The 56,204-nt window shown below is 60.8% G+C and carries 59 protein-coding genes and 1 tRNA gene (2 of these 60 cut by a window edge); 12 read left to right on the top strand and 48 right to left on the bottom strand.

Annotated elements, in window-relative coordinates; all coding sequences use genetic code 11:
- Positions 1–45, top strand: the end of a protein-coding gene (locus tag GIW02_RS05010) for a short-chain dehydrogenase (protein ID WP_236414975.1). Its footprint begins 225 nt before the window's first position; the window shows 45 of its 270 coding nt (coding positions 226–270); its start codon lies off the left edge, out of view; the stop codon is at positions 43–45.
- 85 nt (positions 46–130) lie between these two features.
- On the opposite strand, the gene GIW02_RS05005 is transcribed toward GIW02_RS05010, so the two are convergent.
- Positions 131–220, bottom strand: a tRNA-Ser gene (locus GIW02_RS05005).
- Positions 221–540: 320 nt separating this feature from the next.
- Here GIW02_RS05005 and GIW02_RS05000 point away from each other — a divergent pair.
- The 3 genes from GIW02_RS05000 to GIW02_RS04990 all read left to right on the top strand — a co-directional run bounded on the left by GIW02_RS05000 (position 541) and on the right by GIW02_RS04990 (position 3,295).
- Complete coding sequence (locus GIW02_RS05000) at positions 541–1,233, top strand: crotonase/enoyl-CoA hydratase family protein (protein ID WP_236414974.1); 693 nt, start codon at positions 541–543, stop codon at positions 1,231–1,233.
- 212 nt (positions 1,234–1,445) lie between these two features.
- The gene (locus GIW02_RS04995; RefSeq protein ID WP_236414960.1) at positions 1,446–2,168 is read left to right on the top strand and encodes a 1-acylglycerol-3-phosphate O-acyltransferase; all 723 of its coding nucleotides are present in this window, start codon (positions 1,446–1,448) and stop codon (positions 2,166–2,168) included.
- Between the two features lie 155 nt (positions 2,169–2,323).
- The gene (locus tag GIW02_RS04990; protein ID WP_236414949.1) at positions 2,324–3,295 is read left to right on the top strand and encodes a magnesium and cobalt transport protein CorA; all 972 of its coding nucleotides are present in this window, start codon (positions 2,324–2,326) and stop codon (positions 3,293–3,295) included.
- Here GIW02_RS04990 and GIW02_RS04985 read toward each other — a convergent pair.
- From GIW02_RS04985 to GIW02_RS04975, 3 genes are all read right to left on the bottom strand, one after another.
- Complete coding sequence (locus GIW02_RS04985) at positions 3,292–4,017, bottom strand: amidotransferase (RefSeq protein ID WP_236414939.1); 726 nt, start codon at positions 4,015–4,017, stop codon at positions 3,292–3,294. The genes GIW02_RS04990 and GIW02_RS04985 overlap by 4 nt on opposite strands.
- Before the next feature lie 215 nt (positions 4,018–4,232).
- Entirely contained in the window at positions 4,233–6,380 is a 2,148-nt protein-coding gene (locus tag GIW02_RS04980; RefSeq protein ID WP_236414937.1) for a 3-hydroxyacyl-CoA dehydrogenase NAD-binding domain-containing protein, read from the bottom strand.
- 16 nt (positions 6,381–6,396) lie between these two features.
- Positions 6,397–7,602, bottom strand: coding sequence for an acetyl-CoA C-acetyltransferase (locus tag GIW02_RS04975; protein WP_236414928.1), 1,206 nt, complete (start codon positions 7,600–7,602; stop codon positions 6,397–6,399).
- Positions 7,603–8,250: 648 nt separating this feature from the next.
- On the opposite strand from GIW02_RS04975, the gene GIW02_RS04970 reads away from it, so the two are divergent.
- The gene (locus tag GIW02_RS04970; RefSeq protein WP_236414926.1) at positions 8,251–9,057 is read left to right on the top strand and encodes a c-type cytochrome; all 807 of its coding nucleotides are present in this window, start codon (positions 8,251–8,253) and stop codon (positions 9,055–9,057) included.
- A gap of 129 nt (positions 9,058–9,186) precedes the next feature.
- On the opposite strand, the gene GIW02_RS04965 is transcribed toward GIW02_RS04970, so the two are convergent.
- The 14 genes from GIW02_RS04965 to GIW02_RS04900 form a co-directional block, all read right to left on the bottom strand.
- Positions 9,187–9,990, bottom strand: coding sequence for a transglutaminase-like domain-containing protein (locus GIW02_RS04965; RefSeq protein WP_236414916.1), 804 nt, complete (start codon positions 9,988–9,990; stop codon positions 9,187–9,189).
- Complete coding sequence (locus GIW02_RS04960; RefSeq protein WP_236414914.1) at positions 9,987–10,937, bottom strand: alpha-E domain-containing protein; 951 nt, start codon at positions 10,935–10,937, stop codon at positions 9,987–9,989. The genes GIW02_RS04965 and GIW02_RS04960 overlap by 4 nt, the downstream gene beginning before the upstream one ends.
- Positions 10,938–10,940: 3 nt before the next feature.
- Entirely contained in the window at positions 10,941–12,350 is a 1,410-nt protein-coding gene (locus tag GIW02_RS04955) for a circularly permuted type 2 ATP-grasp protein (RefSeq protein ID WP_236421788.1), read from the bottom strand.
- A gap of 423 nt (positions 12,351–12,773) precedes the next feature.
- Entirely contained in the window at positions 12,774–13,115 is a 342-nt protein-coding gene (locus GIW02_RS04950) for a ribonuclease E inhibitor RraB (RefSeq protein WP_015885395.1), read from the bottom strand.
- Between the two features lie 213 nt (positions 13,116–13,328).
- A complete protein-coding gene (locus tag GIW02_RS04945) occupies positions 13,329–13,565 on the bottom strand; it encodes a hypothetical protein (RefSeq protein WP_236411796.1) in 237 nt (78 codons plus the stop codon).
- A 103-nt stretch (positions 13,566–13,668) separates the two neighbouring features.
- On the bottom strand, positions 13,669–14,274 hold the full coding sequence (locus GIW02_RS04940) for an START domain-containing protein (RefSeq protein WP_236411797.1): 606 nt from the start codon (positions 14,272–14,274) through the stop codon (positions 13,669–13,671).
- Positions 14,275–14,351: 77 nt separating this feature from the next.
- Positions 14,352–14,606, bottom strand: a complete 255-nt coding sequence (locus GIW02_RS04935) for a YkgJ family cysteine cluster protein (protein ID WP_236411798.1) — start codon at positions 14,604–14,606, stop codon at positions 14,352–14,354.
- A gap of 161 nt (positions 14,607–14,767) precedes the next feature.
- Positions 14,768–15,247, bottom strand: a complete 480-nt coding sequence (locus tag GIW02_RS04930) for a translation initiation factor 2 (protein ID WP_236421787.1) — start codon at positions 15,245–15,247, stop codon at positions 14,768–14,770.
- 104 nt (positions 15,248–15,351) lie between these two features.
- A complete protein-coding gene (locus GIW02_RS04925; protein ID WP_236411800.1) occupies positions 15,352–16,791 on the bottom strand; it encodes an aminotransferase-like domain-containing protein in 1,440 nt (479 codons plus the stop codon).
- Positions 16,792–17,063: 272 nt separating this feature from the next.
- Positions 17,064–17,879, bottom strand: a complete 816-nt coding sequence (locus GIW02_RS04920; RefSeq protein WP_236411801.1) for an OmpA family protein — start codon at positions 17,877–17,879, stop codon at positions 17,064–17,066.
- Positions 17,876–18,238, bottom strand: coding sequence for a DUF4398 domain-containing protein (locus GIW02_RS04915; protein WP_236411802.1), 363 nt, complete (start codon positions 18,236–18,238; stop codon positions 17,876–17,878). The genes GIW02_RS04920 and GIW02_RS04915 overlap by 4 nt, the downstream gene beginning before the upstream one ends.
- 9 nt (positions 18,239–18,247) lie before the next feature.
- On the bottom strand, positions 18,248–19,063 hold the full coding sequence (locus tag GIW02_RS04910) for a type 2 periplasmic-binding domain-containing protein (protein ID WP_236411803.1): 816 nt from the start codon (positions 19,061–19,063) through the stop codon (positions 18,248–18,250).
- A gap of 72 nt (positions 19,064–19,135) precedes the next feature.
- Positions 19,136–20,065, bottom strand: coding sequence for an FAD-binding protein (locus GIW02_RS04905; protein ID WP_236411804.1), 930 nt, complete (start codon positions 20,063–20,065; stop codon positions 19,136–19,138).
- A gap of 2 nt (positions 20,066–20,067) precedes the next feature.
- Complete coding sequence (locus GIW02_RS04900; protein WP_057009251.1) at positions 20,068–20,817, bottom strand: electron transfer flavoprotein subunit beta/FixA family protein; 750 nt, start codon at positions 20,815–20,817, stop codon at positions 20,068–20,070.
- A gap of 506 nt (positions 20,818–21,323) precedes the next feature.
- On the opposite strand from GIW02_RS04900, the gene GIW02_RS04895 reads away from it, so the two are divergent.
- Entirely contained in the window at positions 21,324–22,988 is a 1,665-nt protein-coding gene (locus GIW02_RS04895) for an electron transfer flavoprotein-ubiquinone oxidoreductase (RefSeq protein ID WP_015885406.1), read from the top strand.
- 143 nt (positions 22,989–23,131) lie between these two features.
- Here the strand turns inward: GIW02_RS04895 and GIW02_RS04890 are convergent, their stop codons facing one another.
- Positions 23,132–24,025: an AraC family transcriptional regulator gene (locus GIW02_RS04890; protein ID WP_236411805.1), complete on the bottom strand. Its 894-nt coding sequence runs from the start codon at positions 24,023–24,025 to the stop codon at positions 23,132–23,134.
- A 181-nt stretch (positions 24,026–24,206) separates the two neighbouring features.
- Here GIW02_RS04890 and GIW02_RS04885 point away from each other — a divergent pair, with 181 nt between their 5' ends.
- Positions 24,207–25,259, top strand: a complete 1,053-nt coding sequence (locus GIW02_RS04885; RefSeq protein WP_236411806.1) for an NAD(P)-dependent alcohol dehydrogenase — start codon at positions 24,207–24,209, stop codon at positions 25,257–25,259.
- Here GIW02_RS04885 and GIW02_RS04880 read toward each other — a convergent pair whose 3' ends face one another.
- The 6 genes from GIW02_RS04880 to GIW02_RS04855 form a co-directional block, all read right to left on the bottom strand.
- Positions 25,260–26,063 (bottom strand): IclR family transcriptional regulator, encoded by an 804-nt coding sequence (locus GIW02_RS04880; protein ID WP_236411807.1) that lies wholly within the window; start codon positions 26,061–26,063, stop codon positions 25,260–25,262.
- A 183-nt stretch (positions 26,064–26,246) separates the two neighbouring features.
- On the bottom strand, positions 26,247–27,212 hold the full coding sequence (gene araH, locus GIW02_RS04875) for an L-arabinose ABC transporter permease AraH (RefSeq protein ID WP_236411808.1): 966 nt from the start codon (positions 27,210–27,212) through the stop codon (positions 26,247–26,249).
- 19 nt (positions 27,213–27,231) lie between these two features.
- The gene (gene araG, locus GIW02_RS04870; RefSeq protein WP_236411809.1) at positions 27,232–28,731 is read right to left on the bottom strand and encodes an L-arabinose ABC transporter ATP-binding protein AraG; all 1,500 of its coding nucleotides are present in this window, start codon (positions 28,729–28,731) and stop codon (positions 27,232–27,234) included.
- A complete protein-coding gene (locus tag GIW02_RS04865; protein ID WP_236411810.1) occupies positions 28,728–29,708 on the bottom strand; it encodes a substrate-binding domain-containing protein in 981 nt (326 codons plus the stop codon). Before GIW02_RS04865 ends, araG begins: the two co-directional genes overlap by 4 nt.
- A gap of 35 nt (positions 29,709–29,743) precedes the next feature.
- Positions 29,744–30,565, bottom strand: a complete 822-nt coding sequence (locus GIW02_RS04860) for an SDR family oxidoreductase (RefSeq protein ID WP_236411811.1) — start codon at positions 30,563–30,565, stop codon at positions 29,744–29,746.
- 237 nt (positions 30,566–30,802) lie between these two features.
- The gene (locus GIW02_RS04855; RefSeq protein ID WP_236411812.1) at positions 30,803–31,282 is read right to left on the bottom strand and encodes a GNAT family N-acetyltransferase; all 480 of its coding nucleotides are present in this window, start codon (positions 31,280–31,282) and stop codon (positions 30,803–30,805) included.
- 175 nt (positions 31,283–31,457) lie between these two features.
- Here GIW02_RS04855 and GIW02_RS04850 point away from each other — a divergent pair, with 175 nt between their 5' ends.
- Genes GIW02_RS04850 through GIW02_RS04840 form a run of 3 tightly spaced genes read left to right on the top strand, consistent with a single transcriptional unit; the run spans position 31,458 to position 33,402 of the window.
- Positions 31,458–32,705: an MFS transporter gene (locus GIW02_RS04850; protein WP_236411813.1), complete on the top strand. Its 1,248-nt coding sequence runs from the start codon at positions 31,458–31,460 to the stop codon at positions 32,703–32,705.
- A gap of 34 nt (positions 32,706–32,739) precedes the next feature.
- Complete coding sequence (locus GIW02_RS04845; protein ID WP_236411814.1) at positions 32,740–33,084, top strand: hypothetical protein; 345 nt, start codon at positions 32,740–32,742, stop codon at positions 33,082–33,084.
- 51 nt (positions 33,085–33,135) lie between these two features.
- Positions 33,136–33,402, top strand: a complete 267-nt coding sequence (locus GIW02_RS04840; RefSeq protein WP_236411815.1) for a hypothetical protein — start codon at positions 33,136–33,138, stop codon at positions 33,400–33,402.
- 120 nt (positions 33,403–33,522) lie between these two features.
- On the opposite strand, the gene GIW02_RS04835 is transcribed toward GIW02_RS04840, so the two are convergent.
- From GIW02_RS04835 to GIW02_RS04740, 20 genes are all read right to left on the bottom strand, one after another.
- Positions 33,523–34,440: a PfkB family carbohydrate kinase gene (locus GIW02_RS04835; protein ID WP_236411816.1), complete on the bottom strand. Its 918-nt coding sequence runs from the start codon at positions 34,438–34,440 to the stop codon at positions 33,523–33,525.
- Positions 34,433–35,899 carry a cytosine permease gene (locus GIW02_RS04830; protein ID WP_236411817.1) on the bottom strand — a complete coding sequence of 489 codons (1,467 nt, stop codon included), beginning with the start codon at positions 35,897–35,899 and terminating at the stop codon, positions 34,433–34,435. The genes GIW02_RS04835 and GIW02_RS04830 overlap by 8 nt, the downstream gene beginning before the upstream one ends.
- A gap of 196 nt (positions 35,900–36,095) precedes the next feature.
- Positions 36,096–37,097 carry an ADP-ribosylglycohydrolase family protein gene (locus GIW02_RS04825; protein ID WP_236411818.1) on the bottom strand — a complete coding sequence of 334 codons (1,002 nt, stop codon included), beginning with the start codon at positions 37,095–37,097 and terminating at the stop codon, positions 36,096–36,098.
- Entirely contained in the window at positions 37,094–37,807 is a 714-nt protein-coding gene (locus GIW02_RS04820) for a GntR family transcriptional regulator (protein WP_236411819.1), read from the bottom strand. The genes GIW02_RS04825 and GIW02_RS04820 overlap by 4 nt, the downstream gene beginning before the upstream one ends.
- Before the next feature lie 70 nt (positions 37,808–37,877).
- Positions 37,878–38,438, bottom strand: a complete 561-nt coding sequence (locus tag GIW02_RS04815) for a DUF1285 domain-containing protein (protein ID WP_236411820.1) — start codon at positions 38,436–38,438, stop codon at positions 37,878–37,880.
- A 15-nt stretch (positions 38,439–38,453) separates the two neighbouring features.
- On the bottom strand, positions 38,454–39,059 hold the full coding sequence (locus tag GIW02_RS04810) for a DUF4823 domain-containing protein (RefSeq protein WP_236411821.1): 606 nt from the start codon (positions 39,057–39,059) through the stop codon (positions 38,454–38,456).
- 207 nt (positions 39,060–39,266) lie between these two features.
- Positions 39,267–40,235, bottom strand: a complete 969-nt coding sequence (locus tag GIW02_RS04805) for a radical SAM protein (protein WP_236411822.1) — start codon at positions 40,233–40,235, stop codon at positions 39,267–39,269.
- Between the two features lie 114 nt (positions 40,236–40,349).
- Positions 40,350–41,009, bottom strand: a complete 660-nt coding sequence (locus GIW02_RS04800; RefSeq protein WP_236411823.1) for a TetR/AcrR family transcriptional regulator — start codon at positions 41,007–41,009, stop codon at positions 40,350–40,352.
- A 445-nt stretch (positions 41,010–41,454) separates the two neighbouring features.
- Positions 41,455–42,240, bottom strand: coding sequence for a TatD family hydrolase (locus tag GIW02_RS04795; RefSeq protein WP_236411824.1), 786 nt, complete (start codon positions 42,238–42,240; stop codon positions 41,455–41,457).
- 63 nt (positions 42,241–42,303) lie between these two features.
- Complete coding sequence (locus GIW02_RS04790) at positions 42,304–43,293, bottom strand: DNA polymerase III subunit delta' (protein WP_236411825.1); 990 nt, start codon at positions 43,291–43,293, stop codon at positions 42,304–42,306.
- Positions 43,286–43,918 (bottom strand): dTMP kinase, encoded by a 633-nt coding sequence (tmk, locus tag GIW02_RS04785; RefSeq protein WP_236411826.1) that lies wholly within the window; start codon positions 43,916–43,918, stop codon positions 43,286–43,288. The genes GIW02_RS04790 and tmk overlap by 8 nt, the downstream gene beginning before the upstream one ends.
- A 19-nt stretch (positions 43,919–43,937) precedes the next feature.
- Entirely contained in the window at positions 43,938–45,059 is a 1,122-nt protein-coding gene (mltG, locus tag GIW02_RS04780; RefSeq protein ID WP_236411827.1) for an endolytic transglycosylase MltG, read from the bottom strand.
- Between the two features lies 1 nt (position 45,060).
- On the bottom strand, positions 45,061–45,876 hold the full coding sequence (gene pabC / locus GIW02_RS04775; protein ID WP_236411828.1) for an aminodeoxychorismate lyase: 816 nt from the start codon (positions 45,874–45,876) through the stop codon (positions 45,061–45,063).
- Positions 45,876–47,120, bottom strand: coding sequence for a beta-ketoacyl-ACP synthase II (gene fabF / locus GIW02_RS04770; RefSeq protein WP_236411829.1), 1,245 nt, complete (start codon positions 47,118–47,120; stop codon positions 45,876–45,878). Before fabF ends, pabC begins: the two co-directional genes overlap by 1 nt.
- Positions 47,121–47,264: 144 nt before the next feature.
- Entirely contained in the window at positions 47,265–47,501 is a 237-nt protein-coding gene (acpP, locus tag GIW02_RS04765) for an acyl carrier protein (RefSeq protein ID WP_003175607.1), read from the bottom strand.
- A gap of 191 nt (positions 47,502–47,692) precedes the next feature.
- A complete protein-coding gene (fabG, locus tag GIW02_RS04760) occupies positions 47,693–48,436 on the bottom strand; it encodes a 3-oxoacyl-ACP reductase FabG (RefSeq protein WP_005790544.1) in 744 nt (247 codons plus the stop codon).
- A 19-nt stretch (positions 48,437–48,455) separates the two neighbouring features.
- Positions 48,456–49,394: an ACP S-malonyltransferase gene (fabD, locus tag GIW02_RS04755; protein ID WP_236411830.1), complete on the bottom strand. Its 939-nt coding sequence runs from the start codon at positions 49,392–49,394 to the stop codon at positions 48,456–48,458.
- Positions 49,395–49,532: 138 nt separating this feature from the next.
- A complete protein-coding gene (gene plsX, locus GIW02_RS04750; protein ID WP_236411831.1) occupies positions 49,533–50,543 on the bottom strand; it encodes a phosphate acyltransferase PlsX in 1,011 nt (336 codons plus the stop codon).
- A 4-nt stretch (positions 50,544–50,547) separates the two neighbouring features.
- Entirely contained in the window at positions 50,548–50,730 is a 183-nt protein-coding gene (rpmF, locus tag GIW02_RS04745; RefSeq protein ID WP_008152339.1) for a 50S ribosomal protein L32, read from the bottom strand.
- A gap of 13 nt (positions 50,731–50,743) precedes the next feature.
- Positions 50,744–51,274, bottom strand: a complete 531-nt coding sequence (locus GIW02_RS04740) for a YceD family protein (RefSeq protein WP_032886799.1) — start codon at positions 51,272–51,274, stop codon at positions 50,744–50,746.
- Between the two features lie 105 nt (positions 51,275–51,379).
- Here GIW02_RS04740 and GIW02_RS04735 point away from each other — a divergent pair, with 105 nt between their 5' ends.
- A complete protein-coding gene (locus GIW02_RS04735; RefSeq protein ID WP_236411832.1) occupies positions 51,380–51,958 on the top strand; it encodes a Maf family protein in 579 nt (192 codons plus the stop codon).
- Between the two features lie 132 nt (positions 51,959–52,090).
- Here the strand turns inward: GIW02_RS04735 and GIW02_RS04730 are convergent, their stop codons facing one another.
- The 3 genes from GIW02_RS04730 to rluC are packed head-to-tail and all read right to left on the bottom strand — an operon-like array spanning position 52,091 to position 54,704.
- Positions 52,091–53,074, bottom strand: a complete 984-nt coding sequence (locus GIW02_RS04730) for a S49 family peptidase (protein ID WP_236411833.1) — start codon at positions 53,072–53,074, stop codon at positions 52,091–52,093.
- A gap of 24 nt (positions 53,075–53,098) precedes the next feature.
- Entirely contained in the window at positions 53,099–53,758 is a 660-nt protein-coding gene (locus tag GIW02_RS04725; RefSeq protein WP_236421786.1) for an HAD-IA family hydrolase, read from the bottom strand.
- The gene (rluC, locus tag GIW02_RS04720) at positions 53,745–54,704 is read right to left on the bottom strand and encodes a 23S rRNA pseudouridine(955/2504/2580) synthase RluC (RefSeq protein WP_065939065.1); all 960 of its coding nucleotides are present in this window, start codon (positions 54,702–54,704) and stop codon (positions 53,745–53,747) included. The genes GIW02_RS04725 and rluC overlap by 14 nt, the downstream gene beginning before the upstream one ends.
- A 768-nt stretch (positions 54,705–55,472) precedes the next feature.
- Between rluC and rne the strand changes: the two genes are divergently transcribed.
- On the top strand, positions 55,473–56,204 hold the 5' portion of the coding sequence (gene rne, locus GIW02_RS04715) for a ribonuclease E (protein ID WP_236413984.1). 2,433 nt of this gene lie beyond the right edge of the window; only the first 732 of its 3,165 coding nucleotides appear in the window; the start codon lies at positions 55,473–55,475; its stop codon lies off the right edge, out of view.

Raw genomic sequence — 56,204 nt, 5'->3', positions numbered from 1 at the left:
TTGCTGGACGTCATTGGGCGACGCATGGATATGCCAAGCGCGTGAACTGATAAAGGTTGAATTTTCAAACCCCAGAAATCACAAAACCCCTGGTTTCTCTCGAAACCAGGGGTTTTGTTTACATCGAATTTGGCGGTGAAGGAGAGATTCGAACTCTCGATACAATTTCTTGTATACACACTTTCCAGGCGTGCTCCTTAAGCCACTCGGACACTTCACCGTATCTCGTCAAACCAGTTCAGTCTGTCGAGGCGCGCTAATGTAGTCGAAAGCCTTTCTGATGGCAAAGGTTTTTTTGAGAATTTTCATGCGGTTAGACGGTTATGCCGGTACATGCCCGGCAAGGGGGGGCGATTCTGCCATTCTTGGGCATCGGCAGCATGGGGCTGGGGCGGTTGTTGTGCCGTGCGTCGGGCTGTTCGGCCCTGCCCCTGCGGGAAAAGTCTGACTGGGTAGTCAGTCACGGCGCTTTACCAAGTCGGGCGTGGTGGGTAACGTCTGCTGCATACCTCTATAACAAGTCCTACAAGGAACCGCGTCATGAGTGAGTTGATTGCTTACCACCTCGAAGACGGTATCGCGACCCTGACCTTGAGCAACGGCAAGGTGAATGCCATTTCTCCCGATGTGGTCAGTGCCTTTAATGCAGCGCTGGATCAGGCCGAGAAGGACCGCGCGGTTGTGATCATCACCGGGACGCCGGGGATTCTGTCGGGTGGTTATGATTTGAAGGTGATGACCGCCGGCCCTAAAGAGGCAATCGGGCTGGTGACATCGGGCTCGACGTTGGCGCGTCGCCTGTTGTCGCACCCGTTCCCGGTGATTGTGGCGTGCCCTGGGCATGCGGTGGCCAAGGGCGCCTTTTTGCTGTTGTCGGCGGATTATCGGATTGGGGTGGAAGGCCCGTTCAGCATCGGCCTGAATGAGGTGGCGATTGGCATGACCATGCACCACGCCGGTATCGAGTTGGCGCGCGATCGCCTGCGCAAGTCGGCGTTTCATCGATCGGTAATCAATGCCGAGATGTTCGACCCGCGAGGCGCACTGGGTGCGGGGTTCCTCGACAAGGTGGTGGCACCGGAGGAGCTGCAGGCGGCCGCGTTGGAAGCGGCGCGTCAGTTGAAGAAGCTCAATATGAATGCGCACAAGCACACCAAATTGAAAGTCCGTAAGGCGCTGCTGGACGCCTTGGACGATGCAATCATCCAGGACCAGGGTCACATCCTGAGCTAAGCCTTACTGCTTACATAGAAGAGCCCGACCTTGAGTCGGGCTTTTTCTTACTCAAAAATCCGATTCAGCTTCAGCCGCTCTAGCCTGCTTGTGTTGGCAGATGTTGAAACATGCACTTAAACATCGCCTATCTCCTACCACTGCCCGGGTAATTGCCGAACACAGTGCACAACCGTACACTGCGCGCCCCTTTGTCCGGATAGGTCGCGTCGATGCTTTTTTTGTTGCGTATGTTGTTGATGGGCCTGCACTTTATGATCGCGGGCGTGCTGGGCGTGCTGGTCGGAATGTGCCGGCCGTTCAACCCGGACAACAGCCGCGTGTGCGCTCGCCTGTATGCCGTGCCCGCCATGTGGCTGCTGCGGCTCAAGGTGAAGACCGATGTGGATTCGCTGCGCAACAAGCCCGGCACCTGCGTGATCATCGCCAACCACCAATCCAACTATGACCTGTTTGTATTCGGCAACGTGGTGCCCCGCCGCACGGTGTGTATCGCCAAAAAAAGCCTGAAATGGGTGCCACTGTTCGGTCAGTTGTTCTGGCTGTCGGGCAATGTGTTGATCGACCGCGGCAATGCCCATAAGGCGCGCCGCGCGATGCTCACCACCACCCACACCTTGCAGCACGAAGACACATCGATCTGGGTATTCCCTGAAGGTACGCGCAACCTGGGCAAGGGCCTGCTGCCGTTCAAGAAAGGTGCGTTTCACATGGCGATTGCCGCCGGTGTGCCTATCGTGCAGGTGTGTGCGAGCAACTACGTCACCCATATGCAGCTCAATCGCTGGAACGCGGGTGATGTGCTCATACGCTCGCTGCCGCCCATTCCTACGGTTGGCCTGACTGCGGATGACATTCCGGCGTTGATGGAGGCGTGTCAGGCGCAGATGGATGCATGCATTGCGGGGATGGATAGAGAGTTGAAAACCGCCTGAGCGCCGGCGCACTTGTAGCCATTGGGGGCGCTTCGCACCCCAGCGCGAGCAAGCTCGCTCGCCACAAAAAGCGTGCTGCGGGGACGACTACAAGGGAACGTCATTCAGGCTAAGCTGCCCAACACCTGTCCTCCCAATAAGAAGCGATCAGCACCATGGGTAGAGTTGTTGCGGCCGCCGTCTATAGCGCCGGTAAGAAAATCACTGATATCACCCTCGATGAAGGCGCGGCCTGGGCCGCCAAACCCGGTCACTTTGTGTGGATCGGCCTGGAAGAACCCGACGCCCAGGAGCTGGCCAACCTGCAACGCCAGTTCAACCTGCATGAATTGGCCATCGAAGACGCGCTGGAAAAACACAGCCGCCCCAAGCTGGAAACGTTCGGCGATGCGCTGTTTATCGTCACCTACTCACCGGTGCGCGAAAACGGCAAATTGGAGTTTATCGAAACCCATATTTTTGCCGGCAATGGTTACATCATCACGGCACGCAACGGTCATTCAGCGTCCTACGGCTTTGTGCGTCAACGCTGTGAGGCGCGTCCGCTATTGCTGGAGCATGGGGAAGATTTCGTACTCTATGCGCTGCTGGATTTCGTCACCGAGAACTATCAGCCGGTGAGCGAAGCCATCCACGCCGAGATCGATGAATTGGAGCGCAATGTGCTGTGCAGTTCGTTGAGCGAGCGTGACATCCAGAAGATCCACGGCCTGCGCCGCGACGTGTTGCGGCTCAAGCGTTATGTGGCGCCGATGGTGGAGATCAGCCAGGAGTTGCAGAAGCTGAGCTTCCCGTTTATCGACAAGAACATGCGCCCGTATTTCCGCGATGTGCAGATTCACGTAACGCGCCAGATGGAAGACCTCACCACGCTGCGCGATATCGCCAGCCAGACCATCGAGATCGGTGTGCTGCTGGAGGCTTCGCGCCAGAGTGTGGTGCAGCGCAAGTTCGCCGCCTGGGCGGCGATCCTCGCGTTCCCGACGGCGGTGGCGGGGATTTACGGGATGAATTTCCAGAACATGCCCGAGCTGCAATGGCACTACGGCTATTTTGCGGTGCTCGGGTTTATTGCATTGGGGTGTACGAGCCTGTGGGCCAGTTTCAAACGCTCGGGCTGGCTTTAAACCCGCGCCTCCGGCTTGTGGCCGACAAAGCGCATCATCCACTCCGCGACGGTGACGCCGTGGTGGTCGCGCTGCAGGCTGGAGACACCATTGGTGTAGACCTTTTCGCCGAGAGTTGTCTGAAGAATTTCCAGCAACTCACGTGAATAGTCGTGGATAAACTCCGGGTGGCCCTGGAAGCACAGCACTTGGTCGCCGATGTGGTACGCGGCGAACGGGCAAAAATCGCTGGAGGCGATGACCGTAGCGTTTTCCGGCAAGGTGGTGACCTGGTCCTGATGGCTGATCAATAGCGTCAGCTCTGGCACCTCTGGGCTCATCCATAGCGCCTTGGCGTCGAGTTTGTAGTCGTGGATGCCCATACCCCAGCCTTTGCTGGCGCGCTCGGTCTTGCCGCCGAGCAGCAGCGCCAACAACTGGTGGCCGAAGCAGATACCCAGCAACTTGTCGCCGCGCTCATAGCGTTCGAGCAGGTAGGTTTTCAGGGTCTGGATCCAGGGGTCGGTGCCGAAGGAGTCGGCCTTGCTGCCGGTTACCAGGTACGCATCAAACACTTCGTCGTCCGACGGGTATTGCCCCTGCACCACGTTGTACACGACAAACTCGGCGGCAATCGGCTGCTTGGAGAACAGGCGCTTGAACATCTGCCCGTACCCTTGGTATTGATCGATCAAGCCTGGACGCAGGATATCGGTTTCCAGGATACAGACGCGTAGCGACATAAAAAATACCTGACACGGTGATGGGAATAATGCACACCCCAGAGCCTGCCTTGAAACACCCCTGCAAGGCAAGCCCCGCCTAGGGACTCACGGTGGGAGCGGGCTTGCCCGCGATGGCGTCATATCAGCCGATATGGGCATCGGCTGACGCACCGTTATCGCGGGCAAGCCCGCTCCCACATGGGTTCTCTATCGCGCAGGATATGGCGATTCGGTCAGACGAATAGTGCTCCCTGCGCAGCTTTTTCCAACAATAGTGCGGGTGGCAAAAAGCGCTCGCCATAGTGCTCGGCCAGGTAGCGCGCCCGGGCGATAAAGTCGTTCAAGCCATACTGGTTGATAAACTGCAGCGCACCGCCACTCCAGGCGGCAAAGCCAATCCCGAAAATCGACCCGACGTTGGCGTCCGCAGTGGACATCAACACGCCCTCCTCGACGCAGCGCACGGTTTCGATGGCCTGGATAAACAGCAAGCGGTCACGCACGTCCTGCGGTGAAATTTGCTGGCCGGGCTGCTCAAAGCGCCTTTTCAGTTCAGGCCACAGGTACTTTTGCGCGCCCACCGGGTATTCGTAAAAACCGCCACCCGCCGCCTTGCCCATGCGCTTGCAGTCGTGCACCAACAGGTCGATCACGGCTGTCGCTGGATGCGTCGACACGGCTTTACCTTCCGCATGTAGATCCTTCGCCGCCTGTTGTCGGATATGGCTCATCAGGCTGAGGGATACTTCGTCGGACACCGCCAACGGCCCCACCGGCATGCCCGCCTTGCGCGCCTCGGTTTCGATCATCGGTGCAGCCACACCTTCGCCGAGCATGGCGATGCCTTCGTTAGTGAAAGTGCCGAACACCCGCGAGGTAAAGAAGCCACGGCTGTCGTTGACCACAATCGGGGTTTTCTTGATTTGCAGTACGAAGTCGAAACCTCGGGCCAGGGTTTCGTCCGAGGTGTGGGCGCCCTTGATGATTTCCACCAGGGGCATCTTGTCCACCGGGCTGAAGAAATGCAGGCCGATAAACTTGCCTGGGTCCGGTACGGCGGTGGCCAGGCCGCTGATGGGCAAGGTGGAGGTGTTGGAGGCGATCACCGCGTCGGTGCCAACCACGCTGTGCGCGGCCGCCGACACCTTGGCCTTTAGTTCGCGGTCTTCGAACACAGCCTCGATGATCAGGTCGCAGCCGGCCAAATCGGCATCGGAGGCCGTAGGATGAATCCGCGCCAGGGTGCTTTCACGCTGCTCGGCGGTCAGTTGCCCACGACCGACCTTCTTGTCGAGCAACGCAGCCGAGTGCGCCTTGCCCTTCTCGGCGGCCGCCAGCGTGACGTCCTTGAGCACTACGTCGATGCCCGCGCAGGCGCTGACATAAGCGATCCCGGCGCCCATCATTCCGGCGCCAAGCACACCGATCTTACGCGTGACGTAAGGCGCAAAACCTTGTGGCCGCGAGCTGCCGGCGTTGATTTCATTGAGCTGGAACCAGAACGTGCCGATCATGTTTTTCGCCACCTGCCCGGTGACCAGCTCGGTGAAGTAGCGGGTTTCGATCAGGTGCGCCGTGTCGAAGTCCACCTGTGCGCCCTCCACGGCGGCGCACAGAATTTTCTCCGGGGCCGGGAAGCAGCCTTGGGTCTTGCTGCGCAGAATCGACGGCGCTATCGCCAGCATCTGTGCCACTTTGGGGTTCGACGGCGTGCCACCTGGGATCTGATAACCCTTGGTGTCCCACGGCTGCCTGGCCTGCGGGTTAGCCAGCACCCAGGCCCGGGCTTTGGCCAGCAACTCGGCGCGGTCCGCCGCCAGCGCATTGATCAGGCCAGCGTGCAGCGCCTGTTGCGGCCGGACTTTTTTGCCTTCCAGCAGATACGGCAAGGCCTTTTCCAGCCCGAGCATGCGCACCATGCGCACCACCCCGCCGCCGCCCGGCAGCAGGCCCAGGGTCACCTCCGGCAAGCCGAGCTGCAGCGATTTGTCATCCAGCGCGATGCGGTGATGGCACGCCAGGCAAATCTCCCAGCCGCCGCCCAGCGCCGCCCCATTGATCGCCGCGACGACGGGCTTGCCGAGGGTTTCCAAGCGCCGCAGTTGCGCCTTGAGCCCCCCCACACCATCGTAAAAGGCCTTGGCGTGGGCTTTGTCGACCTTAATCAGTTCATTGAGGTCACCGCCGGCAAAAAATGTCTTTTTCGCCGAGGTGATAATCACACCGGCGATGTCATCCTTTTCCGCCTCAAGACGTGAGACGGTCGCCGCCATGGCCTCGCGGTACACGCCGTTCATGGTATTGGCGCTCTGGCCAGGCAGGTCGAGGGTCAGCACCACAATCTGGTCCTGGCCTTTTTCATAACGAATGGCTTGGGTCATGACAGGTTCCTTGGGCTCAGAGGCGTTCGATGATGGTAGCGATGCCCATGCCACCGCCGACGCACAAGGTGGCCAGGCCGTAGCGCTGCTGGCGCGCCTCGAGCTCGTCGAGCAGGGTGCCGAGGATCGCGCAACCGGTGGCGCCCAGCGGATGGCCCATGGCGATGGAACCGCCGTTGACGTTGACCCGCGCAGGGTCGACGCGCATGTCCTGGATGAACTTGAGCACCACCGAGGCGAACGCTTCGTTGACCTCGAACAGGTCGATGTCCTGGACGCGCAACCCTGCCTTGGCCAAGGCTTTGCGCGTGGCCGGTGCCGGCCCCGTGAGCATGATGGTCGGGTCGGTGCTGGTGACTGCCGTAGCCACGATGCGCGCTCGCGGCTGCAGGCCCAGTTCGCGGCCCTTGGCTTCGGAGCCGATCAACATCAGTGCTGCGCCGTCGACGATGCCGGAGCTGTTGCCGGGTGTGTGTACGTGGTTGATGCGCTCTACATGGCTGTAGACGCGCAACGCGGTGGCGTCGAAGCCCATCTGGCCCATCATCTCGAAGCTGGGCTTGAGTTTGCCGAGGCCTTCGAGCGTGGAATCGCCGCGGATAAATTCGTCATGGTCGAGCAGCACGATGCCGTTTTGGTCCTGCACCGCGATCAGTGACTTGTTGAAGGAACCGTCTGCACGAGCCCTGGCCGCTTTCTGCTGCGAGTGTAGGGCGAAGGTATCGACGTCCTCACGGGTGAAGCCTTCCAGGGTGGCGATCAGGTCCGCGCCAATACCCTGGGGCGTGAAGTGGCTGTGCAGGTTGGTGTGCGGGTCGAGCACCCAGGCGCCACCGTCGCTGCCCATGGGCACGCGGGACATGGACTCGACGCCGCCGACCACCACCAGGTCTTCAAAGCCGGAGCGCACCTTCATCGCGCCGAGGTTGACGGCCTCCAGGCCTGAAGCGCAGAAGCGGTTGACCTGCACGCCGGCGACGCTGATGGCCCAGTCCGCCACCAGCGCGGCGGTCTTGGCGATGTCGGCGCCCTGGTCGCCCACCGGGGTAACACAGCCGAGCACGATGTCATCCACCTGCTGGGTATCGAGCTCGCTGCGATGCGCCAGCGCGGTGAGTAAACCGGCCACCAGGGTGACCGGCTTGACGCTGTGCAAAGCGCCGTCGGCCTTCCCTTTGCCTCGGGGCGTACGTATGGCATCAAAGATCAAAGCTTGGGTCATGACATCCTCGAACGGCTGTGCAGGTGTGCCCTTACCTTAGGCCCGATTGACACGGTTTCAATGACGGATGCGCTCAATGCTTTTGACCGCCACACTCGGACGAACGGTAGCCACCTAAGAGAATCGCCGGGTTAATCGTTTTAGCTGTCTAGCCAAGGCATTGGCGCCAAGATGGCCATAGGCCTCATTACGTTTTTAGCAGAAATGCTGATGAGCTGATATGAAATGGATCTAAGCCACGCAGAACGAGGGCTCTAAGGTTCACTCAGTAGGATGTTGCTGCCGGGTTTTGCTGGAGCAACTGTAAGAAAAGCGACACGTCATATCGGCATACTCGATCTACCGGCACGCATTTGACGCTCAGGAATAACAACAAAAGGCAGTCAGCCATGTTCAAACATTCGAAAGTACGTCAGGCGGGACTTATTCTTTTCGCCACCACACTGATTCTGATCTTGCCCAATTTAACCAAGGTTATTGGGTGACCCGCTACCCCACACTTTCTGTGTATCCACAGCATCAGGACTGCAATTTTTGGCAGCACCTGCCGGGACATTGCGTAAAGCGGTCCTGTTGCAGGGGCTGCCGTTTTGCGTGCGGATTTGCGCTAAGGTGAGCCCTATCGTCACTTCGTCTCGGGCCACCTGCGTGAAATCCTTCCTTACCCTGCTCGCCCTGCTTATCAGCCTGCCGGCTGCGGCTGCACAACTGAGCATCGAACTCGATCACGCCAGCAAGACCTGGCAGACCGCCGACCTGCTCACGCATCCGGATGCGCAAACTGTGCAGATCGTCGATGACGTTTCCTACAAGCGCACCATGACGTATCGCGCAGTGCCGTTAGCGGTGCTCCTACCCGGCCTCACGCCGGAAAACCATCTGCAAGCCGTGGCCCTTGATGGGTTCGCTGCCGAACTGACGGCCGCCCCTTTACTGCAAAAAAACGGCGCCCGCGCCTGGCTTGCGGTCGAAGACCCGGACCACCCTTGGCCTGCATTGGCACAGGGCAAACCCAGTGCCGGGCCGTTCTACCTGGTGTGGACCAACCCGCAAGCGGGGCATATCAGCCCTGAACAGTGGCCCTTCCAGATTTCCACCATCAAGCAGTTGAAGACCGTGGCCGAACGCTTCCCCGCGCTGCTTCCCGACCCCAGGCTGGCGGCAAATGACCCGATCAACCAAGGCTTTGTGTTGTTCCAGAAAAATTGCCTGGCGTGTCACCGGCTCAATGGCGCCGGGGACGCGCAGGTGGGGCCCGACCTGAATATTCCCTATAACCCCACCGAGTATTTCAGCGGCGATTTCCTCAAGCGCTATATCCGTGACCCGCAAAGCCTGCGGCACTGGCCGCAGGCGAAGATGCCCGCGTTCGCCGCCAGTGTGTTGCCGGACAGCGAGCTGGATTTGTTGGTGGGGTATTTGAAGCATATGGCGGGGCGTAAGCAGCAACCCTGAGGTTTGCGCAAAATTTTAATGTGGGAGGGGGCTTGCCCCCGATGACGGTGTGTCAGTTACACATAATTGGCTGACGCACTGCCATCGGGGGCAAGCCCCCTCCCACATTCGACCGCGATCGTTCTCGAGCTATTGCTGCTGGACGGAAACCACCGGCGTAGGTGCCACGAACACCTTGGCATGCATCTGCTCATGCCCGCCGCCACGGCGCATGCCGCGTACCGGGCAGGCGTCGAGGTAATCCAGGCCCACGGCCAGTTTCAGGTGCCGCTCCGGGCGGGCCAGTTGGTTGGTTACGTCAAAGCTGTACCAGGCGTCATCCAGCCAGGCTTCGGCCCAGGCATGGCTGGCCAGGTGCGTGCTGTCCTCGGTGTACAAATACCCCGACACATACCGCGCTGGAATCCCCAGGCTGCGCGCGCAGGCCAGGAATGCGTGGGTGTGGTCCTGACAGACGCCCGCCTGCCCCGCGAAGGCTGCAGCGGCGCAGGTGTCGACGTCGGTGGCGCCTGGCGTGTAAACCATTGCCTGATTGAGGGCATGCATCAAGTCGATCAATGCTGTGCGGTCACGCCGCTGGTGGCAGTGCTGCTCAGCAAAACCGCGTAACGCCTCGTCGGGTTCGGTCAAACGGGTGCAACGCAGGAACGGGAAGGCGGATTGACTCTCATGCTCGGCTTCGCGCAACTCGTCGATATCCACCTGGCCGCGCGCACCAATGATGATGGCGTCGTGAGGTTCGTCCAGGGTCAACACGTGCAGGATGTTGCCGAACGGGTCCACTTGGGCGCGCACCGGGCGCGGCAGGTCCAGTTGCCAGCTGAGCACATGCTGACGCTCGCTGTCGTGGGGTGTAAGGCGCAGGTACTGAATGCTTGCGCGAACCTGGTCTTCGTAGTGGTAGGTGGTTTCGTGGCTGATGGAAAGTCTCATGCCGCCTCCAGGTAGGAACTGTAGATGGCGTCGCCCAACTGGCGGACCAAGGGGATAAAGTCGGTCAGCCAGGCGTGCAGGCCTTCCTCGAGAATTTCATCGATAGCGGTAAAACGCAGGCGCGCGTCCATCTCGGCGGCCAGGCGCTGCGCCGGGCGGCCGTTGAGGCCAGGCAGGCTGGCGAGGATCTGGTCGATCTCTTCGCTGCACGCACGCAGCGAGCGCGGTACATCGGCGCGCAACAGCAGCAACTCGGCGACTTGCCGGGCACCGGGCGCATCGCGGTAAATCTCGGTGTAGGCCTCGAAGGACGATAACGCTCGCAGCAAGGCACTCCACTGATAGTAGGCGTGGGCCGTGCCGTCAGTGACGGCTTCAGCCCGGTCGCCAGCCATTTCATAGCGCGCATCCAACAGGCGCAACGTGTTGTCGGCGCGTTCGATGAAGGTACCCAGGCGGATAAACCGGAAGGCGTCGTTGCGCATGATGGTGCCGTAGGTAGCGCCACGAAACAGATGCGAGCGTTCCTTGACCCACTCACAGAACCGGCTCATGCCATAGCGGCTCAAGCCCTGCTGGGTGATATCGCGAATATCCAGCCAGGTAGCATTGATGTTTTCCCACATGTCGGCGGTTATTCGCCCACGCACGGCATGGGCACTGGCGCGCGCGGCACCGAGGCAGCTGTAGATGCTGGCCGGGTTGGCCGCATCCAGGGCAAAAAAGTGCAGCAGGCGTTCGGCGTGCAGTTCGCCATGGCGTTCGCGGTAGTCATCCAGCGTGCCGGTGATCAATAACGGCATGGCGAGTTCATGCAGGCCATCACCACGGCCATCCTGAGGCATCAGCGACAGCGAATAGCTGACGTCGAGCATGCGCGCGAGGTTTTCCGCGCGCTCCAGGTAGCGCGACATCCAGTACAAATCCGAGGCAGTTCTACTCAACATATTTCAATCCTCGACCACCCAGGTGTCTTTGGTGCCGCCACCCTGGGACGAGTTGACCACCAGCGAACCTTCGCGCAGCGCCACGCGCGTCAGGCCGCCGGGCACCACACGGGTTTCCTTGCCCGACAACACGAACGGGCGCAAGTCGATATGGCGCGGGGCGATGCCGTTTTCGACAAAGGTCGGGCAGGTGGATAAACACAGGGTCGGTTGCGCAATATAGGCGTGGGGCTTGGCCTTGATGCGTGCGCGGAAGGCTTCGATTTCCGCTGCCGTAGAGGCTGGGCCGACCAGCATGCCGTAGCCGCCGGACCCTTGGGTTTCCTTGACCACCAGGTCTGGCAGGTTGGCCAGCACGTGGGACAGTTCGTCGGGCTTACGGCATTGGAACGTAGGCACGTTTTGCAGGATCGGCTCTTCGTCCAGGTAAAAACGGATCATCTCGGTGACGAAGGGGTACACCGATTTGTCATCCGCCACCCCGGTGCCGATCGCGTTGGCCAGCACCACATTGCCCGAGCGATAGGCCGCGAGCAGGCCGGGCACGCCAAGCATGGAGGCCGGGTTGAAGGCCAGCGGGTCGAGGAACGCATCGTCGAGGCGGCGGTAGATCACATCGACGGCCTTGGGGCCGTCGGTGGTGCGCATGAACACGCGGTCATCGCGTACAAACAGGTCGGCGCCTTCTACCAGCTCCACGCCCATTTCCCGTGCCAGAAAGGCGTGCTCAAAGAACGCGCTGTTGAAGCGCCCGGGCGTCAGCACCACCACGCTGGGGTTATCCAGGGGGCTGGAGCTTTTCAGGGTGTCGAGCAGCAAGTTGGGGTAGTGGTCGATGGGCGCGATACGCTGGGCGGCGAACAATTCAGGGAACAGGCGCATCATCATCTTGCGGTCTTCGAGCATGTAGCTGACGCCGCTCGGTGTACGCAGGTTGTCTTCGAGTACGTAGTAAGTGCCGTCGCCATCGCGTACGAGGTCGACACCGGAGATGTGGGAATACAGATCGCGATGCAGGTTGAGCCCCTGCATCGCCAGCTGGTATTGCTCGTTGGCCAATACCTGTTCGGCAGGGATGATGCCGGCCTTGATGATGCGTTGCTCGTGGTACAGGTCAGCGAGAAACATATTCAGGGCCTTGACCCGTTGAATGCAGCCGCGCTCGACCATCCGCCACTCGCTGGCGGGAATACTGCGGGGGATGGTGTCGAAGGGAATCAGGCGCTCGGTGCCCTGCTCGTCCCCGTACAGGGTGAAGGTGATGCCGGCGCGGTGAAACAGCAAATCGGCCTCGCGCCGACGCTGGGCCAGCAGTTCTGCCGGGGTGTCAGCCAACCAGCGGGCGAACTCGCGGTAATGGGGACGCACCTGCCCTGCCCCGTCGTACATTTCATCGTAATAAGTGCGGATCATGCCGAACTCCTTGTCACCCGGACGCAAGAACCATCGCAAGGCCCGTGCCAGCGGCATAAACACTTAACAATCAGTGAGTTGAATAACCAAAGGGTTTTGATCGCACCGTCCTGGTGCGCAGAATGCCCGGTGCCCCCCGACATGCTCCATCGCAATGCGGGCTTTGACTATCAACAGCATAGTCAGAGTTGATTTCACTGCCCGGCTGCGGCTGCGGATAATCGCCACCATCTGCTGAACAGGATCAGTCCTACAGCTTCAGCGCACCGCTCTTCCCTTTAGGCCACCCTGCTTGGGTGGCTTTTTTTTGGTGCTGAAAAAACGCTTACAAGTTCCGAATAGTTTTCCCGCCGCACAAACAAAATCGGCCGACCCAAAGGTCAGCCGATACGCTGCGTTTCTCATGTCGTTACATGCAGTGAATTACATCGGTAACCCACGCACCTCCTGCTTGACGCCCCATCCCTCGATGATGCCGCCCAGAGGCTCGACCACCGCCTCAAAGTCCTGCTCGAAGTCTCCTATGCCGTCGTAGGTTGCGAACATGATCTTGCTCAGCTCCAGGTACCAGGCGCCATCGTCGCGCGCACTGACCTGGGCATTCAGGGATTCCCCACGAAACTCACCCGCAGCCCTGCGCGCACGTTCCTCATCCGGGAATATGGCGTAGAACTCGATGGGGTGAAAACGCGAGAAGTCAAAGCCGCCTTCTTTCATGCGGCGCAGAACGTTGGTACTGATGTCTTCTTGATAGGCTGTGCTCATGAAACGTCCTCCTAGTACCGATGGATAGACTTTCCGTGCTTCCCTACACTCGCGCCCTGCTGGCGCGAGCTGTACGGCAATGACCTTACCGCTGGAAAACAAGCATGTAGCTGACAAGACCAGACCTTAGCGAATCATTCGCTGATCTCACTTGCAGAGTAGCGCGAAGCTTTCACCTCCACCAGAGGTGCATGAATGGCATACAGGGAATGTTCAGACGGCGGGAGAGATGTCGAGGATCTGGATACTGTTCTGGTCTTTGAGAATCTTGACCGTTGGCTCGGGTTTGCGGCCCTCAAGGTCATTGAGGTCCAGCTCAGCGGCGACGGGCACCAGTTTGTTGCGAATCATGTGTGCCGCATCTTCGAGGCTGGGCTTGTGCTCGCAGGTGAACTGCTCGACGGACTGCACGCCGTGATCATCAACGAAGGTAATTTGCCACGTTTGCATCGGTGCCTCCTCGATAAAGCCCGTGTGTGGGCTCACATGTATCTGGACCTTGAGGGTTAACCAAACGTTCCACCCAAGGCCGGAGGCACCTGATCAACTGCGCTTATTTTTCCGCGTGTTCTTTCAACGCTTTCAAGGTGTTGAACGGCGCGTCCACCACGAACTTGTTGGCCAGCCACGACGGCACGCTGCCGCCTGGCTCGGTGTGCACCTGGTAGGTGACTTCGGTCTGGTTGTCGCCTTTGGGCACGAGTTTCCAGTACCCCTCAACCTGGGCAACACGTACGTAGCCTTTTTCTTCCGGCTTGTAGGCAGGCACCCCTTCCAGCTCACGGGTCAGCGTGCCGTCGGCCGCCTTGGTGGTGGTGATATGCAGGTAGGAATCGCGATCGGTTACCGGGAATGGGGCCTTGAATTGGGTGTAGGTCCAACTCTCGTCACCTTTTTTATCCACCAGCTTCTGGGACTTGCACTCGTGGATCCAGGAACAGGCACCGGCGACGTCTTCCTGAAGCGCGACGATTTTTGCGACAGGCGCTTTGATCGTGGTCACACCGCGATAGGCCTTGTATTTGGAGCCGGCAATTTCGCTCAGGGACACCTTGATACCGTCTTCATCCTTGGCGACTTGCCAATCTTCAGCCTGGGCAGTGGCAGCAAACAACACTGTAAAACCGCACAACACAGCCATTCGTTTCAGCGAACCCATTGTTGTATTCCTTATTGTCGAAGTTCTGAAGTCAGCTCCGGAGCAAGCTCCAAAGTAATTTCCGATAGTAAAGCCCATCAAGCCGCCGTCATCTGCTCCCACCAGCCGATCAAGCGGATCGCATCGGCCTGGTCGTTGCCACAGACCTCGATATCCGCCTTGAAATCACTGCACACCGCCGGGCGCTCCGGTTGCCCGAATAGCTGGCAAAGCTGTTCGACCGACAGGTGCAGGCAGCGTTCGCCCGCCGGTTTGCCTTGCGGCATTCCGGGTAATGGCGAACTGATGGAGGGGGCGATGCAGCAAGCGCCACAGCCTTCACGGCATTTCATGACCAGCAGGTCCTCGACGACTCAATGTGGATGGCCGGGCTAGAGTACGCCCTTAAACAGCCGTTTTAAAATGGTCTAACAGGGGTTTTTCGCACAAAACAAACGTGACTGACCAGTCTGCGACAGATGGTCGAGCAACGGCGTCACACCTACAGAAAGGTTTACTGCTTGAACTCGAATTCCAACGCGGCGCCTTCCACGTCACGGCGCTCTTCATTGCGCAGCTGCAGCTTCATTTCATTGCTGAGCAAGCGGCCGTTGATCTGGAACGCGCTGTTGTCGGTGGGCTTCTCACCAAACATCGGTGGCAGCAGCGGCACGCTCTTGGGCTTGGGGGCTGTGCCCAACGGTTGCAAGTGCCGGACCATGTCCGAAGGCAGGGACAGATCCAACTGTGCCGGTGGCAATTGGGTTTGTGCCACCTCCTGCGCTGACTTGGAGGGGGTGCGTTTTTTCGCCGTGGCGGCTTTTTTCTTGGCGACCGGGGCTTTTTGGGCCGTAGCCGGTTTTTTTGCCGGGGCCTTCTGCGCTGCGCTGGCCGCAGGCTTGCTGCCAGTCACAGGCGTTGCCGCCAGCACAGTGCTGACGTTACACAGGCTTAACAGGCCAATCACCAAAGCAGCACGAACAATCGAAGTCATATCGCCAACAGCATTAACGGCAGAAGGCCATATGCTCGCTTGTTGTGCACGGCATGACAAGCGTGGTGATTAGCCAGCTATCGGAACTGTCCCCCTTGTGAGCCTCAAAAGCCGGCCGCCGTCTCCTGGCATAACTGGCTGGCCAGCATCCCCAAGGTCATCAGCGCGCGCTCTGCCTCGCGGTTCCACGGCGTGCCGCAGTTGAGGCGGATGCAGTGGTTGAACTGCTCGGTGTTACTGAAGATCAACCCCGGCGCAATACTGATGCCCTGTTGCAGGGCACGCACGTGCAGCTCCTGAGTATTGACCCGGCCCGGCAAACTGACCCACAGGATAAAACCGCCCGTCGGTCGGGTCATCTGGGTGCCTTCGGGGAAATATTGCTGCACCGCCAGTTGGAAGGCGCTGAGGTTCTTGCGGTATTCCTGGCGAATGTAGCGCAGGTGCCGATCATAGCCACCGTTCTCCAGATACGCTGCCACGCCCATTTGGGTCACGCTGCACGCCGAATGGGTGCTGAACATCTGCAGGCGCTGGATTTCCTGCTGGTATTTGCCAGCGATCATCCAGCCGATCCGCACGCCCGGAGACAAGGTTTTGGAGAAGCTTGAGCAATAGATGACACGGTCCAGGCGGTCGTAGGCTTTAAGCGCCTTGGTGCGGCCCACTTCGAACATCAGCTCGCCGTAGATATCGTCCTCGACAATCTGGATATCGAAATCCGAGGCCAGCCGCAGTAACTGTTTCTGCCGCTCCTCGGGCATGGTGCCGCCCAAGGGGTTGCTCAGGCGTGTGGTCAGCACCAGGGCCTTGATCGACCATTGGTTGGCCGCCAGTTGCAGGGCCTCCAGGCTCATGCCGGTCGCCGGGTCGCTGGGGATCTCGATGACCTTGAGGCCCAGCAGGTCGGCCAACTGCAGCAAGCCGTAATAGGTCGGTGATTCGGCGGCGATCAGGTCGCCTGGGCGCGTCAGCACCCGCAACGACATCTGTAACGCATCGACGCAACCGTGGGTGATCACCACTTCGGAGGGGTCCACCACCACACCCGCATCGCGCATGCGGATCGCCACTTGGCGGCGCAGCGGCTCGAACCCCGGGCTGAACATGTAGCTGAATGCGCGCGGGCTTTGAAAGCGCGTGACCTTGGCCAACTGCTGGTGCAGCGCGCGCACCGGCAGGTAGTCGACGCTCGGCACGGCGGCGCCCAACGGGAACACGCCTTCACGGCGCGATTCGCCCAATACCTGTTGAATGATGCTGCTGCGGGTGACCAACCCGGGGCGCTCGACCCGCGCGATGTCCGGCGTCGGCGCGGTCAGCGCCGGGGTCTGGTGCACGTAGTAGCCCGATTGCGGCCGCGCCCGGATCAGCCCCTGGTCTTCCAGGTTGGCGTAGGCCTGTAACACCGTGGCGTGGCTGACGTTGAGCTGCGAGCTCATCTTGCGCACCGAAGGCACGCGCTCACCCGGTTGATAGACACCGCGCCGGATATCCTCAGCCAGTTGCTGGGCGATACGTTGGTAAAGCAACAGATTGGTCATGACGCAGCACTCGATTTCACGGGTATTTTATTTTTGTGTGAAACATACCGGCACAGTTTGGAAGTGTACGGGGACAGTTGCCACAATAGTCGAGCGCGCGCGGGAGTGACAGTAAAAACTGTAGGGGTGGGTAACTGAATTTCCAGATGTGAACAGAAACAAATGTGGGAGGGGGCTTGCCCCCGATGGCGGTGGGTCAGTCAACCTCTTTGGTGACTGACACTCCCTCATCGGGGCAAGCCCCCTCCCACATTTTGATCAGTGCCAGCCTGTTAGCGAGCGGCGCCCAGTTGGCCCTTCGCGTCGGAGAACACGATCTCCACGCGACGGTTCTGCGCCCTGCCGCGCTCCGAAGCATTGGCTTCCACCGGATACTGGTCGCCATAGCCTTCGACCTGGATGCGTTTTTCGTCGATGCCCAGGTCTACCAGCACATTGGCCACCGACTGCGCACGGTCGCGGGACAGTTTGAGGTTTTCCTGCTCGCCGCCGGTATTGTCGGCGTAGCCCTCGATACGCACCACGCGTTTGGGGTTCAGTTGCAGGAACTGCACGATTTTCAGCACCGTGCGGTTGGCCGAATTTTTCAGCTCGGCGTCACCGGTGTCGAACAGCACATCACCCAGGGTCATCACCAGGCCACGGTCGGTCTGGGTGGTGGCCAGGCTGGCGATTTGTTCTTCGAGCCATTTGCCCTGCTGCTGTACGCTGATCAGCTTGCTTTCACGCAGGGCCAGTTGCAGGCGCTGGCGCTCCAGTTCGAGCTTGGCGCCGCGCTCTTCGTTGAGCGCCTGATCGGTATGCTCGCGGGCGATGGCACTGTAACGCTGGCTCAGGTAGGCGTAGTGCGCCACGTCCGCCCCGCTGCCCCAGTAACTGGACAGGCGATCGGCACGGGCCAGCGATTCACCGGCGCGAATCACATCCTTGGGGGCGATGCGCAGCACATTCGCGTCTTCCTTGACCTTCTGGAAGTCGCTGCCGGCCTGTTGCAAAGCCTGTTCGCCACTCGGGTGGCTGGCACAACCGCCCAGCACTGCGCTACCCAACAGCACCGCACAGCTCACGCCACGGATCATCGGGTTCATTGGGCCTCCCCCAACTGCAATTGCTTGCGCAGGCGCGTGATGCGGGTGTTGAGCACGTTCAGTTGTTCCTGGCTCTTGTGGGTCAGCACTTTGGCCTCGGCCAGGCGCGCATCCAGCTCGGCTTGTTCAGCCTGCATGCGCGCATCTTTATAGGATTGGTCGGCCATGTCGGCCCTGGCCTGGGCGAATTTATCTTCAGCCAGCTTCAATTCGGCGGATTCGTCGGCGCTGGCACCCACGGCGCTGGCTTGTTCCAAGGCTTGCTGGGTGAGGCGTATTTGTTCATTCGGCGCAGGATCAGCTGCACATCCCGCCAGAGCGACAACGGCGAGGGCCGCGAAAAGAGGTCGAAGAGTCACTGAAAATCCCTACTTTGTTGGGGTGCCGACGGGCTGTTGCAATTGCGCTTTCCAACGCTCGAGATTGCGCTGCAGCGCGGCTTCCGTCACACCGGACGCGGGCAATTCTGTCATCTTTTTGGCGAGCTGTCCGCGCAACCACGGATCATTGCAGGCCGAGTTGTGGGAAATCGCCAGGTACAGGCCGGGTTGATCGATGGGCGTATCGCGCGCGACCAAGTCGTTGCTCATGCCCAACGACTGGGCCATGGCCATGCCGGAGTAACGTCCGGCCAGCACGTAGTCCACCTCCCCCAGCAGCAGTTTCTGGAAGGCCGGCGTCAAGGTCGGGAAGCGTTGCAGGGTCAGTTGCTGGGCGGCGAGGCTTTCAAACTCGCGACTCAGCCGGGCGCGTTCCGAGACGGCGCCCTTGAAACCGTGCAGGTCGGCAGCGGTGGCATAGGCCAGCGCGGAGTCCTTGCGCGTCCACACCAGGTAGTCGGTCTGCACCAGCGCCGGGTGGATGTAGTCGAGGGTTTCCAGCTCGCCCAGGTTCAGCGGCGCGTCGGCGAGAATGTCCATGCGCCCGCTGCGCACTTCGTCCAGGGCCAGGGAGCGCTTGCCGCCATAGAGCAGGTCGATTGTCAGGCCGAGGTCCTTGGCCACTTGTTGCAACACATCAGCGGTGGCGCCGATCAGGTGCGTGGGGTCCTGGGGGTCGCGCCAGAGCAACGGCGGTGCATCCGGGCTGCCGGTGATCACCAGACGATCACATTTGCCCGCGGCGAGCGCCAGGCTCGGCAGCAACGTAAGGCCCAGCAGTAATGTCCAGGGACGCAATTGCATGGCAAAGCTCTCCAGCAAGTCAAAAAAAAGCCCGGTCATAAGACCGGGCTCTTTATAAGTGAAGCGACTGGATTAGACCAGCTTCTCCAACTCAGGTACGGCTTCGAACAAGTCCGCAACCAGGCCGTAATCAGCCACCTGGAAGATCGGTGCTTCTTCGTCCTTGTTGATCGCGACGATCACTTTGGAGTCTTTCATACCGGCCAAGTGCTGGATCGCGCCGGAGATACCGACCGCGATGTACAGCTGTGGCGCAACGATTTTGCCGGTCTGGCCGACCTGCATGTCGTTGGGTACGAAACCTGCGTCGACAGCCGCGCGGGACGCGCCGACCGCAGCGCCGAGCTTGTCGGCCAGGGCGTACAGGTGCTTGAAGTTGTCACCGTTCTGCATGCCACGGCCGCCGGAAACGACGATCTTGGCAGCGGTCAGCTCAGGGCGGTCCGACTTGGCCAGCTCTTCGCCAACAAAGCTGGAGGTGCCAGCGTCGTGGGCAGCAGCGACGGCTTCAACGGCAGCCGAGCCACCTTCAGCAGCAACCGGGTCGAAACCGGTGGCACGCACGGTGATCACTTTGATCGCGGCGGTCGATTGCACGGTGGCAATGGCGTTACCGGCGTAGATCGGACGCTTGAAGGTGTCGGCGCTTTCTACCGAAACGATCTCGGAGATCTGGTCAACGTCCAGCTGCGCGGCAACGCGTGGCAGGATGTTTTTGCCGTTGGAGGTTGCGGCAGCCAGGATGTGGCTGTAGCCAGCGCCCAGCTCTGCAACGAGCGGAGCTACGTTTTCCGGCAGCTGATGCGCGTAGGCGGCGTTATCAGCGTTCAGGACTTTGCTCACGCCAGCGATTTTCGCAGCGGCTTCAGCCACGGCGCCAGCGCCTTGACCGGCTACCAGCACGTGAATGTCGCCACCGATTTTAGCGGCAGCCGCCACGGTGTTGAGGGTGGCCGGGGCCAGCGCCTTGTTGTCGTGTTCGGCGATTACGAGGATAGCCATGATCAGATCACCTTCGCTTCGTTTTTCAGTTTCTCAACCAGTTCAGCCACCGACTTGACCTTGATGCCCGCGCTGCGTGCAGCCGGTGCTTCAACCTTGACGGTCTTGTTGGTGGAGGCGGTGGAAACGCCCAAAGCTTCTGGAGTCAACGACTCAAGCGGCTTCTTCTTGGCTTTCATGATGTTTGGCAGGGACGCGTAGCGCGGCTCGTTCAAACGCAGGTCGGTGGTGACGATGGCCGGCAGTTTCAACGAAACGGTTTGTGCGCCGCCGTCGATTTCACGGGTCACAGCTACGCTGTCGCCGCTCACTTCGACTTTGGAAGCAAAAGTGCCCTGGCCGTAACCGGTCAGCGCAGCCAGCATCTGGCCAGTCTGGTTGTTGTCGCTGTCGATGGCTTGTTTGCCGAGGATCACCAGCTGAGGCTGTTCCTTGTCGACAACGGCTTTGAGCAACTTGGCCACGGCCAAGGAAGTCAGCTCTTCAGCCGACTCAACCAGGATGGCGCGGTCGGCACCCAGTGCCAGGGCGGTACGCAGCTGCTCTTGAGCAGTGGTAGGGCCGATGGAAACCACGACGATTTCAGTCGCTACGCCTTTTTCTTTCAGGCGTACGGCTTCTTCCACAGCGATTTCACAGAAAGGGTTCATCGACATCTTGACGTTAGCAAGATCGACGCCGGAATTGTCCGCCTTGACGCGAACTTTCACGTTGTAATCGACAACGCGTTTGACAGCTACAAGAACCTTCATGGATTCCTCGTTACTCTCCGGTGAAAAGAAAGTCGCCTAGGCGAACCTGGCGGTTGATGCTCATCGGCACACAAGGGCACCTCCAAAAACGGCGGCGAATGACCTTGCTCACGGGAAATGATGACCGTTCGTCAGTGGTGACTGAGAGGTCATTCTTTATCGCGGCGTGTAAACTGCGCGCCAGTGTTTTGGCCCGCGTCACCCGTCTAGCTTTTGGACGTGCTCTTGAAACCTTCAGTCTGCCTACGGTAAGCGCAAAACCGACCGTATCTTGACCGGAACGCCTATTCTGGTCAATACGGCAAAATGGTCAGTCATAAGCCGCGTTGCTTTGATTTACCTAGCCTGCGGGCAATTCAAACAAACGTTTGTATTGGACGCTGCCAGTGGTCTATATATAATGCGCCACCTAGAGAGAAAGGTGGGTCTTGCCGTTGCCGCAAGACGACACCGAACCTCCACCCATTAGAAAAAAAGCCTGTTGAGCCTTGAGTAGGAGATAGCCTGTGGAACGCGAATACATGGAATTCGACGTGGTCATCGTCGGCGCTGGCCCGGCGGGCCTGTCCGCCGCCTGCCGACTGAAGCAGAAGGCCGCCGAAGCCGGTAAAGAAATCAGCGTCTGCGTGGTCGAGAAAGGCTCCGAAGTCGGTGCTCACATCCTTTCCGGTGCGGTGTTTGAACCCCGCGCCCTGAACGAACTGTTCCCGGACTGGAAAGCGCTCGGCGCCCCGCTCAACACCCCGGTGGTGCGCGACGACATCTATGTACTGCGCAGCCCCGAAGCCTCCACCAAGGTTCCTGACTTCTTTGTGCCCAAGACCATGCACAACGAAGGCAACTATATTATCTCCCTGGGCAATCTGTGCCGCTGGCTGGCCCAGCAGGCCGAAAACCTGGGCGTGGAAGTCTACCCAGGCTTTGCCGCGCAGGAAGCGCTGTTCGACGAAAACGGCGTAGTGCGCGGGATCATCACCGGCGACCTCGGCGTCGACCGCGAAGGCAACCCGAAAGAAGGCGTGTACACCCCAGGCATGGAGCTGCGCGGCAAGTACACGCTGTTCGCCGAAGGCTGCCGCGGGCACATCGGCAAGCAACTGATCCAGCGCTTCAACCTGGACAGCGACGCCGACGCCCAGCACTACGGCATTGGCCTGAAAGAAATCTGGGAGATCGACCCGGCCAAGCACCAACCAGGCCTGGTGGTACACACCGCCGGCTGGCCGCTGGACATCATGAGCGCCGAAAACACCGGCGGCTCGTTCCTCTATCACCTGGAAAACAACCAGGTGGTCGTGGGCCTGATCGTCGACCTGTCCTACAGCAACACCTTCCTGTCGCCGTTCGATGAGTTCCAGCGCCTCAAGCACCACCCGGTGCTGGCCCAGTACCTGGAAGGCGGCAAGCGCATCAGCTACGGCGCCCGTGCCATCTGCAAAGGCGGCCTGAACTCGTTGCCCAAGATGGTCTTCAAGGGCGGCGCGCTGATCGGTTGCGATCTGGGCACGCTGAACTTCGCCAAGATCAAAGGCAGCCACACCGCGATGAAGTCCGGCATGCTCGCCGCCGACGCCGTGGCCGATCGCCTGTTCGCCGAATCCGAGGGCGGTGATGAACTGACGGCTTACGTCGACAGCTTCAAATCCAGCTGGCTCTACGAAGAACTGTTCGCCAGCCGCAACTTCGGCCCGGCGATGCACAAGTTCGGCCCGATCATCGGCGCCGGCTTCAACTGGTTTGATCAGAACATCCTCGGCGGCAAAATGCCGTTCACCCTGCACGACACCAAGCCGGACTACGCCTGCCTCAAGCTGGCCAAAGACAGCAAGAAGATCGATTACCCGAAACCCGACGGCAAGCTGAGCTTCGACAAGCTGAGTTCGGTGTTCATCTCCGGTACCAACCACGAAGAAGAGCAGCCGTGCCACTTGAAACTCAAGGACGCGAGCATCCCGATCGGCACCAACCTGCCGCTCTACGATGAACCGGCGCAACGCTACTGCCCGGCCGGCGTGTATGAAGTCATCACCAAGGAAGACGGCGAGAAGCGCTTCCAGATCAACGCCCAGAACTGCGTGCACTGCAAGACCTGTGACATCAAGGACCCTTCGCAGAACATCACGTGGGTCACGCCGGAAGGCGCGGGTGGGCCGACTTACCCGAATATGTAAATTGTCTCAGGGTGAAACTCGGTCAAATGTGGGAGGGGGCTTGCTCCCGATGGCAGTGTGTCAGTCAGCCTAGCTGTAGCTGACCCACCGCTATCGGGGGCAAGCCCCCTCCCACATTTTTAACCTGATTATGTCAGGGATATTCAGGCAGCTCGCTCTTCACCGGGGTTACGCAGAAAGTAGCGCTTATATTCCCGACTGAACTGCGACGTACTCTGGTACCCCACGCTGTGCGCCGCCTGGGCCACGCCCATGCCGTCCACCAGCAGCAACTGCTGGGCCTTCAACAGCCGCAATCGCTTGAGGTACTGCACCGGCGACAACAAGGTGCAGCGCTTGAAGTGCTCATGAAACGTCGACGCGCTCATATGCGCATAACCGGCCAGCGTTTCGATATTCAGCGGCTCGGCGTAATGGGCATGCAGATGATTCAACGACGTGGCGATCCGCGAAAACTGCCCTTGCTGCTCCACCAACGCACGCAGCACATCCGCCTGTGGCCCACGCAGCGCGGTAAACAACAATTCACGAATGCGTGCGGGGCCCATGATCCGGCTTTCCAGTGGATCGTGCAGGCACTGCAACAGCCGCTCCACACAACCGCGCATGGCGTCATCGAGCACCACCGAACTCATCGACTCCAGGGTCTGCGCCGTCGGCGGCGGCCCGGCCTGCATGCCCATGGCCATCACCAATTCGCCCAGCACTACGCGGTCGATCCCGACGGTCACGCCCAGCAGCGGCGCACCGGGGGCCATGGCGAACGTCTCGCACTCGAACGGCACCGGCATGGCCTGGATCAGGTAATGCCCGGCGCCGTACTCCAGCGTGCGCGGCCCCAGGTACGCAAGCTTGCTGCCTTGGGCCACGAACATCAGGCTCGGCTCGTAGATCTGCGGCCCGCGCGCCACGTCGCAGCTGGCGCGCAGCACTTGCACACCGGGCAGGTGGGTCGGCGAGAAACCATCGCGGGGCGTAAGCCCCTCAATCAGGGAAACCAGCGTGGCGTTGGCGTCGAGATGGCGGGTCAACAACATGGCAAAAAACTTCGCGAAAAAGGATGTGAGCATCATCGCAGGTCTGGCGGCCGATAGATCCAAACCCAGGGCACTCCCGGACGAATAGGCATGAGACTCGGAGCAATCGCCATGGCCGCGACACAGGCTGGCGCGGAGAATGGCCCGCCTCACTTTTCAATGCTTTTGCGAGGTTTTGCCCATGTACACCGCTATTGGTTATGCCGCCCAGTCGGCCACCACTCCCCTCGCCCCCATGTCGTTTGAACGCCGCAGCCCGCGCGCCGATGACGTGGCCATCGAGATCCTCTACTGCGGCGTCTGCCACTCCGACATCCACCAGGCGCGCAACGAATGGGGCATCGCCGTGTACCCGCTGATGCCGGGCCACGAGATCGTCGGCAAAGTCACCGCCGTTGGCGCCAGCGTCACCGCGCACAAAGTCGGCGACCTGGTCGGCGTGGGCTGCATGGTCGATTCGTGCCGCCACTGCGACGCGTGCAAATCGGATCTGGAGCAATACTGCCTCGAAGGCCCGACCATGACCTACGCCACCCCGGACCGTGTGGACGGCAGCAACACCATGGGCGGCTACTCCGACAGCATCGTGGTCAGCGAGCACTTTGTGGTGAAGATCCCGGCCAAGCTCGACCTGGCCAGCGCTGCGCCGATCCTGTGCGCGGGCATCACCACCTACTCGCCGCTCAAGCACTACGGCGTGAAAGCTGGCGATAAAGTCGGCATTCTCGGCATGGGTGGCCTGGGCCACATGGGCATCAAGTTCGCCAAGGCGATGGGCGCTGAAGTCACGCTGTTCACCCGCTCCGCGAGCAAGGCTGAAGAAGGCCGTCGCCAGGGCGCCGATCACGTGATCGTGTCCACCGATGCCGAGCAGATGAAAGCCGCCGCCGGCAGCTTCGACTTCCTGCTGGACACCATCCCGGTGCAACACGATCTGAACCCCTACCTGGATACCCTGCGCTTTGACGGCGTGCATATCCTGGTCGGCCTGATCGAGCCGGTAGACCCACCGGTACACGCCGGCAAGCTGGTGATGAGCCGCCGCGTATTGGCCGGGTCGCTGATCGGCGGCATTGCCGAAACCCAGGAAGTCCTGGATTTCTGCGCCGAGCATGACATTACCTGCGACATCGAAATGCTCGACATCCGCCAGATCAACGAAGCCTACACCCGCATGATCGCCGGTGATGTGAAGTACCGCTTTGTCATCGACATGGCGACCCTGAAGGCCTGATCAGGCCTTCGCGCCCAACTCCGCGGACAGCCGGGCTGCGACCTGTTTGATCACAGGGATCAGCTCGGCCATTTTTTCCAGCGGCATGTAGGGCACGGTACTGGCGATGCTGATGCCGGCGACAATACGCCGGCTGGCATCGCGCACCGGTGCCGCGACACAACGGATCGACGGTTCGTTGTCTTCCAGATCAAACGCGTAGCCTCCCACCACATACTCACGCATGCGCTGCTCGAACTGCGCCCAGGATTGTTCTGGATGCTGCGGCCATTGCAGGTTTTTCCCACCCGCCGGCTGGCTGACGTCGTACAGGCGCTGCCACTCCTCCACCGTGTCATCCAACAGCAACGCCTTGCCGATCCCGGTGCGCGCCAACGGCATGCGGTGGCCGACCCGTGAGCGCATTTCCGGCCCGTTGCGGCCGGGGTTCTTGTGCAGGTAGAGCACGTCGTCGTATTCGCGAATGGCCAGGTGGATGGTGTCGCCGGTCAGCGCCGAGAGTTCATCCAGATACGGTATGGCCAAGGTCACCAACGGCAGCTCTTCGCGGGCCTGGAAGCCCAACTCGATCAACTTGGGCCCCAGCAGGTAGCCGACTTGCGGCACCACGCGCAGGTAGCGCTCGTCCACCAGGCAACTGGCCAGGCGGTGGGTGGTGCTGCGGGTCGTGCCGATGCGCCTGGCGATCTCTTTCAAGTCGCGCGCACCAGCCGCCACCGCCTGCACCACGCCCAGGCCACGCAGCAAGGTCTGGGTGCCGGTGGGGGCGGCGTCTTTGACGGGGGTGTGGGCGTTTTCCTGCATGTCGGGCCTATAAGTGTGAAAGCGGGGGCATTATGACAAATACCGATCGGCAAAACAGTGGAGATCCAAATGTGGGAGGGGGCTTGCCCCCGATGGCGGTGGGTCAGCTACCGATGTGTTGACTGACACAATGCTATCGGGGGCAAGCCCCCTCCCACATTTGGATCTCTACATGGCATGGCTTTATCGCTGTTTCATACGGTCGATAATCACCGCCAGCAACAGGATCGAACCCCGGATCACATACTGGTAAAAGGTGTCGATGTTCTTGAGGTTCATCGCGTTCTCGATGATCGCCAGAATCAGTACCCCGGCAATCACATGGCGGATCATGCCGATGCCGCCGCTCAGCGACACGCCACCCAATACACACGCCGAAATCACCGTGAGTTCGAAGCCCTGGCCGATCATCGGCTGGCCCGAGGTCATGCGCGACGCGAGGATCACCCCGGCCAGCGCACCGATCAGGCCGTGCACGGCAAAGATGATGATCTTGGTGCGATCAACGTTCACCCCGGCCAGCAACGCTGCCTCCTGGTTGCCGCCAATCGCCATGGTGTTGCGCCCGTAGGTGGTGTAGTTGAGCAACCACCCGAAGAACACAAAGCACAGCACGGTGATGATGATCGGCACCGGCACGCCCAGCAGTTGGCCGTTGCCGAACACGAAGAAGCCTTCGTCCATCACCCCCACCGCCTTGCCGTTGGAGAAGATATAGGCCAGGCCGCGCACGATCTGCATGGTCGCCAACGTCGCGATCAATGCATTGATGCGCAACTTGGCGATCACGATGCCATTGATCAGCCCTACCACGAGGCCCATCGCCAAGGCCGCCGATACGCCCAGCACCACGCTGTCGGTGTCGCGGATCACAATCCCCGCCACCACCCCGGCGCAGGCGATCACCGACCCCACCGACAAGTCGAAATGCCCCGACGCCAAACAGAACAGCATGGTGCACGCGGCGATGCCCACGGTGGAAATCGCCAGGCCCAGGCCGCGCATGTTCAGCGGCGAAAGGAAGTTGTCGATGAACACCGCGCTGAGCACAAAGATGCTCAACGCGGCCAGCAGCATCACCCAGTCATCGAGGAACTTGCGCTGGTTGAAACCCGGCCAGAAGCCCTTTGCAGTTTTTACCTGAGACATACCCAAACCCTCTTATTCTTCAAGCCCGCGAACGCGGGAGCGCCAGTTGCAGCAGGCGTGCTTCATCCGCTTGATCGCGGGTCAATTCGCCGGTCAGGGCACCTTCGCTCATCACCAGGATGCGGTCGGAAATACCCATCACTTCCATCAGGTCGCTGGACACTACGATCACCGCAATGCCGCTGGCGGCCAGGTTATGGATGATCTGGTAGATCTCCGACTTGGCGCCGATGTCGATGCCGCGGGTCGGTTCGTCCAGCAGCAAGACTTTCATCGGCATCGACAGCCAGCGGCCAAGAATGGCCTTCTGCTGATTGCCGCCGGACAGGTACATGATTTTCTGTTCGGCATTCGGCGTTTTGACTTTCATCGCCTTGATCTGCTGGTCGGCGTTACCCTTCTCCCAGCCGTCGCGCAGCAGCCAGCCAAACGTGGAGTGTGCGCCACGCGCGCTGATATTGATGTTTTCGGCCACACTGGACAGCGGGATGATGCCTTCCTTCTTGCGGTCCTCCGGGCACAGCAGCACACCGGCGGCGATGGCATCGCGGGGCGAGCGCAGCTGCAGTGTTTGCCCACAGAGTTCAAGGCTTCCAGCAGTGCTGCGGGTCAAACCGCTCAGCAGCCGAAACAGCTCCGTGCGCCCCGCCCCCACCAGCCCGAACAGGCCGAGAATCTCGCCCTTGTGTACAGCCAGACTGACCGGTTCCCGCAGGCCAGGCCCGAGCAACCCGTCGACCTTGAGCGCCACGTCGCCCTGCTCACGCGGCCGGTAATCGTAGATGTCCTGAATATCTCGGCCGACCATGCACGTCACCAACTGGTCGTGGCTCAGCGCGCTCATGTCGTCGAAAGTGCGCACGTAGCGACCATCCTTGAACACCGTCACGGCGTTGCAGATGCGGAACACCTCTTCCATGCGATGGGACACGTAGAGCACCACTTTGCCCTCGTCGCGCAGGCGCGTGATGATCGCCATCAGCCGGTCAATTTCCCGCGCGGACAAGCTGCTGGTCGGCTCATCAAAGGCAATCACATGCGCACCACGCGACAGCGCCTTGGCGATTTCCACCAGTTGGCGCTGGCCGAGCGACAGCCGCCCGAGTTTCTCGTCCGGGTCGATTTCATCGGCCAGGCCTTTAAGGCAGGCCAACGCCTGCTTGCGCAATTGACTGCGATTGACCACGCCAAAGCGCGTCGGCAAGTGCCCCAGAAACAGGTTTTCGGCCACGCTCATTTCCGGCACCAGGTGCAGCTCCTGGTGGATCACCGCCACGCCGCTGGCGATGCTGTCGGCGGCGGACTTGAAGTCCATGGTCTGCTCGCCGATCTGCAGCGTGCCACTGCTGGGCAGGTAGGCACCGCCGAGGATTTTCAGCAGCGTCGACTTACCGGCGCCGTTCTCGCCCATCAGCGCGTGCACCTCACGCGGCCGCGCCTCAAAGCTGATCTGCGCCAGGGCTTTTACACCGGGAAACTCCTTGCCGATGCCATTGAAACGCAGGGCCGCCCCGTTCATTTCCACAACCCGATCTTGCTCAATTCTTCTTTGAAGTTGGCGCGGGTGATCAGGGTAACGTTGTCCAGGGCGGTGAACTTGGCGGGCTCGGTGCCTTTGGTGACCCACTCGAACATCGCGCTGGCGGTTTTGTAGCCCGAGGCGTCCGGACTCAGCAGCATCGAGCCATAGAAGCCGGTGTCGGACTTCTTGAGTTCTTCGATGGCGTCAGTGCCGTTGATGCCCACGCCAATCACGTTGGCCGCTTTGAAACCGGCGCTTTCCGTGGCGCGCACGCCGCCGAGTACGGTGCTGTCGTTCATGCCGCCGATCAGCAGGTTTTTCGCGCCGCTGGGCAACTTCACCAGGGCCGAGTTGGTGGCGTCCATGCTGCCGGGAACGTCGAGGGTTTTCTGCGCGCTGAACAGAATATGGTCAACCGGCAGCCCAGCAGCCTTGAGCCCTTCCACCGAACCGTCGGTGCGCTTCTTGCCGGTTTCCAGCTCGTCGAAGGTGTTGATCACGGCGTAGGTTTCTTTCCAATCCCAGCCGCGTTTTTTCGCCTCGGTGGCCATGGCCTCGCCTTGTTTCTGGCCGATCTTGTAGGCGTCCAGGCCAACGTAAGGCACGTCTTCCATAGGCTTGCCTTTGGCGTCGACGAAACGGTCGTCCACCGCCAGCACCTTGAGGTTATTGAGCTTGGCTTTGGCCATGATCGCCGGGCCCAGGGACACATCCGGCGGGCAGATCACAAAGCCCTTGGCGCCATTGGCCGCCAGGGTGTCGATGGCCGACAGGGTTTTCTCACCATCGGGCACGGCGATCTTGATCACGGTAAAGCCCTGGTCCTTGCCGGCCTTTTCAGCGAACGCCCATTCGGTCTGGAACCAAGGTTCTTCGGCTTGCTTGACCAGGAAACCGATCTTCACTTCTTCGGCGAGTGCCACGCTGCTGAACGCCATCGCGAGCGCCAGAGTGCCTAGTGTCTTCTTGAACATGAGCCACCTCTTGTTGTTATTGAGTGCTGCAGGTTTTAGTCGTGATACATCACAGACCGCCCGCCATCGATCATCAGGCAGGTCGCATTGATAAAGGGGGCTTCGTCGGTGGCCAGGAACAGCGCGCTCATCGCCACCTCGATCGGCTGGCCGATGCGCTTGGGCGGGTGCAGGTCGAAGGCGCGCTGGCGCTCGGCATGGGGGTCGGGGAAACCGTTCCAGTAATCGACGTTGAGCTGCGTTTCGATATAGCCCGGCGCGATGGCATTCACGCGGATGCCCTTGGGCGCGTATTCGATGCCGAGGGCGCGGGTAAGGCCGAGCAGGCCGTGCTTGGCGACCGGGTACGGAAAGCAGCCGGGAATGATGTGGCTGGAATGGGTGGACGCGATATTGATGATGTTGCCGATGCCCTGTTCGATCATGTGCGGCAACACACTGCGGCAGCCGTACCAGGCGCCGTCGAGGTCGATGGCGAAGCAGCGGCGCCAGTCTTCGTCGGTCATCTCCAGCGGGTCGCGGAACACATTGACCCCGGCGCAGTTGACCAGCACGTCCACGCGGCCAAAGCGCTCGATGGCCACATTGACCAGCGCCTGCCATTGCTCCCTGGAGGTGATATCGACGGGCTGCGCAAAGATCTCGGCGCCGCGTTCGCGCCAATGGGCGGCGACTTTCTCGACTTTTTCGGCCTGGATATCGGCGATCACCAGGCGTGCCTGCTGGGCCTGGAAACACGCGACGATCGCCTCGCCGATGCCTTGGGCGGCGCCGGTGATGATCACTACTTTGTTCTTCAGCCGTTCGCCGTAGGTAGGCTCGGGCACGGCGGGTAACGACAACGGTTGGGGCTGCATCGCTTCACCTGTTTTATTTTTGGTAGTGAGTGCTGATGCAGGCGACTATAAACCCATCTTTTGAAATATCTCAATATATAAATTTGCATCCCATATAGTGAGCTAAAGCCAAAAAAATGTGGGAGGGGGCTTGCTCCCGATGGCAGTGTGTCAGTCAGCAATTGTTTAGCTGACACACCGCTATCGGGAGCAAGCCCCCTCCCACATTTGAACTTCAGTGCTTTCGCAAATCAGCTTTCAACCCAGGGCGAAGTCGCGCAGTGCATCGCCTTCCATGCGGTAGCGCACCCACTCTTCCTGCGGCTGGGCGCCGATGGATTTGTAGAAGGCGATTGCCGGTTCGTTCCAGTCCAGCACGCTCCATTCGAAGCGCCCGCAGCCGTTGTCGCAGGCGATTTTGGCCAAGTGGCGCAATAACTTCTTGCCCGCCCCGCCGCCCCGCTGTTCGGGGTTGATGTACAGGTCTTCGAGGTACAGGCAGTTGCTGCCCAGCCACGTGGAATAGCTGAAAAAGAACACCGCGAAGCCAATCGGCAAGCCATCCCGCAGGCAGATCAGGCCATGGGCAGTGGCGCCCTCGCTGAACAGGCTGCGCTCGATATCCACCACACTGGCAATCACTTCATGCCGGGCCTTTTCGTATTCGGCCAGCTCGGTGATGAACGTCAAAATCTGCGCAGCATCGCTGGGCACGGCGGGGCGAATCTCGATGGACATGGGCAAGCCTTGGGCAATTTCAAAGCCCACATACTAAGGGGGTTTGGTGACGGATTGCAGTGCAATTTGATTACTCCGGCCTGGCGTAATGCAAGCACCAGCAACCACAGAACAAATCCTGCGGGCGTGCGTGGTAAACAGTCGGGCATAACTCCAATGACGTCCAGGCTACCCCATGCATTCCACACCCGCCGTGAATACCAAGCTGTTCGCCTTGTTTTGCCTGGCCAGCTTCTTGTTGTCGCTGTCCTATGGCTCAACATTTCTGCTGTCGCTGCTGATTCATTCGCGAGGCGGCAACGAGCATGATGCTGGCAGCGTGATTTCCACCGCGATGCTCAGCACCTTCGTGGCGGTGCTGCTCTCGGGGCACCTGGCCGATGCATTGGGCGCGGCGCGGGCCATCGCGGGCATGGGTCTGTTGCTGGTAGTGGCGTGCCTGGGTTTTGCCCTGACGCCGGGGTTTGGCCAAGGTTTGATGCTGTTCGGCTTGGCTCTCGGGTTGGGCTGGGGCGTGTTCTATACCTTGGGCCCGATCATCGTGAGCCTGTTGGTGGAGCCCAAGCAACGGGCCAGGTATTTCGCCCTACTGTCGGGCAGCATGTTGAGCGGCATCGGTTCCGGCCCATTGCTCGGGCGCGCCGCGAGCGCGCTGGCGCTGCCCCTGACGACCGCGTTCTATATCGCGGCCGTGGCCAGCCTGGCCGGGGTGCTGCTGTTCTGGCGGATCGGCGCACAATTCAAGCATCACGCAAACGCGCCTACCTCGAGGATTTCCTGGGGCACCAGCCGCCGCGTGCTGTCGTCCAAAGCCGCGTTCGCGATCCTGATGGTCGGCCTGGGCGGCTGTGTATTTGGCGGGCTGTCATCATTCCAGACCAGCTACGCCGCCGCGCGTGGCCTGGATTATTCGCTGTTCTTTGCAGGCTTTCTGAGCGCCGCGATCAGCAGCCGCCTGTTGATCGCCGGGTTTGTGGTCAGGCGCGATGCCTACTGGGCGGCCTGCGTGTTGTCGGGGACCATGCTCGGGGCCATCGCCCTGTTTGCCGTTGGCGTGACCGGCAACCTGAGTTACCTGCTGGCGGCTGCCATGCTGGGGCTCGGTTACGGCCTGACGTATTCCGTGATCAACGGCCTGGTGGCCAATGAAGCGCCGCCCGGCACGACACCCCAGGCGCTGTTGCTGTTCAGCCTGGCCTACTTTGTCGGGGTGTTCGGGTTTCCTTGGCTGGCGGGCAGGATCATCGTCGACTACGGCCTGTCGGCACTCATGCTGAGCGTACTGGCCATCGCCGCGTTGAATTGGCTGATCACCGTGGCACGTCTGCTGGAACGCCGGTTTTTAACACACAAAATCTTACAGGTGACTTGCTACCGTTCGTCGCCATCAAGGCACGAACGCGAAAGCCGGGCTGACCAATAGAGGGTAAGGACATTAATCATATGGAGACACCCTCATGAAGAATTCCAAGTTTGCTGCTCTCGCCCTCACTGGTCTGCTGTCGGCTGCGTCGTTGAGCGCATTTGCCGCCACTACGTCCACCGGCAAGACTGACCCGGTCGGCAGCCCGCCGAGCCCAGCCACCCAGGAATCGCAGGATTCCATGGGCACCGGCCTCGACACCAACGGTGGCGCCGTCATCGACAACAGCGCCGACCCGCGCACCAAAGGCAACGACACCCAGCGCCAAGCGCCGGCTGCTGTCGGTAACGGCAAGATGGGCCCTGCGGTCAATCAACCCGGGATCAACAAGGGCGATGACTCCAACGTGCCAGGCGCGCCAAAACAGCCTGCGCCTTGATCCATCGCCTGCAAGACGAACACCCGATCATTTCCCAGTGAAGAGGTACGCATGAACGTCGATAGAAACCTTGAAAAAGAAGTCCTCACCCGCCTGCTGCACGCTCACCCCAACGGGCTGGGCAAGGAGGTGTTGGATAACTATCGCGGGGAGAAGGAGGTGGCCAGTGTCTTGGCGTTTCTCCAGGACCGCGGGCTTATCAAGGATGGGCATGTGACCACCGACGACGCCGGTGAATATTCGTTGAACCTGCCGATCAAGCTGACCGCGTCCGGTGTGGATGAGGCGCGCAAGCTTGAAGGTGAAACACGCCAGTAGCTCGAACGTAAAAAAAAATGTGGGAGGGGGCTTGCTCCCGATGGCGGTGGGTCAGCTAAACAATTGCTGACTGACACACTGCCATCGGGGGCAAGCCCCCTCCCACTTTTTTGCTCGTGTTTATCCGGCGAGTAATGCGTCGACTTCGAGAGTGCCAGGCGAAGTTGCCGGGCCCCAACGCGTCACCGCCAATGCCGCCGCCGCATTCGCTCGGCGTGCCGCCACAGCCGGTGCGAGGCCGTTGGCCAAGCCGGCGATGAATACGCCCGCATGGGCATCCCCCGCGCCATTGCTGTCCACCGCCTTGACCTTGAAGCCGGGCACATGCTCCAGCTCACCCGCACGCCCGACCCAGCAGCCATTGGGCCCATCGCGCACCACCAGCAGGGTGTCTGCAGGCAGGTGGCGATTCAACGCGGGCAACGCCGCACGAATATCGGTCGCGCCGGTAAACGCCAGCGCCTCCGGGCCATTACTGGTCCAGATGTCGATGCGCGGCAACAACGCGCGCATCAATGCCGATTCCGGCGCCTTGACCAGCGGGCCCGGGTCGAACACCACCACGGTCTGCCGGGGCAATGCCAGCAGCCAGTCGATCAGCGGTTGCGCCTTGCCCTCAAGCAGCAGGCTGTAGCCGCTGACATACACATAGTCGTCAACCTGCGGCACCACGCTGGCCAAGTCCTCGGCACTCAGTTCGCCCTCGGCCCCGATATGGGAAATGAACGTGCGCTCGGTGCTGGCCTCGGTCAGCGACACACACAAACCGGTGTCCTTGCCGCTGCTGGCGGCCAGGGCCATTTCGATGCCCTCGGCCTGCATCGCCGCGCGGGCCAGGTCGCCGAAGCGCCCCTCGCCGTGGCGACCCAGGTAGGCCACCGGCAAGCCATTGCGCCGCGCGGCGGCCATCACGTTGAAGCCTCCGCCGGCTTCGAAACTGGCCGATTGCGCCAGTACATCACCGCCGGTGGCCGGCAAGGTATCGAGGGCCATGACCAGATCGACGATGACCTGGCCGGTGTGCAGCAATCTAGACATTGTGGCTCTCGACTAATGCCGGACGACGGTCAGCCGCGCCGCCCAGTAACGCATAGATTCCGCCGGCCACCACGAAGGTGACGATCCAGCCCAGGCCGTTGTGGCCCAGCCAGGAGTCGGACAACGGCCCGGCGAACCAGATGTTGTCGGCGGTGGTGCCGATGGTGGTGAAGCTGAAACCCAACACGATCGCCACGGCCCAGGCGCCGAAAGCGCGCCACTCGACACCGCCGCGATACCAGTAGGCGCTGCTCGGGCTGACGTCCAGCAGGTCCTTGGGGCTGTAGTAGTGACGGTGGATCAGGTCGACCACGAAGATCCCGACCCAGGCAGTGATCGGCACCGCCAGCAACGAGATGAAAGTAATGAACGGGCCGTAGAAACTGTCGGCGATCAGCATGAAGTAGATCGAACCGGCGAAGATCGCCACGATATCGACAATCACCGCGTGCACGCGCTTGACCTTGAGGCCGAGGGTCAAGGTGGTGAGGCCCGCCGAATACACCGAGAGGTTGTTGGACAGCAGCAGCCCGCCGAACGCGGTGATCAGGTACGGCACGGCCATCCAGGTCGGCAGCATGTCGCGGATCGCGATAATCGGGTCAGTCGCCGAGGCCAGGTCGTTATTACCCACCGACAGCAGGCCGCCGAGGGTGATCAACAGCACCAGCGGAATCCCCGCGCCAAACGCGGCCGACGCCACCAGGCGCACAGCCTTGACGCTGCGGTGCTGGTAGCGCGACATGTCGGCACCCGCGTTGGCCCAGCCGATGCCCGTACCGGCCGCCATGGTGCCGACGCCGATGATCATCGCGCTCAGCGGCGCCGGGGTGGCGTTGAACACCGCGCTCCAGTCGATGGTGGCGCAAAGGAAACCGCCGACCAGGATATTCAGCGCGCCGAACACATACGTCGCCCACTTCTGGATCACCAGCAAAGTGGCATGGCCCAGGCCGGACACGGCCAGGGTCAGCAGCACGAAAATGGCGATGAAGATCAGGGTCAGCACCGGTGCGCTCTTGGCCTCGACCGGCGAACCGAACAGGATCGAACACAGCGACAGCAACACGAACGCCGCCGTGGTGGTGTTGACGGTTTCCCAGCCCAGGCGCGACATCAGCGACACCAGGGTCGGGCCGATATTGCCGCGCACGCCGAAGATCGCGCGGGACAAGGTCAGGCTTGGCGCGCGACCACGACGCCCGGCAATCGAGATGATGCCCACCACGGCGAAGGAGCCGGCGGCGCCGAGGATCGCCACGATGACCGCCTGCCAGATGGCCAGGCCACGAAACGCAACCAGCGTGGCGCCCAGCGGCAAACCGAGGATGCTGATATTGGCCGCAAACCACACCCAGAACAGTTGCAGCGGGTGGCCGTTGCACTCGCCTTCCGGGACCGGTTCGATACCACGTGTTTCCAATTGCCCGGCAGTTTGGCCGGAAGAGGTACTGCTCATGAGGGGTGCTCCTGGTGCCTGTATTGTTGTGGTTGTGGCAGATCTGCAAATAGCAACGCTTACTCGGTCTCGATGACTCGACACGATCAACTGTGGGAGGGGGCTTGCTCCCGATGGCGGTGGGTCAGTGGACACAACTGGTACGGATCCGTCGCCATCGGGAGCAAGCCCCCTCCCACCTGTTTGCCTGCGGCGCTTAGCGCATTTCCAGCAGCCCTTCAATCAACGGCTGCAGGTCCAGGCCATTGACGGCCTTGACCTGTTCGATCATCGCCGGCGGCCAGCACTGCATCCCCAGGCACGCGCCCAACATGGCGCCGAGGATCGCAGCGATGGTGTCGGTGTCGCCGCCCAGGCTGGCAGCCAGGCAAAGCGCTTCGAAGGCCTCCAGCGCGCCCACCGCCACTTGCTGGGCAAGGGCAAACGAGACCACGACCGATTCCTGGGAGGCGACCGAAGTACCGATCAGCTCGTAGAGCAGGTCGGCAAACAAGGCTTTGTCGCCGCTGCCGACGCTCAACGTGCGCGCCCAACTGATTCGCGTGGAAATCCGCCCACCGGCAACCCAGTGGCCATGGCTTTCGGCCTCTTGGGCGACCTGCGTGCCGATGTTCAAGGCTTCACCCAGGTCCACCCCGTTGATGCCGGCCGACACCACTGCCGCCACCGCCGCCGCGCTGGAGATACCCAACGTGGTGTTATGGGTCACCTGGCACGCTTGAATCACCGCCTGGATAAACCGCGCCGGGTCGCTGACATCGGCGGCGACCCCCACCGGGGTGATGCGCATCGCCGCACCATTGGTCGTGCCGTAACGCCCGGACTCTTCCGGGGTGTGGCCAGCCAGAATCATGTCGATCGCACGCTTGGTGGACGGGCCGAGCAGATCCTGCGAGCCCTTGGCCCGCATCACTGCTTCCCAGTCGATCAGGCGCTGGGCGAGTACGGTGGGTTCGATCTTGCCGCGGCCTTCCACCAGCAACTCGCCGACCAGGATCGCCTGTTCGGTGTCATCGGTGATGGAGCCGGCCGGCATGTTGGGCGCAATCGGCTGGTTGGCGTCGGCATCTTCCAGTGCCGTGATGGCACCGAAGCGTTGTTGGACTTGTTCACGGCTCAAGGACTGGGTGGGCATGCCCAAGGCATCGCCCAGGGCCAGGCCGTAAAAGGCGCCGAGGGCGCGGGTATGCTGGGTCATTTCGAAGATCCAAATTGCAAGTGCAGGCGAAAGTGCACAGGGTCAAGCAAGCTTTCGACGTATTCCATGAAACGCCCGCGCCGGTCGTAAGTGGTACGCGACGCCTTGAGAAACACTGTGCCCGCCGGGCGGCCCAGCAGTTGGGCATCTTCGTCGCTCAAAGGCTCGGCGCCGATCCACTGGTCACCGTCAGCGCCCACGTAGCCATAGGCGGCCAGGGTAATGGTCAGGGAGTTGTCGATCAGGCCCACGCGAGGGAGGCTTTCCAGGTTACCGGACGCCGGCATCAGCGAGCGCTCCAGGGACACCGCCGTGCCGTCCGTGGTGCGCCGACGGCGGTCGAGGGCAATGAACCGGTCGCTGCCGAACCGGGTGAGCAAGTCCTCGCGGGTCACGGCCTCAAGGCGCAGGATATCGGTGAGCACCAGCGCGCCGGTGTCGGCGAAGGCCTGGGCCCAGCCGTTGCGCTGGTCGAGCACCATGCCGTCAAAGGTGACGATGGAGCCGACGCCGCTTTGGGTGGCGATGTAATTACGGCGCTTGAGCTCGGCGAGCGCTTCACGCAGGGTGCCACGGCTGACCGCAAACTCTTCGGCCAGTTGATGCTCGCCCGGCAGCAGGAAACCGTCGGCCATCACCCCGCCCTCGATACGGCGGATAAGCTCGTCGACGACGCGTTTTTTCTTATCAAATCGGACATGTCTAATCATGTACAAATTGATAACCGAAAGCGCCTGATTACAGCAAGCGAATTATTTCAGGGAAATGAAAAAAGCGGCCTCAGGGCTCCAGGCCAATACGGAAAAATTCCCCACCACTCCATACGCCGAGCCAGTTCTGACCATTGATCGGACGGCTTACCGCCAATTCCACCATTTGGTAGAACACGTTGCGATGGACCAGGGCCTCGAGGTTGGTGCGTACGCGCAGGTACGGCGAAGGCTCCTGGGTCACCGGGTCGACGACCACCCGTAACGGGTGTTCAAGACCCGCATCGATCGTCTCGTCCACATTAGTGGTAAAGCGCAACACCTGGCTTTCGCCCTGCCCCAGCACTTCAAGGGTTACGGCGACAAATGGCGCATCATCGACGGTGATGCCGACTTTTTCCACGGGCGTGATCAGGAAGTAATCATCGCCGTCGCGGCGGATGATATTGGAGAACAGTTTGACCATCGGCTTACGCCCGATCGGCGTGCCCTGGTAGAACCAGGTGCCGTCGCGGGCGATGCGCATGTCGATATTGCCGCAGAAATCCGGGTTCCACAGATGCACCGGCGCCGGTCCCTTGCCTTTGGGCAGTTGCGCCAACAGATCATTGGCCTTGGCGGAATCGGTCATACGGGCGCTCCCCTGTTACTGATCGCTCATGCCCAGCAGGCCTCGGGCGTACTGCGCCAGGGGGCGGGCAATCAGATCTTCTGGCTTGTTGTCGTGGAACGTCAGTAAACCGCCACGACTGCGAATCCGTGCAGTATCAATCAAATACTGGGTGCTGGTCTCGATCAACATGATCTGGATAACGCCGTTGTCCAGGCCAAGCCGATCCAGGGCCTCTTGGTCCGCCCACTCATCGGCGTTGCCGATACGGTCGTCCGCTGCGGCAAAACGACAGTACAACAGATAGTGGGCGCCCGCTGCACGGGCTTCGGTCATGGCCTGCTCCAGGCCTTCAGGCTGGCGAGCGCGACGCACCATGGGGAAATATTCGACGAAACCGTTGAAGGCCTCCTCGGCTACCACATTCGGTCGCGGGTAGGCGCTGCCCGGCGGCACGAAGGCGCCCTGGGCGATAAACACAAAGGAGTCCGGCTGTATGCGCAACGAGGCGCTGCGACGGGTGTCGCTGTGATCGAGCAACCCGGCGTCGCTCATCTGATAGCGGGTGCCTTCGGCCATATCGCTGACGGTCATGCAACCACTCAGTGTCAACGACGCCAGCAACAAAACCAGACTACGCATCCTAATCCTCCAGAGGCCGGTGACGGAAAACCGGCGAATGGGCGTGAGATGCAGGTTCTGCGCCATCTTGAGAACACTGCAAATCAAATGTGGGAGGGGGCTTGCTCCCGATTGCGGTGTGTCAGCCACAGATGAGTTGACTGATACACCGCAATCGGGGACAAGCCCCCCTCCCACATTGGGTAATGTGTAATCTTGGAGAGCGGGTCAGCCGCCGATGATCTTCATGATCGTCGCGCCGCCAGAGAACGCTACCTCCTGTTTGTCACCCAGCGCCTTCATCAGCAGCCCTTGCAGGGCTGGCAGCGCTTGGTGGCGCGGTTTGTCGAGCAGGTCACCAACATAGTGGCGATTACTCGACGACAAACAGCCATGCAGCCAACCGGTAGACGACAACCGCAGCCGCGAGCAGGTGCGGCAGAACGGCACGCTTTCGTTGGCGATCACGCCAAAGAAGCCTTTGCCCGGCACTTCGTAGCGTACCGCCGTAGCGTCCACCGGGGCATTGGCTTGCAGGTACTCGTGGTGCTCGCCGATCAGGCTGAGCAGTTGCTGCAAACTGACGAACTGCTGCAGGAACGCATTCGAATCCTTGGCCAAATGGCCCATGCGCATCAACTCGATAAAACGCAGCTCGTAGCCACGCTCCAGGCAGTAGTCGAGCAGCGGCATCACCTGGTCCAGGTTCTGACCGCGCAACGGCACCATATTGACTTTGATCTTGATCCCGGCGGCGCGGGCCTGGTCCATGCCGTCGAGCACCGTGGCCAGGTCGCCGCCACGGGCGATGCTGCGGAAGGCGTCGGCGTCCAGGGTGTCGAGGGAGACGTTGATACGCCGAATCCCGGCGTCCACCAGCAGCGGCAGTTTGCGCGCCAGCAGTTGGCCATTGGTGGTCAGGCTGATGTCACTGAGGCCCATCCCGCCGACTGCGCCCATGAAGGCTTCCAGCTTGGGGCTGACCAGCGGCTCGCCGCCGGTGATACGCAGGCGGTCGATACCCGCCGCCTCGATCAGGTAAGCCACGCCACGGGCCATGGCTTCGGCCGAGAGTTCGTCCTGGGCAGCCACCAGCCGCTTGCCGTTGGGCACGCAGTAAGTACAGGCGTAATTGCAGGCTGAGGTCAGGCTGATCCGCAAATTGCGAAAACGCCTGCCTTGACGATCAACGATCATGGATCACTCCGGCAGAGGATGATTCGGGCGCGCTAAAAGCTGACCTATAAATCAGCTTTTAGCAAGATCCTTGCCTGAGTATATTCCTGGGGTACTGCAGCTGGCTTTAAATAATCAGGGAGCAGGCGTTTCTACGGGCGCCGGGAGCACTTCGGTGCTGTGCTTGCGCTTGTTGCCCATGCGCACGCCGATGTCCATCAGGAACTGGAAGAAACCTTCCTGATCTTCCAGCACATTGCTCCAGAACGGCGAGTGGTACAGCGCCACGGCGCCATGCACCAGGGCCCAGGCCGCGCAGTAATGGAAATACGGCGGTACGTCTTCCAGCTTGCCTTCGCTGATACGACCTTTGATCAACAGGGTCAGGCGTTCGAAGTTCGAGGCACGGATCTTGTGCAGCTCCTCGACCATTTCCGGCACCTGATGGCCCTTGACCACCTTCTCTTCCAGGCGGTCGAACAAGCGGTAGCGCTGCGGGTCGCGCATGCGGAACTCGAAGTAGGCGCGCGACAGCGCCTCCTTGTCCTTGTCGACATCGGCCGAATGCAGCAGCTCATTCAAGTCGCGCTCGTAGTCGAGCATCAGGCGCAGGTAGATCTCGGCCTTGGACTTGAAGTGTTTGTAAATCGTGCCTTTGCCGATACCCACGGCATCCGCAATCATCTCGACGGTGACGCTGTCTTCACCTTGTTCGAGGAACAACTTGAGTGCGGTGTCGAGAATTTCCTGCTCACGGCGGCGAAACTCACGGACCTTACGGGGTTCTTTGTGCATGAGGAAGAGGTCTGCAGAGGTCGGAAATAGGGAGGGTCGCGCAGGGCCACGAATACATGGCGATACGAATTACCCAGTGCGAGGGATTATCCCGACTGAACGGTCGTTGGGCAACGCCTATGTGAACCCGCAACGCACTTTACTTTCAGCACGCCAACGATTTCATTGATATCAGTCAGAAATAATACGCAACAACTGCCGCTGTGCACCCGCCCAATGAGAACTCAAGCGAAGCGCGCGTATTCCAAATCTGTTTAAAAAACGATCAGTCGCGACTGGACTGAATCGGATACTGATCAATACTTCAACTGTTGGCGCGGCATCTCCCCCAAGTGGCGCGTCGACCTGGGTACCGACGGACTGTGTGCCCTTGTTTACTCCTAATGGTCTTAACCCGGATTCCCCCCCCAGAACCCGGGTTTTTTTTGCCCGCGATCCGGTCGCGTCAACCGGCTACATGGGCCAGCGGGAACAAACGCTTGAAGTTGGCGGTGGTCTGCTCGGCAAAACGCTCGTAGGACTCGCCGCGCAGCATCGCCAGATAATCCGCCACGTCCCGCACATACTCCGGCAGGTTCGGCTTGCCGCGATGGGGAATGGGCGCCAGGTACGGCGAGTCGGTTTCCACCAGCAGGCGGTCGGCCGGCACTTGGCGCGCCACATCGCGCAGGGCGTCGGCATTCCGGAAGGTGACGATACCGGACAGCGAAATATAGAAGCCCAGGTCCAGGGCCGCCTTGGCCATGTCCCAGTCTTCAGTGAAGCAATGCAGCACGCCCGCCTGGGGCAACGCGGCTTCACGCAGCAGGGTCAGGGTGTCGGCGCGGGCGCCTCGGGTGTGGATGATCACCGGCTTACCGGTTTGCTGGGCGGCTTGCAGGTGCAGACGGAAGGATGCCTGCTGCAGTTCGGCGGCTTCTGGCTCGTAGTGGTAGTCCAAGCCGGTTTCGCCGATGGCCACCACGCGAGGGTGGTTGAGTTCGCCCAGCAGCCAGTCGAGGGCCGGGGCTTCGCCGGGCTTGAGGTCCAGCGGGTGGATACCCACGGAACAATCCACGTCGGCATAACGATCAGCCAGCGCTTTGACGTCGGCAGCATTTTCAGCGCTGACGCCGATGCACAGGAAGTGCCCTACCCCGCGCTGACGCGCCGCCTCGAGGGCAGCGTCAAGGGAGCCGCCGTGCTGGGCGAGGTCGAGGCGATCAAGGTGGCAATGGGAATCTACGAGCATAGGAAATTACAACTTGGTTCACGGGAAGTGTCTGGCCAACGATACACCCGTCGGCCACAGAAATTAACGCCGGCCGAGCAGGCCGACCCACTGCACCAGCAGTGCTTCAAGCAACAGCACCCGGTTGAGGTTGGCCTTGCCGAGCACCTTCTGGCGCTGGGCAAGAATCCAGTCCTGGATGGCCAGCACCTTGTCCTGGGCACTCTTCTGCGCAAGGTACTGCACGACTTTGCGCATATCCGGCAGGCCCAGGCCGCTTTCATCCTGGGTCAGTTGGTAGCGCAGGATCAGGCTCGACCAGTCGCAGAACCAGTCGAACAGCAGCAGCAAGGGAATATCCTTCCAGGCACTTTCCGCCAATTGCGTGGCCGACAGCTCCTGCTTGATCAGTTTCTTCACCCCATCCACGACCAACGCGCGCTGCTCGCGCACGCCTTGGGCGTGCAGCTTCACCGCCGCCAAGGGGGAGCCGGCCGCCAGGGTCAGCAGTTCGACGCGCTCGTCGGCCGAGCACTCCGGCAGCGCCTGTGCCAGCCATTGCAAACTCATGGCCTCGCTCGGCAGAGGGCACGCCTGCTGCACGCAACGGCTGCGGATGGTCGGCAACAAGCGGCTGGACTGATGACTGACCAGCAACAGCACCGTATCGCCGGAAGGTTCTTCGAGGCTCTTGAGCAAGGCGTTGGCAGCGTTGATGTTCATCGCCTCCACCGGCTCGATCAGCACCACCTTGCGCCCGCCCATCTGCGCGGTTTGCACCACAAAGCTGACGAGATCGCGCACCTGGTCGACCTTGATCGCCTTGTCGGCTTCTTCCGGTTCCAACAGGTAGTTGTCCGGGTGGCTGCCAGCCTTGAGCAGCAGGCAGGATTTGCACTCGCCGCAGGCGTGCAGGTTGACCGGACGCTGGCACAGCAGGCTGGCCATCAGCCGCTCGGCCAGGGCGCGCTTGCCGATACCCGCCGGCCCGTGCAACAGGTACGCATGGGCGTGCTGGGCACGGCCGGCCAGCTGTTGCCAGAGGCTGTCCTGCCACGGGTAGGCGTCAGCCACGGGCGCGCTCCAGCAGGTTGGGCAGCAAGGCATCGATGGCCAGTTGTACTTGGGTCAGCGGCTGGGCGGCGTCCAGCAAGTGGTAACGCGCGGGTTCCGCCTGGGCGCGCGTGAGGAAGGCGCTGCGCACGGCGGCGAAGAACGCCTGGCCTTCCAGCTCGAAACGGTCGAGACGCCCACGCGCACTGGCACGTGCCATCCCCACCTCTACGGGCAAGTCGAACAACAGGGTCAGGTCGGGGCGCACGTCGCCCTGAACGAAGGTTTCCAAGGTAGCAATGCGCTCCAGGGACAAGCCGCGACCACCGCCCTGGTAGGCATAGGTGGAATCGGTGAACCGATCGCAAATCACCACCGCACCGCGCGCCAGGGCCGGGCGGATCACCTCAGCCAGGTGCTGGGCGCGGGCGGCAAACACCAGCAGCAGCTCGGTGTCCGGGTTCATCTGTTCGTCGCCCGGGGCCAACAGCACCTCGCGGATGCGCTCGGCCAGCGGTGTACCGCCAGGTTCACGGGTCAGCACCACCTCAATACCCTCGGCGCGCAAACGCTCGGCCAGGTAATCGCGATTGGTGCTCTTGCCGGCGCCTTCGGGGCCTTCCAGGGTGATAAACAAGCCAGTCACAGGCAGTCCTTAGTCAGAGTCATTGCGGGCTTTGCGGTGCGGCGGTGTCCGGCGCAGGCTCGGCAGGTGCATCAGCCGGCGAGGTTGCATCTTCGGCAGGCTTTACCACTGGCGCCGGGCTGGAGCGGTAATCGGCGCGGCGCTTGAGCTGGAACTCACGCACGGCGGCATTATGCGCATCCAGGTCGTCGGAGAAAATATGGCTGCCATCGCCACGGGCGACGAAATACAGGCTGCTGCCCGGCACCGGGTTGAGCGCCGCATGGATCGCCTCACGGCCGACCATCGCGATCGGCGTCGGCGGCAAGCCAGCAATCATGTAGGTGTTGTACGGGTTGGCTTCCTTGAGGTGCGCGCGGGTCAACTTGCCGTTGTAGCGCTCGCCAAGGCCGTAGATCACGGTGGGGTCGGTCTGCAAGAGCATGCCGATCTTCATGCGACGCACGAATACCCCGGCGATCTGCCCACGCTCCTCGGGTACGCCCGTCTCTTTTTCCACCAGGGACGCCATGATCAGCGCCTGGTAAGGATCGGTGTAGGGCACATCGGCGGCGCGCTTGCTCCACTCCTGGGCGAGTACTTCATCCAGACGGTTGTAGGCTTTCTTGAGAAATTCGACGTCGGTCATACCGCGCACGAAGCGGTAAGTATCCGGAAAAAACCGTCCTTCGGGGAACACGCCCGGGTGGCCGAGTTTCTCCATCACTTCGCTGTCACTCAGGCCTGAAAGGCTCTGCACGATCTTTTCATGCTTGGCCAGGGCCGAGCGGACTTGGCGGAAATTCCAGCCCTCGACCAGCGTGAGGCTGTATTGCACCACTTCGCCCCGCTGCCACAGGCCGATCAGGCTTTGGGCGGTCATGCCAGGGGTCATGCGGTATTCACCGCTGTGCAGCGGCTGCCCTTCAAGGTTGAAACGCCAGTACAGGCGCAACCAGAAGGCGCCGTCGAGCACGCCGTCGGTTTCCAAGCGATTGAAGGTGCCGGTGGGGGTCGCCCCGGCCGGTACATCGAGCAATTGCTCCTGGGTCAGATTCAACGGCTGCTTCAGGGCAGAATCGAGTTTCCAGGCGCCAAAGCCCAACAGCAACGCCGCCGAGAACAGGCAGATCAGCAGCAGTACAACCAGTTTTCGTATCAACTCAAATATCCAATAGCGCGCGAACAATGGCCTGCAGTTTACGGGTGAGCGGCCCAACCGGCCAGCTCATCGCAGCGCAGCCACGCACCGGCCAAATGCCATAGACGCTGTTGCAGACAAAAACTTCGTCGGCCAGCTGCAGTTGCTCAAGGCTGATGTCGGCCACGGCCACCGGGACGCCCAGGGCTTGCGCGTGGTGCAGAACCTCGGCGCGCATCACGCCGGCAACACCGCAACGATTCAGATCAGCGGTTAGTAACAAACCGTTGCACACCAGGAACAGGTTGCTGAATACGCCTTCAATGACGCGCCCGGACATATCCAGCATCAAGCCTTCGGCATGCGCGGCATCCTGCCATTCGGCGCGGGCGATCACTTGCTCCAGGCGGTTGAGGTGCTTGAGGCCGGCCAGCAGCGGCTGCTCGGACAAACGCGTGGCGCACGGAAACAGGCGGATTCCGTCGGCTCCATAGGCCTGGGGATAGGTTGCGGGCGGACTGCCCTGCAGGATACGGCGCACCGCAGCGTCGGGGTTGATCCCGTAACCGCGCAGGCTGTCGCCACGGGTGAGGATCAGTTTGAGAACACCATCGCCGAGGGCGGCGGCGTAGGCCAGCACTTCGCTGCGGATCACTGCCGAGTCGGCCGCCAAGGCGAGCCGCCTGCACCCCTCATCGAGGCGTTGCAGGTGACGGTCGAGCAGCACCGGCTGCCCGGCCTTGACGGCGATGGTTTCGAACAGCCCATCGCCATACGCCAGGCCGCGATCTTTCAGGGGCACGCTGTCCGCTGGCTGACCGTCGACCCAGCTATGCATCACTCGGCGAACCGGCGGAACACCAGGGAACCGTTGGTGCCACCAAAGCCGAACGAGTTGGATATGGCCACGTCGATCGGCATCGGCTGCGCTTCGTGAGGCACGAAGTTCAGGTCGCAGCCTTCGTCCGGCTCATCGAGGTTGATGGTCGGCGGCGCGACCTGATCCTTGATGGCCATGACGCTGAAGATCGCCTCGACCGCGCCTGCCGCACCCAACAGGTGACCGGTCATGGACTTGGTGGAACTGACCGCCAGCTTGTAGGCATGTTCACCGAACACCGACTTGATGGCTTGGGCTTCCGCCAGGTCGCCGGTTGGGGTCGATGTGCCATGGGCGTTGATGTACTGAACCTGCTCCACATTGACCTTGGCATCGCGCAGGGCGTTGGCAATGCAACGCGCAGCACCGGCGCCGTCGGAAGGTGGCGACGTCATGTGGTAGGCGTCACCGCTCATGCCAAAGCCGATCAGCTCGGCATAAATCGTCGCACCGCGCGCCTTGGCGTGCTCCAACTCTTCCAGCACCAGGGCACCGGCACCGTCGGACAGTACGAAACCGTCGCGGCCCTTGTCCCACGGACGGCTGGCCCGGGTCGGCTCGTCGTTGCGGGTCGACAGCGCACGGGAGGCACCGAAGCCGCCCATACCGAGGCCGCAGGCCGCCATTTCGGCGCCGCCGGCGATCATTACATCAGCTTCGTCATAGGCGATGTTGCGCGCCGCCATGCCGATGCAGTGCGTGCCGGTGGTGCACGCCGTGGCGATGGCGTAGTTAGGCCCCTGTGCGCCCAGGTGGATGGACAGGAAACCGGAAATCATATTGATGATCGAGCCCGGCACGAAGAACGGTGAAATTCGACGGGGGCCGGAATCGTGCAGCGTGCGGCTGGTTTCTTCGATATTGGTCAAACCGCCAATACCCGAACCCATGGCCACGCCGATGCGGTCACGGTTGGCGTCGGTGACTTCCAGGCCGGCATTACGCACCGCCTGAAAACCGGCTGCCAAGCCGTATTGAATGAACAGGTCGAGCTTGCGGGATTCTTTGATCGAGAGGTATTCCTCGACATTGAAGCCCTTTACCGAGCCGCCAAAACGGGTGGAATAGGCAGAAAGGTCCGTGTGTTCGATCAGACCAATACCACTGTGGCCAGCCAGAATGCCCTGCCAACTGCTTGGCACATCCGTGCCCAGTGGCGACAACATACCCATACCGGTGACTACGACGCGTCTACGCGACACAGCACTCTCCTTTTTTTCTTGATGACGACACTTCGCTTCAGCGTTCACTCTTCATCAGAGCTTTTTCATCTGAGCTAAAGAAAAAACCGCACGCCGTTACAGCAGTGCGGTTTTTCCCTAACAGCAAGCGACGACTACAAACTATTACGCCTGGTGGCTAGTAACGTAGTCGATAGCAGCTTGAACAGTAGTGATTTTTTCAGCTTCTTCGTCCGGGATTTCGGTCTCGAATTCCTCTTCCAGAGCCATCACCAGCTCAACGGTGTCAAGGGAATCGGCACCCAGGTCTTCTACGAAGGAAGCAGTGTTGACCACTTCTTCTTCTTTAACGCCCAGTTGCTCGGCGACGATTTTCTTGACGCGCTCTTCGATGGTGCTCATACCTTGTTTAACTCCTAATGGACAAATTCAGGCAGCTGGCCAGTGGGTAAGTGTATAGAAAGCCATTTCAGCTTTTCAACTGAAAGCTTCACCCTGTACCCGGTCGGCCACCTGCCTATAAATTAAGTTGCAGCTTTATAACGGATTTTAGACAGCTCGTATGACATTTTTTTGAAGCGATCCGTCACAATTTAGCTCATGTACATCCCGCCGTTCACCGGGATTGTAGCCCCAGTCACGTATGCCGCACCGTCAGATGCCAGGAAAGTGACCACATTCGCGATCTCTTGAGCCTGGCCCAGACGGCCCAGCGGAATCTGCGTCAGCAAAGCTTCACGCTGTGCTTCCGGCAGTTCGCGGGTCATATCGGTGTCGATGAACCCAGGGGCCACCGAGTTGACCGTAATCGACCGCGAACCGACTTCACGCGCCAGTGCACGGCTGAAACCTTCCAGACCGGCCTTGGCGGAGGCGTAGTTTACTTGGCCTGCGTTGCCCATGGCACCCACTACGGAGCCAATATTGATAATTCGACCCCAACGCGCCTTGGTCATGCCACGCAAAACGCCCTTGGACAGGCGAAACAGACTGTTCAAGTTGGTGTCGACCACGTCGTACCACTCGTCGTCTTTCATGCGCATCATCAGGTTATCGCGGGTGATACCGGCGTTATTCACCAGAATCGCCGGGGCGCCGAACTGAGCAGTGATCTCGGCGAGCACAGCAGCCACCGACTCATCACTGGTAACGTTCAGCTCAAGACCGGTGCCTTGAACGCCGTTTTCCTTGAGAGTGGCGGCGATACGCTCAGCACCCGACGCAGAGGTGGCAGTGCCGATCACAACGGCGCCCTGACGGCCCAGCTCCAGGGCGATGGCCTGGCCAATGCCACGGCTCGCGCCAGTAACCAGTGCAACTTTACCTTGCAGACTCATGCAGGCTTCTCCTAATTCTTCAGGCCAGCGCCGCGCGAGCGGCAGCAAAGGCATCCGGGGTATTGAGGTTAGCGGTCGACACGCCGTCGGCGCAGCGCTTGTTCAGGCCGGCCAGGACTTTGCCCGGGCCGCATTCGACCAGTTCGGTGGCGCCATTGGCCGCCAGGGTCTGGACCGATTCAACCCAGCGTACTGGCTTGTAGAGCTGCTCCAGCAGGTCGCGCTTGAGGGTGTCGAGGTCGGCGGCCACCGCCGCGCTGACGTTCTGCACCAGCGGAATCTGCGGCGCCTGCCAATTGATGGCAGCGATGGACTCGGCAAAGCGTTCGGCCGCCGGGCGCATCAGCTCGCAGTGGGACGGCACGCTTACCGGCAATGGCAGAGCGCGCTTGGCGCCACGGGCCTTGCAGCCTTCGATGGCACGCTCAACCGCTGCCTTGGCACCGGCGATCACCACCTGGCCAGGGGAGTTGAAGTTTACCGCGCTGACCACTTCGCCCTGGGCCGCTTCGGCGCAGGCTTCGATCACCACAGCATCGTCCAGGCCCAGGATAGCGGCCATGCCGCCCTGCCCGGCCGGAACGGCTTCCTGCATCAGTTGACCACGACGCTCGACCAGCTTGACCGCCTCACCGAGGGTCAGGCTGCCCGCTGCAACCAGGGCGCTGTACTCACCCAGGCTGTGACCGGCCACGTAAGCCGGGCGCGCGCCGCCTTCCGCCAGCCACAAGCGCCACAGAGCGATCGAAGCGGTCAGGATGGCCGGCTGGGTTTTATCGGTTTGATTGAGCTGTTCTTCCGGCCCTTGCTGGGTCAGCGCCCACAGGTCGTAACCCAGGGCATCGGAAGCTTCCTTGAAAGTATCCAGGATCAGCGGGTGTTGCGCGCCCAGCTCGGCCAACATGCCGAGGGACTGCGAACCCTGCCCTGGAAAGACGAATGCGAGGGATGTAGACATGTAACAAGCCCCTAATGATCTGGTCGTCGGAAATGGGCGCTCCCGATCTTAAAATGAAGTTGGGAGCGCACGAAACTGACAGATTGGATGGTCAATTGAACTGGCCGGTCACATTTAAGCACTCCCGGGCCGATTCGCCTAAGGCAACAGGTCCTCTAGACGGCCGTGCAAGCGCTGCGGCAGGTTTTCCTGGATCTCGATCACAGCCCGCGCAATCGCACTCTGGAAACCCTCCACGCCCGCTGAACCGTGGCTTTTCACCACAATGCCCTGCAAGCCCAGAAAGCTCGCGCCGTTATGCCGCGCCGGCGCCAGGTCAGCCTGCAACCGACGCATCAACGGCAGCGCCAGGGCACCCACCAGACGAGAGGCCAGGTTTTGCTTGAACAATGCCTCTATACGCGTGGCAATCATGCTCGCCAGGCCTTCACTGGACTTGAGCAGGATATTGCCGACAAACCCGTCACACACCACCACGTCCGCTTCGCCACGGTACAGGCCATCGCCCTCGACAAAACCGATGTAGTTCAGGCCCGGCGCACCTTGCAACAAGGTGGCCGCAAGCTTGACCTGCTGGTTACCCTTGATGTCTTCGGTACCGATATTCAGCAAGGCCACGCGCGGCCGGGCCACGCCCAGCGCCTGCGCGGCTACCGAGCCCATCACGGCGAACTGGAACAGGTGCTCTGCACTGCAATCCACATTCGCGCCCAGGTCCAGCAACTGGCAATAACCTTTCTGCGTCGGAATTGCCGCCACCATCGCCGGCCGGTCGATCCCCGGAAGGGTCTTGAGCACATGCCGCGACAACGCCATCAAGGCCCCGGTATTGCCGGCACTGACACAGGCTTGCACCTTGCCATCACGCAACAACTCAAGGGCCACCCGCATTGAAGAGTCAGGTTTGCCCCGCAAGGCTGCCGCCGGCTTCTCATCCATGCCGATGGTTTCGCTGGCCGGCGTAATCGTCAGGCGCGCGCGATCCACCGCCGGATGGCTGGCAATCAGGTCTTCAAGTTGGGAAGGTTGACCGACAAGGGTCAGGTGCAGCGAGGGCGTAGCGGTCAGGCTGGCAATGCAAGCCTGAACAATGCTGCGGGGACCGAAGTCCCCGCCCATTGCGTCAATCGCGATGACTTGAGCAGACAAGTGATTACTCGTCAGCGCCCTTGTCGATCACTTTACGGCCACGGTATACGCCTTCTGGCGATACGTGGTGACGCAGGTGAATTTCACCGGTGGTTTTTTCTACAGACAGAGTGCTCGCCGTCAGGGCATCGTGCGAACGACGCATGTCACGGGCGGAACGGGATTTTTTGTTCTGCTGAACAGCCATAATTGATTAACTCCTAAACGTTTGGGTCACGCTTTAACTGCGCCAATACACTGAACGGGTTGGACCGCGTTACCTCGTCCTCGCTCGGTTCGGCCTCGTCATCGAGACCCTCCGGCTGCTGGCATTCTTCCGGATGATGAGCAGGCACAATGGGCAAGGCGAGCAAAAGCTCCTCCTCGATCAGTGCATGCAGATCCAATGGATCTTCGCCCAGTTCCAGCACGTCATAACCTTTCGGCAACGACTGGGTATTCGCACCCTCCTTCACCACAGCATAACTGCACTCGCTGTGAATCGGCAGGGTGACCAGCTCAAGACAACGCTGGCAAACCATTTTGACTTCGGTGTCGATAAAGCTGTGAATTACCACAGATTTACGTTCATCTCGTTCAAAAACGAATTTGGCCTGCACCGTACCGACAGTGTCGGAAAGCGGGTCGCAGAGTCTCTCCAAATCGGCCAGCAGCAATTCACCTTGAAGGGAAGTGCCACGATCAGCCAATTTGCGCGGGTCAACGTGAGGTGGAATCGGGTCATTCAACATAGGCGCAGCATTATAGGGATGCACCCAGCCATGTCAAAGGAAATTCAGCCCTGTGCGTCAGCCGGTCACGTCGCTAGAATCGGCGGCTGCCTTGAGGAGACGCCCATGCTGCCTTTATTACTTGCATCCAGCTCGGTTTATCGCCGGGAATTGCTCAGCCGCCTGCACCTGCCATTCACCTGCAGCTCGCCGGATATCGATGAAAGCCATCGCGCGGATGAGCCTGCCATTGAGCTGGTCAAGCGCCTGGCCGAAGAGAAAGCCCGCGCCCTCGCCGCCAGCCACCCCGGGCACCTGATCATCGGCTCAGACCAGGTCGCGGCGCTGGAGGGGCGCATCATCGGCAAGCCGCACACCTTCGAGAATGCCCGCGAGCAGCTGCTGGCAGCCAGCGGCAAGCGCGTCAGCTTCCTCACCGGCCTTGCACTGCTGAACAGCGAGACAGGGCACTGCCAGGTCGACTGCGTGCCTTTCACCGTACATATGCGCGAACTGAGCGCAGACCACATCGAGCGCTACCTCAGGATCGAACAACCTTATGACTGTGCCGGCAGCTTCAAGGCCGAAGGGCTGGGCGTAAGTCTGTTCCAGAGCACCCAAGGGCCGGATGCAACCAGCCTGATAGGCCTGCCGCTGATTCGGCTGGTGGACATGCTGCTGGCCGAAGGCGTGCAAATCCCCTAAGCCCAACACAAAACCAATGTGGGAGGGGGCTTGCTCCCGATTACGGTGGGTCAGCTACAAGTTAGCTGACTGAGCCACCGCCATCGGGAGCAAGCCCCCTCCCACATTTTGAGCTATGCCAGCCTCAGGATCTCAGCGCAAGGTCGGGCCTTGGAAGCCCATGTACAGCGCGAGCTTCTCCGCCACGCTGGCGCCAAGCTTCTTGGAGAAGCGATCAAACGGCGATTCCTGAACGGTGAAATCCACCAGCTCTTTCGCGCCAATCACGTCCCGCGCCACCAGGCTGGCACTGCCCAGGCCATCGATCAGACCCAACGGCAACGCTTGCTCACCCGACCACACCAGGCCAGAGAACAACTCCGGATGGTCTTTATCCTTGAGACGATCCCCACGGCCCTGCTTCACGCTGGCAATGAACTGGCGATGAGTGGTGTCGAGCACGCCCTGCCAGAACTGGGTTTCATCGGCTTTTTGCGGTTGGAACGGGTCGAGGAACGACTTGTGCTCACCCGACGTGTAGGTGCGACGCTCCACACCCAACTTCTCCATGGCGCCGACAAACCCGTAACCGGCCGCCGTCACACCAATAGAACCCACCAGGCTGGCCTTGTCGGCATAGATCTGGTCAGCGGCGCTGGCGATGTAATAGGCACCCGAGGCACCCAGGTCGGAAATCACCGCGTACAACTTGATATCCGGATGCAGGCCACGCAGACGGCGAATCTCGTCATACACATAACCCGACTGCACCGGGCTACCGCCAGGGCTGTTGATGCGCAGGATCACGCCCTTGACCTTGGGGTCTTCAAACGCGGTGCGCAGGCTGCTGACGATATTGTCGGCGCTGGCGGATTCCTTGTCGGCAATCACCCCGCGCACTTCGATCAGCGCGGTGTAGTTGGCACCACGGGTCGCACTTTTCTCCATGTCCATCAGCGGGCTGAACAACACCAGCATGACGATCAGGTAGGTAAAGGTCAGCAGCTTGAAGAATATCCCCCAACGCCGTGCGCGGCGCTGCTCCTGGACACTGGCCAGGAGGGTTTTCTCCAGCAGCTTCCAGCTCTTGTCATCACCGCTTTCAGCCTTTTCGGGCGCTTTCCACTCATCACTCATGCCATTAACCCCAGCAAAGACTTATCAGACCCGGCTGAGCCAGGCCTGCAATTCGGAAAAATGATCAATCGTCAGCCTGGGCTCGTATTGCTGCAAGGCATCGGCAGCCTGGGCACCATAGCTGACCGCCACGCTGTCCATGCCCGCATTGCGCGCCATCATCAGGTCGAAGGAAGCATCGCCCACCATCAAGGCCTGGCGTGGCGACACACCGCAATGCGCCAGGATCTGCTCCAGCATCAGAGGGTGGGGCTTGCTGGCAGTTTCATCGGCAGCGCGGGTGATATCGAAAAAATCTTCGAAGCCATGAGCCTTGAGTACCCGGTCCAGCCCGCGACGGGCCTTGCCGGTGGCGACGGCGAGGTGATAGCCCTCGGCACGAAAGGCTTCCAGCGACTGCAGCACGCCATCGAATAAAGGCGAAGGCGTGGCTTCCAGGGCGATGTAGTGGTCGGCGTAGTGGTCGCGGAACGAAACCAGCTCAGCGTCGCTGATCTCCGGATACAAGGTGCGAATCGCCTCAGGCAAACCCAGGCCGATAATGCCCTTGACCGCGAAATCGGAGCACAGCTCAAAGCCCGAACGCGTCGACGCCGCGTGCATCGACTCAACGATCCGGCCAATGGAATTGGCCAGGGTGCCGTCCCAATCGAAAATCAGCAGCTTGTAATCAAGGTGCGACACTCAAACGCTCCACGGTCTTGGCCCACATTTCATCCACCGGCGCCTGCAGCTTCAGCTCGCCACCGTCGGGCAGCGGCACAGTCAGCATATAGGCGTGCAGGAACAGGCGCTTGCCGCCCAGGTCGCGGATCTCTTTGGAGAAATCCTCGTCGCCGTACTTGGTGTCACCGGCGATGCAATGGCCCGCGTGCAGGGTGTGTACGCGAATCTGGTGGGTGCGTCCGGTCACCGGCTTGGCCTCGACCATGGTGGCGAAATCGCCGAAGCGGCGCAGCACCTTGAACAGGGTCAGCGCCTCTTTGCCCTCCTCGTCCACTTCGACCATGCGTTCGCCGGAGCGCAGGTTGCTCTTCTGCAACGGCGCGCGGACGCTTTTGATCGAGCTGGCCCAGTTGCCACGCACCAGCGCCATATAGCGCTTGTCCACGCCATCACCCCGCAGGGCAGTGTGAAGGTGGCGCAACATGCTGCGTTTCTTGGCGATCATCAGCAGGCCGGAGGTGTCGCGGTCCAGGCGGTGGACCAACTCCAACTCTTTGCAATCCGGGCGCAACTGACGAAAGGCTTCGATTACACCGAAATTAAGCCCGCTGCCGCCGTGGACGGCAATGCCGCACGGCTTGTTGATCACGATCAGTTTGTTGTCTTCGAACACAATCGAGGCTTCGAGGCGCTGCAGCAGGCCCTGGGCGAGCGGCACGGGTTCGTCGCGCTCAGGCACACGCACCGGCGGCACGCGGACGATATCGCCCGCCTGCAGCTTGTACTCGGGCTTGATCCGGCCCTTATTCACCCGCACTTCGCCTTTACGCAAGATGCGGTAAATCAAGGTCTTGGGCACGCCTTTGAGCCTGGCCAGGAGAAAATTGTCGATGCGTTGGCCGGCATATTCCGGCGAGACCTCGAGCAGCTGGACGCTGGGGGTCTGGGGGGCGGTAGTCGTCATGGCGGCGATGATAACAATTTTTTATGGAATTGAAGCACTTAATCATTGCTGCTATAGTCGCGAACGCCGCCAAAAGCGGCCTGGACAGAGGACTTGCGGCAAACTGCCGGCCCTGACCATCGCAATTCATCAGGACGCGAGGCCGTCCTACGGGGCTTTCGCCACCTTGGAAGGCTCAGGATTGTAACAAGCGCAGGTGACATGAGGCCTGAAGCGAGTGCAGAAAGCAGAGTGAATACTCGCGTTCTGCGCCGATATTTACGGCCAGTTCACAAAGTGCAGTCAGTCTTGAGCCAGACCATGGCGAATGCTTCGGAAACAACGCCTGTTAAGAGCTGAGTGCGAGCGCAATCGCCCACACCTAGTCTTGTTTAGCCATGAGCGTGGACTCCCCATTGGAGCACACGGTAAATGCCAACCCGCTGCGGATTCTGCGCGCGGCAGCACCCGAATTATCAGGGATACGTGTAGGGTGGAGATGCACAACCGTCGGACTGTGTAGCACTAGGCTTATATTTAGACGCTTCATCTCGTCCACAGTCGCCGGTTGATTCCTCCTCCTGACCTTAGCTTTTGTTGAAGTGGTGCCTTTGTCACCACCGCTAACAAGCAGGACGCGTCCGTCGCGATACCGGCCCACATTGGCGGGTTTTGCTGGACACTGGAGTGGCCAACCACTCTTGACGCACCTGACACCGACCGTGAGAAGTCGTGTGTGCCGAACGCCGTTTCCGGCAGCCCGGAAACCGACGGTACAACATGAAAAGAATGCTGATTAACGCAACTCAACCCGAAGAGTTGCGTGTTGCACTGGTAGATGGCCAACGCCTCTACGACCTGGACATCGAATCCGGTGCACGCGAGCAAAAGAAGGCCAACATCTACAAAGGCCGTATTACTCGCATCGAACCAAGCCTTGAGGCTGCCTTTGTCGATTTCGGCTCCGAGCGCCACGGCTTCCTGCCCCTCAAAGAAATCTCGCGCGAATACTTCAAGAAAGCCCCTGAAGGCCGCGTGAACATCAAGGACGTCCTGAGCGAAGGCCAGGAAGTCATCGTTCAGGTCGAAAAAGAAGAACGTGGCAACAAGGGCGCCGCCCTGACCACCTTCATCAGCCTGGCCGGTCGTTATCTGGTCCTGATGCCGAACAACCCACGTGCAGGCGGCATTTCCCGTCGCATCGAAGGCGAAGAGCGCAACGAACTGCGTGAAGCGCTGAACGGCCTGATCGCACCGGCCGACATGGGCCTGATCGTGCGCACTGCCGGCCTGGGCCGCAGCAGCGAAGAAATGCAGTGGGACCTCGACTACCTGCTGCAACTCTGGACCGCCATCAAAGAAGCCTCGCTGGACCGCTCCGCGCCATTCCTGATCTACCAGGAAAGCAACGTGATCATCCGCGCCATCCGCGATTACCTGCGCCAGGACATCGGCGAAGTGCTGATCGACAGCGTTGAAGCCCAGGACGAAGCCCTGACCTTCATCCGCCAGGTGATGCCG

The sequence above is a fragment of the Pseudomonas syringae genome, assembly GCF_021606685.1.
Classification (GTDB): Bacteria; Pseudomonadota; Gammaproteobacteria; order Pseudomonadales; family Pseudomonadaceae; genus Aquipseudomonas; species Aquipseudomonas syringae_R.
The sequence above is the reverse complement of the archived record's forward strand: the minus strand, read 5'-3'. Positions and strand labels throughout refer to the sequence as shown.

Excerpts from the sequence above, each read along its gene's own strand:
- GIW02_RS05000 (WP_236414974.1), top strand. The coding sequence starts at position 541 with ATGAGTGAGTTGATTGCTTACCACCTCGAAGACGGTATCGCGACCCTG.
- GIW02_RS04995 (WP_236414960.1), top strand. The coding sequence starts at position 1,446 with ATGCTTTTTTTGTTGCGTATGTTGTTGATGGGCCTGCACTTTATGATC.
- GIW02_RS04990 (WP_236414949.1), top strand. The coding sequence starts at position 2,324 with ATGGGTAGAGTTGTTGCGGCCGCCGTCTATAGCGCCGGTAAGAAAATC.
- GIW02_RS04985 (WP_236414939.1), bottom strand. The coding sequence starts at position 4,017 with ATGTCGCTACGCGTCTGTATCCTGGAAACCGATATCCTGCGTCCAGGC.
- GIW02_RS04980 (WP_236414937.1), bottom strand. The coding sequence starts at position 6,380 with ATGACCCAAGCCATTCGTTATGAAAAAGGCCAGGACCAGATTGTGGTG.
- GIW02_RS04975 (WP_236414928.1), bottom strand. The coding sequence starts at position 7,602 with ATGACCCAAGCTTTGATCTTTGATGCCATACGTACGCCCCGAGGCAAA.
- GIW02_RS04965 (WP_236414916.1), bottom strand. The coding sequence starts at position 9,990 with ATGAGACTTTCCATCAGCCACGAAACCACCTACCACTACGAAGACCAG.
- GIW02_RS04960 (WP_236414914.1), bottom strand. The coding sequence starts at position 10,937 with ATGTTGAGTAGAACTGCCTCGGATTTGTACTGGATGTCGCGCTACCTG.
- GIW02_RS04955 (WP_236421788.1), bottom strand. The coding sequence starts at position 12,350 with ATGATCCGCACTTATTACGATGAAATGTACGACGGGGCAGGGCAGGTG.
- GIW02_RS04950 (WP_015885395.1), bottom strand. The coding sequence starts at position 13,115 with ATGAGCACAGCCTATCAAGAAGACATCAGTACCAACGTTCTGCGCCGC.
- GIW02_RS04945 (WP_236411796.1), bottom strand. The coding sequence starts at position 13,565 with ATGCAAACGTGGCAAATTACCTTCGTTGATGATCACGGCGTGCAGTCC.
- GIW02_RS04940 (WP_236411797.1), bottom strand. The coding sequence starts at position 14,274 with ATGGGTTCGCTGAAACGAATGGCTGTGTTGTGCGGTTTTACAGTGTTG.
- GIW02_RS04935 (WP_236411798.1), bottom strand. The coding sequence starts at position 14,606 with ATGAAATGCCGTGAAGGCTGTGGCGCTTGCTGCATCGCCCCCTCCATC.
- GIW02_RS04930 (WP_236421787.1), bottom strand. The coding sequence starts at position 15,247 with ATGACTTCGATTGTTCGTGCTGCTTTGGTGATTGGCCTGTTAAGCCTG.
- GIW02_RS04925 (WP_236411800.1), bottom strand. The coding sequence starts at position 16,791 with ATGACCAATCTGTTGCTTTACCAACGTATCGCCCAGCAACTGGCTGAG.
- GIW02_RS04920 (WP_236411801.1), bottom strand. The coding sequence starts at position 17,879 with ATGAACCCGATGATCCGTGGCGTGAGCTGTGCGGTGCTGTTGGGTAGC.
- GIW02_RS04910 (WP_236411803.1), bottom strand. The coding sequence starts at position 19,063 with ATGCAATTGCGTCCCTGGACATTACTGCTGGGCCTTACGTTGCTGCCG.
- GIW02_RS04905 (WP_236411804.1), bottom strand. The coding sequence starts at position 20,065 with ATGGCTATCCTCGTAATCGCCGAACACGACAACAAGGCGCTGGCCCCG.
- GIW02_RS04900 (WP_057009251.1), bottom strand. The coding sequence starts at position 20,817 with ATGAAGGTTCTTGTAGCTGTCAAACGCGTTGTCGATTACAACGTGAAA.
- GIW02_RS04890 (WP_236411805.1), bottom strand. The coding sequence starts at position 24,025 with ATGTTGTTGACCCGCCATCTCGACGCCAACGCCACGCTGGTTTCCCTG.
- GIW02_RS04885 (WP_236411806.1), top strand. The coding sequence starts at position 24,207 with ATGTACACCGCTATTGGTTATGCCGCCCAGTCGGCCACCACTCCCCTC.
- GIW02_RS04880 (WP_236411807.1), bottom strand. The coding sequence starts at position 26,063 with ATGCAGGAAAACGCCCACACCCCCGTCAAAGACGCCGCCCCCACCGGC.
- araH (WP_236411808.1), bottom strand. The coding sequence starts at position 27,212 with ATGTCTCAGGTAAAAACTGCAAAGGGCTTCTGGCCGGGTTTCAACCAG.
- araG (WP_236411809.1), bottom strand. The coding sequence starts at position 28,731 with ATGAACGGGGCGGCCCTGCGTTTCAATGGCATCGGCAAGGAGTTTCCC.
- GIW02_RS04865 (WP_236411810.1), bottom strand. The coding sequence starts at position 29,708 with ATGTTCAAGAAGACACTAGGCACTCTGGCGCTCGCGATGGCGTTCAGC.
- GIW02_RS04860 (WP_236411811.1), bottom strand. The coding sequence starts at position 30,565 with ATGCAGCCCCAACCGTTGTCGTTACCCGCCGTGCCCGAGCCTACCTAC.
- GIW02_RS04855 (WP_236411812.1), bottom strand. The coding sequence starts at position 31,282 with ATGTCCATCGAGATTCGCCCCGCCGTGCCCAGCGATGCTGCGCAGATT.
- GIW02_RS04850 (WP_236411813.1), top strand. The coding sequence starts at position 31,458 with ATGCATTCCACACCCGCCGTGAATACCAAGCTGTTCGCCTTGTTTTGC.
- GIW02_RS04845 (WP_236411814.1), top strand. The coding sequence starts at position 32,740 with ATGAAGAATTCCAAGTTTGCTGCTCTCGCCCTCACTGGTCTGCTGTCG.
- GIW02_RS04840 (WP_236411815.1), top strand. The coding sequence starts at position 33,136 with ATGAACGTCGATAGAAACCTTGAAAAAGAAGTCCTCACCCGCCTGCTG.
- GIW02_RS04835 (WP_236411816.1), bottom strand. The coding sequence starts at position 34,440 with ATGTCTAGATTGCTGCACACCGGCCAGGTCATCGTCGATCTGGTCATG.
- GIW02_RS04830 (WP_236411817.1), bottom strand. The coding sequence starts at position 35,899 with ATGAGCAGTACCTCTTCCGGCCAAACTGCCGGGCAATTGGAAACACGT.
- GIW02_RS04825 (WP_236411818.1), bottom strand. The coding sequence starts at position 37,097 with ATGACCCAGCATACCCGCGCCCTCGGCGCCTTTTACGGCCTGGCCCTG.
- GIW02_RS04820 (WP_236411819.1), bottom strand. The coding sequence starts at position 37,807 with ATGATTAGACATGTCCGATTTGATAAGAAAAAACGCGTCGTCGACGAG.
- GIW02_RS04815 (WP_236411820.1), bottom strand. The coding sequence starts at position 38,438 with ATGACCGATTCCGCCAAGGCCAATGATCTGTTGGCGCAACTGCCCAAA.
- GIW02_RS04810 (WP_236411821.1), bottom strand. The coding sequence starts at position 39,059 with ATGCGTAGTCTGGTTTTGTTGCTGGCGTCGTTGACACTGAGTGGTTGC.
- GIW02_RS04805 (WP_236411822.1), bottom strand. The coding sequence starts at position 40,235 with ATGATCGTTGATCGTCAAGGCAGGCGTTTTCGCAATTTGCGGATCAGC.
- GIW02_RS04800 (WP_236411823.1), bottom strand. The coding sequence starts at position 41,009 with ATGCACAAAGAACCCCGTAAGGTCCGTGAGTTTCGCCGCCGTGAGCAG.
- GIW02_RS04795 (WP_236411824.1), bottom strand. The coding sequence starts at position 42,240 with ATGCTCGTAGATTCCCATTGCCACCTTGATCGCCTCGACCTCGCCCAG.
- pabC (WP_236411828.1), bottom strand. The coding sequence starts at position 45,876 with ATGCATAGCTGGGTCGACGGTCAGCCAGCGGACAGCGTGCCCCTGAAA.
- acpP (WP_003175607.1), bottom strand. The coding sequence starts at position 47,501 with ATGAGCACCATCGAAGAGCGCGTCAAGAAAATCGTCGCCGAGCAACTG.
- fabG (WP_005790544.1), bottom strand. The coding sequence starts at position 48,436 with ATGAGTCTGCAAGGTAAAGTTGCACTGGTTACTGGCGCGAGCCGTGGC.
- fabD (WP_236411830.1), bottom strand. The coding sequence starts at position 49,394 with ATGTCTACATCCCTCGCATTCGTCTTTCCAGGGCAGGGTTCGCAGTCC.
- rpmF (WP_008152339.1), bottom strand. The coding sequence starts at position 50,730 with ATGGCTGTTCAGCAGAACAAAAAATCCCGTTCCGCCCGTGACATGCGT.
- GIW02_RS04740 (WP_032886799.1), bottom strand. The coding sequence starts at position 51,274 with ATGTTGAATGACCCGATTCCACCTCACGTTGACCCGCGCAAATTGGCT.
- GIW02_RS04735 (WP_236411832.1), top strand. The coding sequence starts at position 51,380 with ATGCTGCCTTTATTACTTGCATCCAGCTCGGTTTATCGCCGGGAATTG.
- GIW02_RS04730 (WP_236411833.1), bottom strand. The coding sequence starts at position 53,074 with ATGAGTGATGAGTGGAAAGCGCCCGAAAAGGCTGAAAGCGGTGATGAC.
- rluC (WP_065939065.1), bottom strand. The coding sequence starts at position 54,704 with ATGACGACTACCGCCCCCCAGACCCCCAGCGTCCAGCTGCTCGAGGTC.